The sequence below is a fragment of the Pseudomonas sp. GW456-12-1-14-TSB6 genome (assembly GCF_059424205.1).
Genome location: NZ_JBWKZE010000024.1, coordinates 1 through 57671, shown reverse-complemented (window position 1 = coordinate 57671; position 57671 = coordinate 1). Strand labels below are relative to the sequence as shown.

At 61.5% G+C, this 57671-nt stretch carries 39 protein-coding genes (1 of these 39 running past the window's edge); 10 read left to right on the top strand and 29 right to left on the bottom strand.

Going from position 1 to position 57671, the window contains the following annotated elements; all coding sequences use genetic code 11:
• The 3 genes from urtC to urtA form a co-directional block, all read right to left on the bottom strand.
• Positions 1–773, bottom strand: partial view of an urea ABC transporter permease subunit UrtC gene (gene urtC, locus AC07Y2_RS20900; protein WP_074689667.1) — the 5' portion only. It extends 307 nt beyond the left edge of the window; 773 of the gene's 1080 nt are visible here — the first part of the coding sequence; its start codon is at positions 771–773; its stop codon lies off the left edge, out of view.
• Positions 773–2275: an urea ABC transporter permease subunit UrtB gene (gene urtB / locus AC07Y2_RS20895; protein WP_103386773.1), complete on the bottom strand. Its 1503-nt coding sequence runs from the start codon at positions 2273–2275 to the stop codon at positions 773–775. Before urtB ends, urtC begins: the two co-directional genes overlap by 1 nt.
• A gap of 159 nt (positions 2276–2434) precedes the next feature.
• Positions 2435–3700, bottom strand: coding sequence for an urea ABC transporter substrate-binding protein (urtA, locus tag AC07Y2_RS20890; RefSeq protein ID WP_011332239.1), 1266 nt, complete (start codon positions 3698–3700; stop codon positions 2435–2437).
• 317 nt (positions 3701–4017) lie between these two features.
• On the opposite strand from urtA, the gene AC07Y2_RS20885 reads away from it, so the two are divergent.
• Positions 4018–8829 carry a DUF4329 domain-containing protein gene (locus AC07Y2_RS20885; RefSeq protein ID WP_103386774.1) on the top strand — a complete coding sequence of 1604 codons (4812 nt, stop codon included), beginning with the start codon at positions 4018–4020 and terminating at the stop codon, positions 8827–8829.
• 49 nt (positions 8830–8878) lie between these two features.
• Here AC07Y2_RS20885 and AC07Y2_RS20880 read toward each other — a convergent pair whose 3' ends face one another.
• From AC07Y2_RS20880 to cbiE, 12 genes are all read right to left on the bottom strand, one after another.
• Entirely contained in the window at positions 8879–9889 is a 1011-nt protein-coding gene (locus tag AC07Y2_RS20880; RefSeq protein WP_103386775.1) for a FecCD family ABC transporter permease, read from the bottom strand.
• Complete coding sequence (locus AC07Y2_RS20875; RefSeq protein WP_085667744.1) at positions 9886–10833, bottom strand: ABC transporter substrate-binding protein; 948 nt, start codon at positions 10831–10833, stop codon at positions 9886–9888. Before AC07Y2_RS20875 ends, AC07Y2_RS20880 begins: the two co-directional genes overlap by 4 nt.
• A complete protein-coding gene (locus AC07Y2_RS20870) occupies positions 10830–11618 on the bottom strand; it encodes an ABC transporter ATP-binding protein (RefSeq protein WP_103386776.1) in 789 nt (262 codons plus the stop codon). Before AC07Y2_RS20870 ends, AC07Y2_RS20875 begins: the two co-directional genes overlap by 4 nt.
• A gap of 12 nt (positions 11619–11630) precedes the next feature.
• Entirely contained in the window at positions 11631–13757 is a 2127-nt protein-coding gene (locus tag AC07Y2_RS20865) for a TonB-dependent receptor (protein ID WP_103386777.1), read from the bottom strand.
• 162 nt (positions 13758–13919) lie between these two features.
• The gene (locus AC07Y2_RS20860) at positions 13920–15299 is read right to left on the bottom strand and encodes a PepSY-associated TM helix domain-containing protein (protein ID WP_103386778.1); all 1380 of its coding nucleotides are present in this window, start codon (positions 15297–15299) and stop codon (positions 13920–13922) included.
• A gap of 79 nt (positions 15300–15378) precedes the next feature.
• Positions 15379–17499 carry a TonB-dependent copper receptor gene (locus tag AC07Y2_RS20855; protein WP_103386779.1) on the bottom strand — a complete coding sequence of 707 codons (2121 nt, stop codon included), beginning with the start codon at positions 17497–17499 and terminating at the stop codon, positions 15379–15381.
• 84 nt (positions 17500–17583) lie between these two features.
• On the bottom strand, positions 17584–18030 hold the full coding sequence (locus AC07Y2_RS20850; RefSeq protein WP_103386780.1) for a DUF2946 domain-containing protein: 447 nt from the start codon (positions 18028–18030) through the stop codon (positions 17584–17586).
• Positions 18031–18051: 21 nt separating this feature from the next.
• Positions 18052–18531, bottom strand: a complete 480-nt coding sequence (locus AC07Y2_RS20845) for a copper chaperone PCu(A)C (RefSeq protein WP_103386781.1) — start codon at positions 18529–18531, stop codon at positions 18052–18054.
• A 48-nt stretch (positions 18532–18579) separates the two neighbouring features.
• Positions 18580–18981 carry a DUF2946 domain-containing protein gene (locus AC07Y2_RS20840; RefSeq protein WP_039772017.1) on the bottom strand — a complete coding sequence of 134 codons (402 nt, stop codon included), beginning with the start codon at positions 18979–18981 and terminating at the stop codon, positions 18580–18582.
• 186 nt (positions 18982–19167) lie between these two features.
• Entirely contained in the window at positions 19168–19887 is a 720-nt protein-coding gene (locus AC07Y2_RS20835) for a cobalt-precorrin-6A reductase (RefSeq protein ID WP_103386782.1), read from the bottom strand.
• Positions 19884–20981: a cobalt-precorrin-5B (C(1))-methyltransferase gene (locus AC07Y2_RS20830; RefSeq protein WP_103386783.1), complete on the bottom strand. Its 1098-nt coding sequence runs from the start codon at positions 20979–20981 to the stop codon at positions 19884–19886. The genes AC07Y2_RS20835 and AC07Y2_RS20830 overlap by 4 nt, the downstream gene beginning before the upstream one ends.
• Positions 20974–22185, bottom strand: a complete 1212-nt coding sequence (cbiE, locus tag AC07Y2_RS20825; RefSeq protein WP_074689679.1) for a precorrin-6y C5,15-methyltransferase (decarboxylating) subunit CbiE — start codon at positions 22183–22185, stop codon at positions 20974–20976. Before cbiE ends, AC07Y2_RS20830 begins: the two co-directional genes overlap by 8 nt.
• A gap of 143 nt (positions 22186–22328) precedes the next feature.
• Here cbiE and cobG point away from each other — a divergent pair, with 143 nt between their 5' ends.
• The 5 genes from cobG to AC07Y2_RS20800 all read left to right on the top strand — a co-directional run bounded on the left by cobG (position 22329) and on the right by AC07Y2_RS20800 (position 34158).
• Entirely contained in the window at positions 22329–23627 is a 1299-nt protein-coding gene (gene cobG / locus AC07Y2_RS20820) for a precorrin-3B synthase (RefSeq protein WP_103386784.1), read from the top strand.
• On the top strand, positions 23620–24246 hold the full coding sequence (locus AC07Y2_RS20815) for a precorrin-8X methylmutase (protein ID WP_011332253.1): 627 nt from the start codon (positions 23620–23622) through the stop codon (positions 24244–24246). Before cobG ends, AC07Y2_RS20815 begins: the two co-directional genes overlap by 8 nt.
• Positions 24243–24977, top strand: a complete 735-nt coding sequence (locus AC07Y2_RS20810; protein WP_103386785.1) for a precorrin-2 C(20)-methyltransferase — start codon at positions 24243–24245, stop codon at positions 24975–24977. Before AC07Y2_RS20815 ends, AC07Y2_RS20810 begins: the two co-directional genes overlap by 4 nt.
• The gene (cobJ, locus tag AC07Y2_RS20805; protein WP_039772029.1) at positions 24977–26680 is read left to right on the top strand and encodes a precorrin-3B C(17)-methyltransferase; all 1704 of its coding nucleotides are present in this window, start codon (positions 24977–24979) and stop codon (positions 26678–26680) included. Before AC07Y2_RS20810 ends, cobJ begins: the two co-directional genes overlap by 1 nt.
• A 332-nt stretch (positions 26681–27012) precedes the next feature.
• Positions 27013–34158: a TcdA/TcdB pore-forming domain-containing protein gene (locus tag AC07Y2_RS20800; protein WP_103386786.1), complete on the top strand. Its 7146-nt coding sequence runs from the start codon at positions 27013–27015 to the stop codon at positions 34156–34158.
• A gap of 66 nt (positions 34159–34224) precedes the next feature.
• Here AC07Y2_RS20800 and AC07Y2_RS20795 read toward each other — a convergent pair whose 3' ends face one another.
• The 14 genes from AC07Y2_RS20795 to gcbA all read right to left on the bottom strand — a co-directional run bounded on the left by AC07Y2_RS20795 (position 34225) and on the right by gcbA (position 52697).
• A complete protein-coding gene (locus tag AC07Y2_RS20795; protein ID WP_007951032.1) occupies positions 34225–34821 on the bottom strand; it encodes a MarC family protein in 597 nt (198 codons plus the stop codon).
• A 62-nt stretch (positions 34822–34883) separates the two neighbouring features.
• The gene (locus AC07Y2_RS20790; protein WP_039772033.1) at positions 34884–37661 is read right to left on the bottom strand and encodes a hybrid sensor histidine kinase/response regulator; all 2778 of its coding nucleotides are present in this window, start codon (positions 37659–37661) and stop codon (positions 34884–34886) included.
• 102 nt (positions 37662–37763) lie between these two features.
• Positions 37764–39056, bottom strand: a complete 1293-nt coding sequence (gene purD / locus AC07Y2_RS20785) for a phosphoribosylamine--glycine ligase (protein ID WP_085667753.1) — start codon at positions 39054–39056, stop codon at positions 37764–37766.
• Between the two features lie 172 nt (positions 39057–39228).
• On the bottom strand, positions 39229–40836 hold the full coding sequence (purH, locus tag AC07Y2_RS20780; protein ID WP_074689684.1) for a bifunctional phosphoribosylaminoimidazolecarboxamide formyltransferase/IMP cyclohydrolase: 1608 nt from the start codon (positions 40834–40836) through the stop codon (positions 39229–39231).
• Between the two features lie 82 nt (positions 40837–40918).
• Positions 40919–41239 (bottom strand): DNA-binding transcriptional regulator Fis, encoded by a 321-nt coding sequence (gene fis / locus AC07Y2_RS20775; protein WP_002555375.1) that lies wholly within the window; start codon positions 41237–41239, stop codon positions 40919–40921.
• The gene (gene dusB / locus AC07Y2_RS20770) at positions 41236–42246 is read right to left on the bottom strand and encodes a tRNA dihydrouridine synthase DusB (RefSeq protein WP_007951027.1); all 1011 of its coding nucleotides are present in this window, start codon (positions 42244–42246) and stop codon (positions 41236–41238) included. Before dusB ends, fis begins: the two co-directional genes overlap by 4 nt.
• A gap of 185 nt (positions 42247–42431) precedes the next feature.
• Positions 42432–43682: a DUF3426 domain-containing protein gene (locus tag AC07Y2_RS20765; protein WP_074689686.1), complete on the bottom strand. Its 1251-nt coding sequence runs from the start codon at positions 43680–43682 to the stop codon at positions 42432–42434.
• 30 nt (positions 43683–43712) lie between these two features.
• Complete coding sequence (gene prmA / locus AC07Y2_RS20760) at positions 43713–44591, bottom strand: 50S ribosomal protein L11 methyltransferase (protein WP_007951025.1); 879 nt, start codon at positions 44589–44591, stop codon at positions 43713–43715.
• A gap of 166 nt (positions 44592–44757) precedes the next feature.
• Positions 44758–46116 (bottom strand): acetyl-CoA carboxylase biotin carboxylase subunit, encoded by a 1359-nt coding sequence (gene accC / locus AC07Y2_RS20755; protein WP_103386788.1) that lies wholly within the window; start codon positions 46114–46116, stop codon positions 44758–44760.
• Positions 46117–46133: 17 nt separating this feature from the next.
• Positions 46134–46601: an acetyl-CoA carboxylase biotin carboxyl carrier protein gene (accB, locus tag AC07Y2_RS20750; protein ID WP_007951023.1), complete on the bottom strand. Its 468-nt coding sequence runs from the start codon at positions 46599–46601 to the stop codon at positions 46134–46136.
• Positions 46602–46625: 24 nt separating this feature from the next.
• Complete coding sequence (gene aroQ, locus AC07Y2_RS20745; RefSeq protein WP_064593231.1) at positions 46626–47081, bottom strand: type II 3-dehydroquinate dehydratase; 456 nt, start codon at positions 47079–47081, stop codon at positions 46626–46628.
• Positions 47082–47213: 132 nt separating this feature from the next.
• Positions 47214–48971 (bottom strand): protein-disulfide reductase DsbD, encoded by a 1758-nt coding sequence (locus tag AC07Y2_RS20740; protein WP_103386789.1) that lies wholly within the window; start codon positions 48969–48971, stop codon positions 47214–47216.
• A gap of 58 nt (positions 48972–49029) precedes the next feature.
• Positions 49030–50976 (bottom strand): methyl-accepting chemotaxis protein, encoded by a 1947-nt coding sequence (locus tag AC07Y2_RS20735; protein WP_103386790.1) that lies wholly within the window; start codon positions 50974–50976, stop codon positions 49030–49032.
• A gap of 50 nt (positions 50977–51026) precedes the next feature.
• Complete coding sequence (gene gcbA / locus AC07Y2_RS20730) at positions 51027–52697, bottom strand: diguanylate cyclase GcbA (RefSeq protein WP_103386791.1); 1671 nt, start codon at positions 52695–52697, stop codon at positions 51027–51029.
• A 428-nt stretch (positions 52698–53125) separates the two neighbouring features.
• Between gcbA and AC07Y2_RS20725 the strand changes: the two genes are divergently transcribed.
• The 4 genes from AC07Y2_RS20725 (at position 53126) to speA (ending at position 57445) form a co-directional block, all read left to right on the top strand.
• Positions 53126–54193 (top strand): DUF2333 family protein, encoded by a 1068-nt coding sequence (locus AC07Y2_RS20725; RefSeq protein WP_039772049.1) that lies wholly within the window; start codon positions 53126–53128, stop codon positions 54191–54193.
• Between the two features lie 3 nt (positions 54194–54196).
• Complete coding sequence (locus AC07Y2_RS20720) at positions 54197–54754, top strand: NUDIX hydrolase (RefSeq protein WP_103386792.1); 558 nt, start codon at positions 54197–54199, stop codon at positions 54752–54754.
• 187 nt (positions 54755–54941) lie between these two features.
• A complete protein-coding gene (locus tag AC07Y2_RS20715; RefSeq protein ID WP_007951016.1) occupies positions 54942–55313 on the top strand; it encodes a translation initiation factor Sui1 in 372 nt (123 codons plus the stop codon).
• 218 nt (positions 55314–55531) lie between these two features.
• Complete coding sequence (speA, locus tag AC07Y2_RS20710) at positions 55532–57445, top strand: arginine decarboxylase (protein WP_103386793.1); 1914 nt, start codon at positions 55532–55534, stop codon at positions 57443–57445.
• The last annotated feature ends 226 nt before the right edge of the window (positions 57446–57671 follow it).

Sequence of the window (57671 nt, the reverse complement as noted above, 5' to 3'; positions counted from 1 at the left end):
ACGAACAGCTTGAAACCGCGCGGATCGTAGCCGCAGAACATCAGGCGATTTTCCGCATCGCGCAACGCGGTCAGCACCCGGCCGAACTTGCTGCGGGCCAGCCGCCAGCCGATGAACAGGCTCGCCACCAGCAACAGAACAGTGGCTAGAAACAGCACCGCGCGAGTGCCGGGTTCGGTGATGCCGAAACCGAGAATCGTGCGGAAATTGGTGAAGCCGTTGTTGCCGCCGAAGCCGGTCTCGTTGCGGAAAAACAGCAGCATCCCGGCGAAGGTCAGGGCCTGGGTCATGATCGAGAAATACACGCCCTTGATCCGCGAGCGGAAGGCGAAGAAACCGAACACCAGCGCCAGCAGACCCGGCGCCAACACCACCAGGCACATCGCCCAAAGGAAGTTGCCGGTGCCGCTCCAGTACCACGGCAACTCGGTCCACGACAGGAAGGTCATGAACGCCGGCAGACCATCACCGGCGGCCTGACGCATCAGGTACATGCCCATCGCATAACCGCCGAGTGCAAAGAACAGACCGTGGCCCAGAGACAGGAGACCGGCGTAACCCCAGACCAGATCCAGTGCCAGGGCGACGATGGCGTAGCAGAGAATCTTGCCGACCAGCGTCAGGGTGTAAGCAGAAACGTGCAGTGCACTGTGCGCCGGCAACAGCGACAGCAGCGGCAGAGCGATCAGCAAGGCGAGCACCACCGCCCCGATGGCGAGGGTGACTTTCGGGCCGGCCTTTTGTGTGGCCGTGACTAGTAGAGGCTGGTTCATCAGTCGATCACCCGTCCTTTCAGTGCGAAGAGGCCTTGCGGACGTTTCTGGATGAACAGAATGATCAGCGCGAGGATCAGGATCTTGCCGAGTACCGCACCGATCTGCGGTTCGAGAATCTTGTTGGCGATGCCCAGGCCGAATGCGGCGAACACGCTGCCGGCCAGTTGGCCGACGCCGCCGAGCACCACCACCAGGAACGAGTCGATGATGTAGCTCTGGCCGAGGTCCGGGCCGACGTTGCCGATCTGGCTCAGGGCCACGCCACCGAGCCCGGCGATGCCCGAGCCGAGGCCGAAGGCGAGCATGTCGACGCGCCCGGTGGGTACGCCGCAGCAGGCGGCCATGTTGCGGTTCTGGGTGACGGCACGCACGTTCAGACCGAGGCGGGTCTTGTTCAGCAGCAGCCAGGTCAGCAGCACCACGAACAATGCAAAGGCAATGATCACGATGCGGTTGTACGGCAGCACCAGATTCGGCAACACCTGAACCCCGCCGGACAGCCATGCCGGGTTCGCCACTTCAACGTTCTGCGCACCGAACACCAGACGCACCAGTTGAATCAGCATCAGGCTGATGCCCCAGGTGGCGAGCAGGGTTTCCAGTGGTCGACCGTAGAGGTGACGGATCACCGTGCGCTCCAGGGCCATGCCGATGGCGGCGGTGACGAAGAACGCCACCGGCAGCGCGATCAGCGGATAGAACTCGATGGCATTCGGCGCGTAGCGCTGGAACATCAACTGCACGACGTAGGTCGAGTAGGCGCCGAGCATCAGCATCTCGCCGTGGGCCATGTTGATTACACCGAGCAGACCGAAGGTGATCGCCAGGCCGAGCGCGGCAAGCAGCAGAATCGAACCGAGGGACATGCCACTGAACGCCTGGCCGAGCAGTTCGCCAACCAGCAGTTTGCGCTTGACCTGGGCGAGGCTGGTTTCGGCGGCGGTGCGCACGTTGGCATCGGTTTCGACGCCGGGTTCGAGCAAGCCTTCGAGGCGGGTACGGGCCAGCGGGTCGCCGGTTTCACCGAGCAGACGCACGGCCGCGAGGCGCACCGCCGGGTCGGTGTCGACCAGTTGCAGGTTGGCCAGCGCCAGGCTCAGGGCGGCGTGGACGCTTTCATCGGTTTCGCCAGCCAGTTGCCGGTCGAGGAATTTCAGCTGCGCCGGTTTGGCGCTTTTCTGCAATTGCTGCGCGGCGCTCAGACGGGTTTTGGCGTCGGCGGCGAGCAATTGGTGGCTGGCCAGTGCGGTGTCGATCAGACCCCGCAGGCGGTTGTTCAGGCGCAGGGTCTTGGGTTGGCCGTCGACGGTCAACTCGCCTTGTTGCAGGGCGTTGATCAGTTCGACACGCGCCGGATCGGGCTGCGCGGCCCAGGCTTCCAGCAGTTTGGCCTGTTGCGTGGGATTGGCGGCGACGAAGTCTTCGGCGTCGCCTGCATGGGTGGCCATCGGCAGCAAAAGTGCGACGGCCAGGATCAAGCGGTAAAGGGCAGTGAGCATATGAAATGGCCTTGCGTAGTGATCGTTCCCACGCTCCGCGTGGGAATGCAGTCCGGGACGCTCCGCGTCCCAAAAGCGGACGCAGAGCGTCCATTGAGGCATTCCCACGCAGACGGTTCGACGCCTCGACGTGGGAACGATCAGGTTGAGCGGGTTAACTCAGTTGCTCTTCACCGCATACTCCGGCTTCTTGTCATTACCCGGAATGAACGGGCTCCACGGCTGCGCACGGATCGGCCCTTCGGTCTGCCACACCACGTTGAACTGACCATCGCTCTGGATCTCGCCGATCATCACCGGTTTGTGCAGGTGGTGATTGGTCTTGTCCATGGTCAGGGTGTAGCCGGACGGCGCGGCGAAGGTCTGGCCGCCGAGGGCTTCGCGGACCTTGTCGACGTCGGTGGATTTGGCTTTCTCCGCCGCCTGCGCCCACATGTGGATGCCGACGTACGTGGCTTCCATCGGGTCGTTGGTCACGGCCTTGTCGGCGCCCGGCAGGTTGTGTTTCTTCGCGTAGGCTTTCCAGTCATCGACGAACTTCTTGTTCACCGGGTTCTCCACCGACTCGAAGTAGTTCCACGCCGCGAGGTTGCCCACCAGCGGCTTGGTGTCGATGCCGCGCAGTTCTTCTTCGCCTACCGAGAACGCCACCACCGGTACGTCGGTGGCCTTCAGGCCCTGGTTGGCCAACTCTTTGTAGAACGGCACGTTGGAGTCGCCGTTGACGGTCGAGATCACAGCGGTCTTGCCGCCGGCCGAGAATTTTTTGATGTTGGCGACGATGGTTTGATAGTCGCTGTGGCCGAACGGGGTGTAGACCTCTTCGATGTCTTTGTCCGCGACGCCTTTGGAATGCAGGAACGAACGCAGGATCTTGTTGGTGGTGCGCGGGTAGACGTAGTCGGTGCCGAGCAGGAAGTAGCGCTTGGCGCTGCCGCCTTCTTCACTCATCAGGTATTCAACCGCCGGGATCGCTTGCTGGTTCGGCGCGGCGCCGGTGTAGAACACGTTCGGCGACATCTCTTCGCCTTCGTATTGCACCGGGTAGAACAGCAGGCCGTTGAGCTCTTCGAACACCGGCAGCACCGATTTGCGCGACACCGAGGTCCAGCAACCGAACACCACCGCAACCTTGTCCTGGGTCAGCAACTGCCGGCCCTTTTCCGCGAACAGCGGCCAGTTCGACGCCGGGTCGACCACCACCGGTTCCAGCATCTTGCCGTTCACCCCGCCCTTGGCGTTGATCTCGTCGATGGTCATCAACGCCATGTCCTTGAGCGATGTTTCGGAGATCGCCATGGTGCCGGACAACGAATGCAGAATCCCGACCTTGATGGTCTCGGCGGCCTGTACGGTCCAGGTCATGCCCATCGCGGCAATGGATGCCGTGAGTGTGAAAGCCTTGATCAAACTGCGACGCTTCATTGTGCGATCTCCATGAACGTTAAAGTTTTTTATGGTTGGCAGATGCGAACGACTGAAGGCTGTTTTGCAAGGGCTGTGCCCAAGCGGGGAATGACGGTGTCCCGAGGGGGATGCCCCAGGCGGGAGGCGCAAGCTGCACCAAAAACAGGCAGGTGAGCATCGTGAGTGCGAAGTGTCTGCGCACAAATGGTGCTGCTCTCTTGTGCGAGTGCGGTACAGATGGATACATAAACGATAAACATGTACTGCGGATCGAAGCGCGGCTGCGCCAACACTCATTCATTCGATATGTCGATTCTTAACCGCAGGATTTGATCATGAATGAAGTACCTGGCCGGACCGGCCGCGCAGCAAGTGCCTTTGGGAAGCCCCGCCTGCCGCGGTTGAGCCCGGCTTTTGTGACGGAAGAAGATGCCGCTTACTGGGCTCACACGCAGATTCCAGTCAAGCCGGACAGGGAATATGGCAGCGTAATCATGCTCAGGCCGGATGGCCTGTTTGTCGCTACAGAACCGGTATCTGGCAGTGTCGACCGTTTTGATTTCGGCACCATTATCGAAGTCGACGCGAGGGGAAGTTACGTACAGCCGCAAGGTTATCGATGTGTTGCAAATCTGCATAACCATGCCCCCCTTTATAAGGAGGTACGCAACGCCAATCCCGGGGTGGATGAATTCCACCTGAGGCTGTTCATCAATTTTTTTTCCTATCTGGACTTTGTGGCTGATGTTGCAGCGCGAGGTTTTTTTCCCAGCGCTTACCTGTCCGGGCCCGATGGCGTTCTGCTTAAATATTCGCCCAGCGGTTCGAAAGAAGAGTGGAGTTACTCCCTTTGGCGCCAGGCCGGTTCGCCGCCCGGCAATCCGGTGGGGACATATGACATCGTCAGTACCATCAACAAGTTTGCTGCCGTAGGTGATCTGAGGGTCATTGTTTCGAATGCAGACTGGGGCTACTCCGTCGGTCGCGTGCCGTCTGACTGGAAAGCCGGGAAGGCTTTTTCCGGAGGAGAGGTGACGGAGCTGCCGCTCATGACCCGCGTTTGCGCCAATGCAGAACGCGCTGTTCTTGCCGCGCTCAAGTCCAGGGATGCCAAGACCAGCGGGCTCGTACTTCGAAGCCATTCGGGCAAACACTATGTAGCGACTCATGCAAGGCCCGCCGGATTGGCGGCATGGGATCCGCACAGGTTGTTTCCTGCCGGGAGCGACGGTCAACCGAGGTTACCCCGCGGCTATGTGCTGGAGGGCTTTTACTATGGCTCTCGCCCGGACCCTGGAATGTTTCCTCCCACTCAACACTGGCTCTACGAGAATTTTTTCACGCCGCAGGAAATGGCCCTTGCCATTGCTTGCAACACCCGGTGGCAACAGTTGTCTGCGCCGGGCCAGTCACTGTCGCTGTACATGCTGGCATTGGATGCCTCGATGCTGAAATACACCTTCAGTGGCAGTCGGATCGAAGCAGGAATGAGTGTCGAGAGCTCTGACGGGACGATTCACGACGCAGGCCTGCAGGCCAGACTTCGTAACGGGGCGCTACTTCCCCGTGAATACGTTTCGGTAGTCATGCTGGCCGGGCGTCTGCAGGTGTTGCGCGGAAGCGCACTATGGGCGCGACTCGGTTTGGTGGATGACGACTGGAAACCATTCGCAAACTTTCCCTGGCCGTTACTGAGCCAGGAGTTTTTAACCGCCGATGATGCCGTTCGATATGCCCACGAGCAGATTGACCCGCGGCGTGACCGGCAATATGCGGGTTATGTCCTGCAACGCGACAATCGTCGTTTTGTGGTGACCGAACCGCTTGAAGGTGACATCGCCACGCTCAGCCGAGGCGACTTGTATCCCAAGGATAACAAGGGGCGTCCGGTTCTTCCCGATAGCCATCTGCTGCATGCCCGTTACGTGTCCCATGTGGCGCTTTCAGAACTCGACTCCGTCGATGTCGCCTCAGTTCCAGGAACGTCGCAGGACACTCCCGGCAACCCTATCGATAGCGATGCCCGCCCCGTTGTACCGAGCCATTTGCCCTTTGAGGGTGAGCCGATGGACCAGCCGACAGATGCCCAGCCAGCAAAGTGGACACGAAACAGTTTCGCCATGAGCCTGCAAATGGTCAGTGTCGACGAAAGCAGGCAGGTTTTCATGGAGGATATCCCTCTCTATGTTTCTGCGGGGCAGGATGGTCTTGTCAGGTTCGAACCCTCTACCACGCAGGATGCCAGGGATTTTCAACAACGTCTGGGCACCACCGGGAATCCGGGTCCCCTGGCGAAAGCGCTGGAAACCAGAGCCATCCTGCCGGAAGCGTTCATTCGATTGCAGGCATCAGCCGGTCGGTTGACTGTCTTGCTCGACAGTGACCTGTGGGGGCCGAGAGGCGACATAACGCCTGCCTGGCGTTCGCCCGATGTACCCCAGGCATGGAAACGCCCCGGGACCGTCGCCTTCGGCGCAGTGTGTGCGTCCGCAGATGACGCCAGCGTGTATCGATATGCCCGTGAAGCACGTTTGTATGACACTGAGCGGGCGTGGTTCGGCTTTATCCTCAAACACGTGGATCGTGAGGAGTACGTCGCCACGGAGTTGTTTCCCGTCGATGAGCACAAAGACAACGTCTTCCAGCTGGCAAGCATGTTCGCCTGGCGAAGTGGAGCGCCGTGGTTCCAGTTCCCGGAGGGCTTCGGTCGCCACGCATTGTTTTATTCGCGTCAGCGGGTGAAACATCCGTCGAGCCGCTCTCTTTCCTGGCTGGCGCAGTACTTCATCCCGCCGCAAGACCTTTCCCTTGCGACTTACGATCCCAATCGCCGTCCAGTGGTGGATCCGATCCAGGGGGCTTTGTATATGTCGACGCAGGACGGCGCCTTGCTGAGGTATGAGCGCAGCGACGCCAGTCGACTGTTCAAAAGTAGTGATCCCGAACTCAGTCTGGCTGCAATCAACCAGAAGCTGGCGCGACGCAGGATGCTCCCCGAAGAGTTTGTCCGGCTCGTTGCCAACAGCGGCGAACTCTATGTCCTGCGCACGAGTGCGTGTTGGGACAGGGCAGGGAGGGTCAATACAACCTGGAAACCCAGGATGAATCTTGAGCGCCGCTGGCTCAGTCCGGTATTTCAAAGCCCTGACGATGCGGTGGTCTATATGCGATCCCTCATAACCGGTTCGGCGATCAAGCCCTTTGGTGGCCTGATTCTGAAAAGGTCCGATGGCCTGTATATGGCTACTGCGCCGCTTGAGGTCTCGCGGGAGGACTTCGATATCGCGGAGATTTACCCGGACCAAAGCGAGAAGACCGGATTGTTTCCCTCTGGCTGCCGGGTCATGGCGCGCTACCGATCACGTGTTGCCAGGGGCATGCCGCTTTTGTTGTCGTCGGTCGAAAAACAGGTTTACTTGAACATGTTGTCGGTCGACACGCTGTATACGGCGTTCACCAGAGCCTCGCCGACCGCACTCGATGAGTACCTGTTGAGCCCTGACGGTTCGGTGATCTGCTACCGGTCCGGGCTCCTCGACCGCATTCGCGCCGGTGTGGCCAATGTGCTGACAGACTACAAGGGATTGCCTGCCGATCTGGATGGAAAAAAAATCAGACAGTTCATCCACACGGGTGAATTGAAGCCCGGTGTCTGGATCGATTCCCTGGCCAAGGCAGGCAATTTGCGGGTCATTGTCGGCGGTGACCTGTGGGGGCTTCCTCGTCTGGTGATGCGTTGGGTTCCGTTTTCCACCGATCTGCTCCCCCCGTCGGACTATCACAAGGCCGCGAGTGACCCGGTGTGCAGTCCTTTGTTTATCCAGGCGGACGACGCTGCCCGATACACCCATGAATCAGAGGCAAGCAGACGTGACCAGACCTTTGGATTCATTCTGCGCTCAGGGGATGGCTCGTTCATTGCCACTCTGCCAATCGAGGTACAACGCTCGTCGCTGGCACTGGATCGGGTATTTGTACAAGGACGGTTGCTCGCAGGATTTTCTCTGGAGGCCGTTTATATTCGTGCAGCCTATCCACCCATAGGCGCGCGGGATGATGACATCAGGCATTTCTTTATTTCACCGAACGATATGTACCACGCACGCGTGCAGGCCTTTACCCACCAGGGTTACAAAAGCATTTACATATCCTGTACCGACGGCGCGCTATTGAAACTGACGCTTGATGCTTTTGAGCCTGGGGTGTTTTACGACAGACACGGACAGATCGAACTACGGCCCAACATGTTTGCATCGGCGGATCAGGCTGCGCAGGATGAGCGTGACATCGCCAAGGGGACTTTCATTTTTTCCGATTACGTTCGACGCATGTCCCGAGCCGGTAAGCTGGAAGTCATTGAAACCAGTGCGCACTGGTCGCGTCATGGTTCGGTGGGCGATGACTGGCGGCCACGGATGGTCGATGTGTCTGTCGATGAGAGATGGCGAGCCAACCCTGCGCCGGCACTGGGGCCTGTTTTTCAGCATGCCGACGATGCTGCCCTCCATGCGTGCGAACGTATGGACGACGAACCTGACACCGAAAACGGATACGAAGGCGCAATCCTTGCGAAGGCCGGGGCCGATCGGCATGTCCCGCTGGAGCCTGTTGCTTATTCCGCCTATGAACAAAGTCCGCTGGTGCGAATATTTCGTACCGCCAGGGACGCCGACACCAGTTGGACTCATCCGGTACCGAGTTTTCCTGATGGCTACAAGCTTGTGGCGGCTCATCAGTTTCATTTGTCGGCCAACACGACGCTTGTGCCTGACCCTGATGCGGTACACGCGAATTTCGCCTCGCCGGATCAGGTTCATGCGCATACCCATGAACTGAAAAACAAGGGTTTTGCGATACGGGATTACTACTATTCGACCCCCGACGGAGCACTGCTCAAATACACGCCGGTCTATTCGGATGCCGAGCGGCATCTGCTGTTGACGAAGCCGGTGGTGTTTGAAAAGGGTCGATGGGTCAGCAAGCTGAGTCCCGGCCAGTTCATTTCAAAGCTGGTGGAACTGGGCGAGTTCAGGGTGCTGGTGCCCGGACATTACTGGAAGCAGACGGGAGGTATGGGAACCGGTTGGAAAACCTTACGCCAACAGCCAATGAACCCGGGAGTTGTCCGGCCCAGAGACGAACTCTGATGCTCTGCACCCGTTGACGCGGTGAATGCGTCGCCGCGCGCTTGCATAGTCAGCGGCGGCGCATCAGAGCGATGAAGAACAGTCCGCCGAGGGCCGCGGTGGCAACACCGATGGGCAGGTCTTCGGGGGCGATCAGTGTGCGGGCGGCGACATCCACCCAGACGAGGAAAACGCTGCCGAGCAACAGGCACACCGGCAGCAGACGCCGATGCTCGGCACCGATCATGCGCCGGGCAATGTGCGGCACCATCAGCCCGACAAAACCGATGGAGCCACTGATCGACACCAGCACTCCGGTCATCAGCGAAGCGATCACGAACACCCGCAGGCGCACCGCCCGGGCATTCAGGCCGAGGGTGACGGCGGTCTGCTCGCCGGCCATCAAGGCGTTCAGCGGGCGGGCCATGCCGATCAGCAGAATCAGTCCGAGCAACACACTGAGCGCCGGCACCGCCAACAACTCCCAGCGCGCCAGACCGAGGCCGCCGAGCATCCAGAACATCACCGCTGAACTGGCGCGGTGATCGCCCATGAACAACAGCAGGTTGGCGATCGCCATCATCACGAACGAAACGGCCACGCCGCACAGCAGCAGGCGATCACTGTCCAGCCGACCCTGCCGGTTGGCGATGCCCAGCACCAGAAACATGCTCGACAACGCGCCGATGAACGCCGCAATCGGCAAGGTCAGCAGGCCGACGATTTCGCCGACGTGCAGCACCACGATCACCGCGCCGAGGGTGGCGCCGGAGGTGACGCCGAGCAGGTGCGGATCGGCCAGCGGATTGCGCGTCACCGCTTGCAGTACCGCGCCGATCAGCGCCAGCCCGGCACCGACCAATGCACCGAGCAACATGCGCGGCACACGAATCAGCCAGACGATGTGTTCCTGGCCGGCGCTCCAGTCCGGTACGCCGAGGCCGAACAGTTTGTGCAGCAGAATCCGCCACACCACGTCCACCGGCACCCGCGCCGGGCCGAAACCCAGCGACACCACGCACGACACCAGCAGCACGGCACCGAGGGCGATCAGCAGCAGCGCATAGCGACGATCGATCATTCGCCGTGGAAACCTTTGGCCAGGGTTTCCACCGCCAGCACGTTGTCGATCCCCGGCGTGGCCTGCACGTAGGGGATGACGATGAAGCGCTGGTTCTTGATCGCGTCCACCGATTGCAGCGCCTTGTTCTTCAGCAGGAATTCAATCTTCTGCTCGGCGGTGATTTCGCTGTAGTCGACGATCACGATCACCTGTGGATTACGCTCGACCACGGTTTCCCAGTTGACCCGGGTCCAGCTCGCTTCGACGTCATCGAGAACGTTGCGCCCGCCGGCGGCGTCGATCAGCGCTTGCGGCATGCCGAGGCGGCCGGAGGTCATGGCGCGGTCTTCGCCGCTGTCGTACAGGAACACCCGTGGTTTCTCGGCGGGCAGGTCTTTGCGAACGGCGGCGACCTGACTTTGCATGTCGGCGATCAGCGCGTTGGCGCGATCCTGCACGTCGAAAATCTTTCCGAGGTTGCGCAGGTCGTTGTAAGTGTCGTCCAGCGTGGCGGCCGGGCGCTTCATCACGAAGGCGCAGGACTCGGTCAGTTCATACACATTGATGCCCAGCGGTTGCAGGGTCTGCGGCGTGAGATCGCCGCCGACGCGCATGCCGTAATCCCAGCCGGCGAAGAAGAAATCGACGTTGGCGTTGAGCAACGTTTCCACCGACGGGTACTTGGCCGCCAGCTCCGGCAAACCGTCGAGCAGGCTCTGCATTTCAGGCGTCACCGACTTCCAGCCACTGACGCCGCTGTAGCCGGCCATCTTCGACTTGAGGCCGAGGGCTAGCATCATCTGGGTCATGTTGATGTCGTGGCTGACCGCGTGTTTCGGTGCCTCCTTGAAGGTCACTTCGCGGTTGCAGCTCTGGATGGTCAGCGGGTACTGGGTGGCTTCGGCGAAGGCGTGGGTGGTGCCCAGCAGCAGAGCGAGGCAAAGCAGGGAGCGCACAGTCATGGTCGGGTTATCCAGGTGATTCGCGGGTAGCCGTGGAGGGGGTGTGGATCGATCAATGCTTCGACGCCGAACACGTCGCGCAGCAATTCAACAGTGAGGACTTCTTGCGGCGTGCCGCTGGCTACGATGCGACCGTGGTTGATCACATACAAACGGTCGCAGAACGCGGCGGCGAGGTTCAGGTCATGGATGCTCGCCAGCGTGCCGATCTGCAAACGTTTGACCAGTTGCAGCAGCTCCAGCTGATAGCGCGGATCGAGGTGGTTGGTCGGCTCGTCGAGGATCAGCAGTTGCGGTTGCTGGGTCAGGGCCCGGGCGAGAATCACCCGCTGTTTTTCACCGCCGGACAGCGTGGCGAATGCGTGGTCTTCGAAGCCATCGAGGCCCACGGATTTGAGGGCCTGAGTGGCGAGCTGGCGGTCTTCCAGCGTGTCGCCATCGAACAGGCCTTTGTGCGGCGTGCGGCCCATGGCGACCACCTCTTCGACGGTCAGGCCGAAGGCGTCGGGGAACTCCTGCAAGACCACGGCGATGCGTTGCGCGCACCAGCGTGAGGATTGTTTCCACACGTTGTGGTGGTCGAGTCTGACCTCACCGTGCTCCGGCTGACTGAAACGGTAGGCGCAGCGCAACAGGCTGGTCTTGCCGCTGCCGTTGGGCCCGATCAGCCCGACGAACTCACCGGCGGCCACTTGCAGCGAGGCGTCACGCAGCTGGAACTGGTGATGACAGTGGCCGTGGCCCAAAGGTGTCCAGGCGAGATCGGTGAGGGACAGTGAGGTCATTTCGTTCCTGTTCTAGAAGGTGTAGTCAGCCGTGACAAAGAACGAACGAGGCTCACCCAGAATCCACTGCTGGCCCTCATTGTATTGGCTTTGCGCGTACGTCCGGTCAAACAGATTGTTCACCTGCAATCCCAGCGTGGTGTTGCGCAGGGCTTTCCACGACAGCGTTGCATCGACCACGGTGTAGCTCGGCAGCTCGTTGCGGTTGGCCATGTCGGCGTAGCGTGCATCGACGTAGCGCACACCGGCACCGGCTTTCAGGTCATCGGTCAGCGCCTTGCTCAGCCACAGATTGGCAGTGCGGCGTGGCACGTCCACCGGGCGATTGCCGTTGCGCGACACGGGCACGCCGTCGACCACTTCTTCAAAATCGTCGTACTTGGCTTTGACGATGGCGGCGTTGGCTTGCAGTTGCCAGGCGTGCGGCAGTTGCAGATCGAGGCTGGCTTCCAGGCCGTTCGACGATTGCTGGCCGACCTGCTGCTTGAGCGTCGGGTTGCCCGGATCGTCGGTCAGCAGTTTCTTCTTCACGATGCGATACGCCGCCAGCGTGAACTCGCCACGCTGATCCCAGAACAGCTGCTTCAGGCCGATCTCGGTTTGCCGCGCGGTGGAGAGATCATATTGCTGCTGGCTCGGGCTCAGGGAAATCAAACCGCCGATGCCATCGGTGCTGGTGGCAACCTGGCCGTAGAACGAGGTGTCTTGCGTCAACGCGAACACCAGGCCGGCCTTCCAGTTGTTGCCGGTCAGGGTCTTGTCGCTCTGGCTGCCATCGACCAGGTTGTTGCGATCCACATGTACGTAGTCGCGGCGTACACCGGTCACCAGCGACCAGCGCTCGCTCAATTGCGTGCGGTTTTCGGCGAACAGCGACATCTGTCTGGTGGTGCTGTCGAACTGATCGCGATACGGATCGGCGCTCTCGAAATAACCGGTTTGCGGGTGATACCGATCCAGCGGCTGGCCGTTCGGCAATACGTCGTTGAACGGCGAGTTGCTGTCGAGCTGGAAGCGAATACGGTTGTAGTCGACGCCGGTCACGGTCTGGCTGTCGAGGCCGAACAGCGAGTGCTTGAAGGTGAAGGTCTGGCGGTCGCCGAGCTGTTCCTGTTTATGGCCGATACCGAAGTAACCGCTGCGGCTGAGTTGCTGACGGTCAGCGTCGAAGTTGTAGTTCTCTGCGTTCTGCCAGCGGCGTTGGGCCTTGAGGTAATACAGCTCGTTGCTGGCGCTGACCGCCTCGTTGATCTGCCAATCCGAGGTCAGGCGCGTCCATTGATCGTTGTAGTGCTGCTTGTCGTCGCGCACGTTGTAGTTCTTGTTGCGCAGGCTGTCTTTCAACTGGCCGTTGATCAGTGGCGTGCCGAAGTAGTTTTGCGGGCGCTGATCGCCGTAATCGTGGGCGAGGGTGAAGGTCAGGTCGTCGGTCGCCTGCCAGCGCAGGGCGGCGCTGATGAAGTCGCTGGACGAGTCGCCGCGATCGACCCAGCCGTTGCCGCGCAGGCGGTTGAGGTTGAGGCGATAGCTCAGGGTGTCGGTCAGCGAGCCGCCGCTGTCGAACGCCTGTTGCTGGCGGTCGAGCGAGCCGTAGCCGACCCGCACATGGTTTTCGATTTCGCCTTCGAACGGCTTCTTCGGAATCACGTTGACCACCGCGCCCGTTGCACCTTCGCCGTACAGCACCGAGGCCGGGCCGCGCAGCACATCGACGCGCTCCACCGACCAGGTGTCGACCGGGAACGTCACCGTGCCCATGCCGGTGTACATGCGGTTGCCGTCATACAACTGCATCACCGAACTCTGCCCGGTAAAACCCCGGGCCTGCAACGAAGTGCCGCCATCGCCTGGCGTGCCGGTGCGGCTGATGCCGGTGCTGCGCGACACCGCGTCCTGCACGCTGCGATCGCCACGGGCGCGGACCTGTTCACCGCTCAGGCTTTCGACACTGGCCGGGGTTTCCATCGCACTGAGGTTCAGGCGCGAGCCGGCGCTGGTCGGCGTGGTCAGGCTGACGGTCTGGTCGTCATTGGCCGGGGCGGTGATGGTGCCGGTGGGCAGCGTCAGCGGGGCGTTGTCGGCGTGGGCGCTGTTGTTCAGGGCGAACAGACAGAGGCTGGACAAGAGGTACTTGTTCATCGGGGCGGTGAATCACTTCTTCAAAAGAAAAGCCCGCCGGCTCATGACAATGCATGGCCGCGGGCAGAGCAGCAAATTTGCGTTATACAGTAACACTAAAAAATGCCGGAGTTTAAGCCCCGGCAGTTTAAAGATCTGTCTAAACCGCGCATCTCGCCTGTTTCATGATGAAGTTGAGGCAGATTCAGTTTGCCGGCCCAGACGCGACAACAGCAGCCGATCCAGCAACCACACCACTACCAGCGAAGCCCCTACCAGCGGAAACACCACCGCCAGCACCAGCATGATCGCCACCCCGGTTTTCCATTTCGGCAGATCGTGGCGCAGCGGCGGCACGCCGAATTTGCCCTGGGGCCGACGCTTCCACCAGATCACCACACCGCTGACGGCGCTGAGCAGAATCATCAGGCAGATCAGCAACACGATGATCTGGTTGAAGGTGCCGAACATCTTGCCTTCGTGGAGCATCACGCCGATCTCGGTAGCCCGGGCAACAGCGCCATATTGCTCGAAGCGCACATCGGCGAGGACTTTGCCGCTGTACTGATCGATGTGCAGGGTCGCGTCGTTGCGTGGGTCGTCGGCGAACACGGCGATGGTGAACACGCCGGTGGCGGTGGTCGGCATTGTGATGCTGTAGCCCGGCTCGACCTTGCGCTCGATCGCGATGTTCTGCACGTCCTGCAGGCGGATGGTCGGCGCGGCGGGGCCGTGTTGCATGCCGCCGTGGGCCATGTGTTCGGCGTGGTCGCCGGACATCGGCATCGGCGTATTTTCCATTGCCCACGGTACGGTCTGGCGCGCGGCGTTGTTGAGGCTGCCGGCCTCGACGTCGGAGGTCGGCACGTTGTCCCACATTGCGGCCGGGAACACGTTCCACACCTGGGCGTATTGCTTGCCCCAGAAGCCGGTCCAGGTCATGCCGCTGAGCAGCATCACCAACAGCAAGGCCGCGCCCCAGAATCCGGTCACGGCATGCAGGTCACGCCACAGCACGCGGCCGCGCCTGCTCAAACGTGGCCACAGAATCCCGGCTGCCTGACCTCGCGGCCACCACAGGAAAACCCCGGACACCACCAGCACCACGCCCCAGCCGGCGGCCATTTCGATCAGTCGGTCACCGACGGTGCCGATCATCAGTTCGCCATGGATCGCCCGGGCGATGGCTTGCAGGTTCTGCCTGGCATCCTGCTCGCCGAGGATGTCGCCGTGGTACGGATCGACGAATACGTTCAGCTCATGGCCTGCATTGGCCACGACAAACTGCGCGCTGCGCTCGGCATTCGCCGGTGGCAGGTACTGAGTGACCTGGCCCTGTGGATAAGCGCTTTTGACCTTTTGCAGCAAGTCGTCGGCCGGTACCGTGTGATGCCCGGCGGGGACGTTCAGCAGGCTGCTGTACATCAGCGAATCGAGCTGCGGCTTGAACAGGTAAATGATGCCGGTCAGGGCCAGCATCACCATGAATGGCGCGACGAACAATCCGGCATAAAAATGCCAACGCCAGGCCAGGTTGTAGAAATTCGGTTTGGGCTGTTTCATCACGTGTGCTCCGCTTGGCTTGGATCTTCTCGTTGTCTGTTGCCGCCCGCTCCCTGAAGGGAGCGAGCGCCCTTGAGGGTTAGAAACTCATGTCCACCTTGGTCCAGAGCGTGCGCCCCGGTTCATTGATCGCTTGCGGGTCGTTGGCCGGGTAGCCGAACCCGGCGTTGCCCGCCAGGTTCAGGTGTTCGGCGTAAGCCTTGCCGAACAGGTTGTCGACGCCGGTACTGACCTTCCAGTGTTTGTTGATCCGGTAGGCACCGTTGAGCGAGAACACGCCGAAGCCTGAACTCTTGTCGTAATCCTTGCCGACCACGTTGCCCTTGTTCTGGTCGATACGGTTTTGCGCGGCGACCACCCTCCACAGTGCGCCGGCGCTCCAGTTGTCTTCGCTGTAGGTCAGGCCGAAGCGCGCATCCAGCGGCGGCATCTGCGGCAGGGCCTTGCCGTCGCTGCTGTTCTTGCCCCAGGCGTAGGCCAGGGTCGCATCGGCTTTCCAGTTGTCGGTGAGTTTGTAAGCGGCACCGAGTTCACCGCCCATGATCCGCGCGTCGATGTTCTCGGCGCGGGAAGTGCTCATGCCCATCATCGTCGGGGTGTAGTCGAACAGGATGTAATCGCGCACCACGCCGATGTAGCCCGAGGCCCAGGCTTCGAGGTCGGCGTCCTTGTAGTTCACGCCGAAGTCGAGCTGAGTGGTCTTTTCCGGCTTGATCGAATCGAACGCATTGACCGAGCCGGCCGGGCCGGACTTGGGCGAAAACAGCTCCCAGTAATCCGGGAACCGCTGCGCGTGGCCGAGGCCAGCGTAGAGCGTGGTCGGGCTGTCGGCCAGGTCGTGCTCGAAACGGATGAAACCGCTCGGCAGGGTGTCGGCGCGGGTATCGCCAGCGGTCGGGTTCGGCCGGGACATCATTCCCGAGCCGGTGGTCTGGCGATAATCCCTGGCCGAGGCACGGTCGACCCGGGCGCCGGTAATCAGTCGGTCGCGATCGTCGGCGTACCAGGTCATTTCGCTGAACACGCCGTAGTTATGGAAGTCGGCGTCCTTGGTGAACGGCTGATCCTTGTAGGTATCGATGCCCATGCCGCTGCGCTGCCGGTGTTCATTGGTTTGCGCGTCGAGGCCGGTGATCAGCTGGATATCGGCCCAGCGCCAGGTCGCCTTGATCCGCGCGCCGAGGGTACGGCGGTCGACGTTGGACGCCATCGGTCCCGCCATCATCCCGGTGCCGGACGGCGTGCGCAGGGTGTAGTTGTCCATCACGTGGTCGGCGTAGTTGTAGTAGACCTGCGCTTCGAGCTTCTCCAGCACGTCGCTGATGTTGGATTTCTCAAAACGCAGACCGAGGCTTTCGCGCAGGAATTGCGAGCCGTCCATGCCGCGCCCGGCGTAGCGTGCTTCGCCGTCGCCCTTGCCGGCGGTGAGTTCGATCAGGGTGTCGGCGTCCGGGGTCCAGCCCACCGCCACGTCGCCGTTCCACTTGTCATAGCGCGAGGCAACGCTGTCGTTGTTGCCGTCGCGGTAGTCGTCGGAATGCGCGGTGTTGCCGATCACCCGCACATAGCCGAGCGAGCCGCCGGCCGCTGCATCGACGACTTTGTCGAAGCGTCCGTGGGAGCCGGCCAGCACGCTGGCGTTCACGCGGGTGCCGAGCTCGCCGAAGCTTTCCGGTTCACGGTCGAACAGGATCGTGCCGGCCGACGCGCCCGGTCCGTAGAGCACGGTTTGCGGGCCTTTGATCACGGTGAGTTTGTCGTAGGTCTCGGGCGAGATGTACGAGGTCGGCGCGTCCATCCGGCCGGGGCAGGCGCCGAGCATCATGCTGCCGTTGGTGAGGATGTTCAGGCGCGAACCGAACATGCCGCGCAGCACCGGATCACCGTTGGTGCCGCCGTTGCGCACCAGGGCGAAGCCGGGAATGGTCTTCAGGTAGTCGCCGCCGTCGCTGGCCGGCACCGGTTGGCGCGGGTCTTTCGGGTTGGTGACGATGGTCAGCGGCGAGCTCGGGGCGATGGCGGTGATCACCGTCGGACTCAGTTCGTCAGCATGGCCGGCGTGTTCGTCGGCGTGGACCAGCGGGGACAGCAGGACGCCGCAAAGGACGGCGGTAGCGTGCCTGAAACGAACGCGGGATTCGTTCAGGGCAAAGGACGCCGGGGCAGAACCCGGGCGTGGCACAGCAGAAAACCTGGACATGACAATTTCCATCAAACAGTCGTAAACGACACGGCCGGCAGCCTGAAGCTGTCTTCTCAACCGTGTGCAATCAGCGGTGGGGGTTTACGCTGCGACGGGCGGGGCGCGGGTGCGGGCGCCGGGGAAGAAGGTCTGCCGGGCATGGCCCAGACGCGGGGAGGGTGGGGTGAAGGTGTTGACCAGTGGAATACTGAAGGTGGCGAAGCTGCCGCCGCCGGTCAGCGCCGGGCAGTTGAACAGCAGGCTGCAATAACCGCATTTTTCCCATAGCACATGGTGCGAGGATTGCGGCGGACAGTGTTCGGCGGTGGGTTGCGCGGTGTGCCCGGAGTGATCCATCCCCGCCATGTCCATCGACATGTCCATGTTCATCGGCATGGAGGTCGAGGCGTGCTGATCCATCGGCATCGACTGGGAAATCAGCGGGCCGATGAAAATCATCAACATGGCGAACAGGGCGATCCAGCTGCCGCGGGTCAGGTGTTCAGTCTGACGGCGTTGCAGGGAGGTCCTGGCGCTCAGGGGGCGCATGGACGGAGTCTGCCGGAACGGTTACTGGGCGTGCGCGTGGGCTTGCGTGGCTTCCGGTGGCTTCTTCTGCACGGCGACTTCGACGGTCACGTCACCGGCCTTTTCAAAGTGCATTGTCAGGGGAAAGCGTTTGCCGTCGGTCAGCAGACTGCGGTCGGTCGGATTCATCAGCATCACGTGATAGGCCATCGGCGCGAAGGTCACGTTTCCACCGGCCGGAATGGCCACGTTCGACACCTGTTGCATCTTCATCAGATCACCCTGCATCACGTGCTCGTGCAGTTCGGCCGTCGGGGCGATTGGGGAGTCGACGCTGAGCAGGCGGTCAGCTGTCTTGCCGGCGTTGTGAATGATGAAATACGCGGCAACGGTCGGCGCGTTCGGCGGCAGTTCCTGCGACCACGGGTGGGCGATTTCCAGCTCGCCGGCCTTGTATTCGTGGGCATGGGCGAAGCACGCCGGCAGCAACAGCGCAGCGATGACGATGAGTTTGTTCAACATGGCAGTTCTCCAGAACGATTTGAAACGCAGGTCAAATGCGGGAACAAATCAGACCAGAGGAGAGGCGCGGGGATTGAGGCTCGGCCATTGTTGGCGCGGTGTCGGAGTTTGCAGCAAGGCGGGGGCCACGCTGCGATTGCTTTCGTATTGAGCGAAATACAGCTGCGGCGAATGCCCCGGCAACGCCACCACCGGCGCCGATCCGGAACAGCACCAGCAATGCTGCATGGTCGAATGATTGTCACCACTCTGCGGCGCTTTCTGATCGAGGCTGCCGATGTCGATCGCCACCATCTTCGTCCCGCTGCCGGTGCAGAAACTGCTCCACAGCAACTGCTCGGCCGGCGTTTGCGCCGCCTGCGCCATCGCTCCCGTCAACGGCATGGCGAGCATGTTGAACAGCACTGCAAAGCAGGCGATCCAGGCAAATGCGAGCCGGTGTCGGTTCATGGGACAGATCCGTAGGGTGGGCGATCAGGCGCAGCTATTTAGCCTGATCAGGGCCGATAAGTAAAAAAGCGTCGTGCGGTTTGGTGTCGCAGCGATCTTTCAAGAGAGTGTAGCGGCTCGAATTTGCATTGCATGGGACTTGCATCAACAACTGAAGCTATCGCGAGAGGAAAAGCTCCGTCCCGATCAAGGTTTTTCAAGAGCCGAGATGACGTCATCAACCGTCGCAAACTCCCGATTAACCTCCACCAACACCGGCCGCTTCAACACCATTACCGGCACCCCAAGCTCCCGCGCCACGTCCAGTTTCGGCTCGGTGGCGGTGCTGCCGCTGTTCTTGCTGATCAGCACGTCGATCTGCCGCCGCTCGAACAACGCCCGTTCATCCTCCAGCAGAAACGGTCCACGGGCGCCGATGACTTCGCAGCGTTCGTTGCCGGGGTAGACGTCGAGGGCGCGCAGGGTCCAGAACTGGTGCACAGGGATTTCGTCGAGGTGTTGCAGCGGTTCGCGGCCAAGGGTGAACAGGGGGCGGCGGAAGGGTTCGAGGGCGGTGATCAGTTCGGCCCAGTCGGCTACTTCGCGCCAGTCATCGCCCGGTTGCGGTTGCCACGCGGGGCGGCGCAGGGCCCAGCAGGGGATGCCGGTAAGTTGCGCGGCGGTGGTTGCGTTCCGGCTGATTTGCGCGGCGTAGGGATGGGTCGCGTCGAGTAAAAGTGTGATGCCTTCGTCGCGAATGAACTGCGCCAGACCTTCGGCGCCACCGTAGCCGCCGACGCGCACCTGACACGTCAGATCGGTCGGCACCCGGCCGACGCCGGCCAGGCTGTAAATGTGTTCCGGTCCCAACGTGCGCGCGATGGCCAGCGCTTCAGTCACGCCGCCGAGCAACAAGATTCGCTTCATTCAAAGGCTCCCGCATGGCCAACGATGCCGCCCTGACGATCAATCGCAAACACCTCGACCTGCACCCGCGCCGGCACCACGCTACGGGCGAATTCCAAAGCATGGCGGCAGACTTCATCGCCCAGCGCAACGCCCGCCGCACTGGCCATCGCCAATGCCTGCTGACTGGTGTTCGCCCCGCGAATGGCTTGCTGCAAATCGTCGTCGGCACCAATCGCCGCCGCCCATTCGGCCAGTTGCGGCAAGTCGATGCTCGAATGGCGCGAGTGCAGGTCCATGTGCCCGGCCGCCAGTTTGCTGATCTTGCCGAAGCCGCCGCACAGGCTGAGTTTATCCACAGGCACTTTGCGCAGGTGCTTGAGCACGGCGCCGACGAAGTCGCCCATTTCGATCAGGGCGATTTCCGGCAGGTTGTAGACCTGGCGCATGGTGTCTTCACTGGCGTTGCCGGTGCAGGCGGCGATGTGCAGGTAACCGTTGGTTTTCGCCACGTCGATGCCTTGATGGATCGAGGCAATGTACGCCGCACAGGAAAACGGCCGGACGATGCCGCTGGTGCCGAGGATCGACAGGCCGCCGAGAATGCCCAGACGCGGGTTCATGGTTTTCAGCGCCAGGGCTTCGCCGCCCTCGACATTGACCGTCACCTCGAAGCCGCCGCGATAGCCGGTTTCTTCGGCCAGCAAAGTCAGGTGATCGCTGATCATCTTGCGCGGCACCGGGTTGATCGCCGGTTCGCCGACGCCCAGCACCAGCCCCGGCCGAGTGACGGTGCCGACGCCTTTGCCGGCAATGAAGCGGATTCCCGGCTCGGCCATCAGCCGCACTCGCGAATAAAGCAGGGCGCCGTGAGTCACGTCCGGATCATCGCCCGCATCCTTGATGGTTCCGGCTTCGGCGCCGTCTTCGGTCAGCCGGCAGAACTCCAGACGCATCTGCACCTGCTTGCCCTTGGGCAACACGATCTGCACGGCATCCGCCACCACGCCGCCGAGCAGCAGGCGGGCAGCGGCGAGGCTGGTGGCCGTGGCACAGCTGCCGGTAGTCAGGCCGCTGCGCAGGGGCGCGGGTTGTTCAGCGGTTTCGTCACGCATCGAGGGGTTTGACCAGATCGAGCAGGGTGATCGGCAAGGCCTGGCGCCAGGTGTCGAACTCGCCCAGCGGTTGCGCCTGGGCGATGTGGATGCGGGTCAGTTCGCCGCCGTGGCGTTCGCGCCAGCTCATCAAGGTCATTTCACTTTGCAGGGTCACGGCGTTGGCCACCAGTCGGCCTCCGGGTTTGAGGTGTTCCCAGCAGGTGTCGAGCACCCCTTCGCGGGTCACGCCGCCGCCGATGAAAATCGCATCCGGTCGTTCCAGCCCGGCGAGCGCCTGCGGGGCGCTGCCGCGAATCAGTTGCAGGCCAGGAACGCCCAACGCATCGCGGTTGTGTTCAATCAATTGCTGGCGACCGTCGTCAGCCTCGATGGCCAGTGCGCGGCAGCTCGGGTGAGCGCGCATCCACTCGATGCCGATCGAACCGCTGCCGGCGCCGACGTCCCACAGCAGTTCGCCCGGGGTCGGGGCGAGACGGGCGAGGGTGATGGCGCGCACGTCGCGCTTGGTCAGTTGGCCGTCGTGCTCGAAGGCCGAGTCCGGCAGGCCGGCGAGACGCGACAGGCGTGGTGTCTGCGGATCGGCCAGGCACTCGATGGCGATCACGTTGAGGTCGGCAATGAGCGGATCGTTCCAGTCGTTGGCGGTGCTGTCGATCCGGCGTTCGGCGCTGCCGCCCAGATGCTCCAGGACGCTCAGGCGACTGGCGCCGAATCCGCGTTCACGCAGCAACGTGGCAACCGCCGCCGGGCTCTGGCCGTCATTGCTCAGCAGCAACAGGCGCACGCCGCTGAACAGTTGCGCATTGAGGGCCGCAAGAGGGCGAGCCACCAGCGATAACACGCTGACGTCCTGCAACGGCCAGCCTAGTCGGGCGGCCGCCAGCGAGCACGAAGACGGCGCCGGCAAAATCAGCATTTCGGCCCCCGGCACCTGCCGCGCCAGACTTGCGCCAACGCCGTAGAACATCGGATCACCGCTGGCCAGCACGCACACGGCTTCACCGCGACGCTCAAGAACCGGGGCCAGGGAGAACGGGCTCGGCCACAACTGGCGCTCGCCACGGATGCACACCGGCAACAGCTCCAGTTGACGCTGACCGCCGATGATCCGCGAAGCGCCCATCAAGGCGCGCCGGGCATTCTTGCCCAGGCCCTTGAAGCCGTCTTCACCGATTCCTACTACTGTCAGCCAGGGTGACATCTGTAGCCCTCAAAAAAGTGTCCGCAAACGCGCCGTTCCGACGGGCAGACTTTTCATGCCGTCGGACAAAGCAGGCATAATACCGCGCCTTCGCCCGCGAAGCGCCTTTCCCACAGAGCTGCCAGCCCTTGAACGAACGTCCGATGTCCAACGCCATACGCCCCTCGGCCTGCCCGGGGTTGCTGCGTATCGTCCAGGCGCTGGATGGCGGTATCTGCCGGATCAAGCTCGATGGCGGTTCGATCACCGCCGATCAGGCCGATGCGGTGGCCAATGCCGCCGAGGGGTTTGCCGGCGGGGCGATCGAGGCGACCAATCGGGGCAATCTGCAGATACGCGGGATTGGCGAGCAGTCCGCCGCGCTGATCGACAGCCTGCTGGCCGCCGGTCTCGGGCCGCGAACCGCAGCGGGCGACGATGTGCGCAACCTGATGCTCAGCCCCGCCGCCGGCATTGACCGACAGATGCGCTTCGATACCCGTCCATTGGCCGGGCAGATCCTCGAGACCCTGCAAAGCCATCCGCGCTTCCATGAGTTGAGCCCCAAGTTCGCCGTGCAACTGGATGGCGGTGAAGCGCTGGCGATGCTCGAACATCCCCATGACCTGTGGTTGTCGGCATTCGAAGATCGCGGCGACACGCTGCTGGCGTTCGGCCTGGCGGGTTGTCCGACGGATCGACCGCTGGCGGCTGTGGCGCTTGCGCACGGACATGCGCTGGTGGTCGCGGTGCTGGAGTTGTTCCTCGAACTGGCCCGTCCGGAGCAGACGCGAATGCGCCATCTACTGGATGAATGCCCGGCGCCGGTGTTCCTGGAAAAGCTCGGTCAGCGGATCAATCTGAAGTCAGCCGCTGATTGGCAGCGCGAAGCCGGACCGGAAGGTTTGCACCTCGGCATCCATCCTCAGCCATCGGCTGGTCAGGTCTATGTCGGTGCCGCACCGGCGCTCGGCCGCCTTGATCCGGACATGCTGCGTGGTGCCGCGCAACTGGCCAGAACCTTCGGTGATGGCACCCTGCGTTTCACCCCTTGGCAGAGTCTGTTGTTGCCCGATGTGCGGGAAGCCGATGCGGTTCAAGTGCTCGACGAATTGAGCAAGCTGAACCTGCTGACCCATGTCGAAGATCCCTTGGCGCAACTGATCGCCTGCACCGGCTCCAAAGGCTGCGGCAAAGGCCTGGCCGACACCAAACACGATGCCCGCCGGCTGGCTACGCTGTTGCCACATGCCGTGGATGTGCACCTGTCCGGCTGCCCTCGCTCTTGCGCCGCCGCGCATCGGGCTGTGGTGACTTTGCTGGCAGTCGGCCCCGGTCATTACGACCTCTATTTTCGCGATGCAGCGCTGCCCGGTTTCGGCGCGCTGCACGCTCACAACCTTACTATCGAAGCGGCCGCGACCCTGCTCGCCGCCCGCTCACGGAGCCCCCTTGATGCTTGATTACATCCGCGACGGTCAGGAGATCTATCGCAACTCCTTCGCGATCATTCGCAGCGAGGCCAACCTGGCTCGCATCCCGGCCGACCTGGAAAAACTCGCCGTGCGGGTGATCCACGCCTGCGGCATGGTCGAGGCCATCGACGGGCTGCAATTCTCCGAAGGCGCCGGCAAGGCCGGGCGCGATGCGCTGGCCGCCGGTGCGCCGATCCTGTGCGATGCGCGGATGGTTTCCGAGGGCGTGACCCGTGCGCGCCTGCCGGCCAACAACCAAGTGATCTGCACCCTGCGCGATGACAGCGTGCCGGAGCTGGCGCGTGAGTTGGGCAACACCCGCTCCGCTGCCGCGCTGGAACTGTGGCGTCCGCATCTGGAAGGCAGCGTGGTGGTGATCGGCAACGCGCCGACAGCGCTGTTCTATCTGCTGGAAATGCTCGACGCCGGCGCCCCGAAACCGGCGCTGATCCTCGGCTTCCCGGTGGGCTTCGTCGGCGCCGCCGAATCCAAGGCCGAACTGGCCGCCAACAGCCGTGGCGTGCCGTTCGTGATCATGCAGGGCCGCCTCGGCGGCAGCGCCATGGCCGCCGCTGCGGTCAATGCTCTCGCCACGGAGATCGAATGATGCAGGCTCAAGGACGTTTGATTGGCCTGGGCGTCGGCCCCGGTGATCCGGAACTGATTACCGTCAAGGCCCTGCGCCTGCTGCGCGAATCGCCGGTAGTGGCGTACTTCGTGGCCAAGGGCAAGAAGGGCAACGCCTTCGGCATCATCGAAGCGCACCTGCAGGACGCGCAGAACCTGCTGCCGCTGGTGTACCCGGTGACCACCGAAGTGCTGCCGGCGCCGCTGTCCTACGAGCAAGTGATCAGCGATTTCTACGATGACGCGGCAGAGGAAGTGGCGGCGCATCTGGATGCCGGCCGCGACGTGGCAGTGATCTGCGAAGGTGACCCGTTCTTCTACGGCTCCTACATGTACCTGCACGATCGCCTCGCCAGCCGTTACGAAGCCGAAGTGGTGCCGGGCGTTTGTTCGATGCTTGGTGGCGCTTCGGTGCTGGGCGCGCCGCTGGTGTATCGCAATCAGAGCCTGTCGGTGCTGTCCGGTGTGCTGCCTCACGATGAACTCAAGCGCCGTCTGGCCGATGCCGACGCTGCGGTGATCATGAAGCTGGGGCGCAACTTTCCAAAAGTGCGCGACGTGTTGGCAGAGCTGGGCCTGGCCGAGCGTGCGCTGTACGTCGAGCGGGCGACCATGGTCAATCAGAAAATCGTGCCACTGGATGAGGTCGAGCCGATGTCGTCGCCGTACTTCTCGCTGATCATTGTGCCCGGCGAACGGTGGCAAGGCTGATGACTCATTCCACACCGGCCATCGTCATTCTCGGCCAGGGCGCGCTGGCCACGGCCCGTCGCCTTCAGCAGGTCTATCCGGGCGCAAAGATTCACGGGCTCAATGGGCGCGTCGAAGGCGCCGACCTGACTTACAGCGAGTTCGGCGCAACCCTGCGCGAGCTGTATCAACAGGACACGCCGATCATTGCCCTGTGCGCGGCAGGCATTGTCATCCGCACGCTGGCGCCGCTGTTGCTGGAGAAAGGCGCCGAACCACCGGTGCTCGCCGTGGCGGAAGACGGCAGCGCCGTGGTGCCGCTGCTCGGTGGCCTGGGCGGGGTGAATGTCATGGCCCGCGAGATTGCGGCTGCACTTGAAGTGGCAGCGGCGATCACCACCAGCGGCGAGTTGCGTTTCGGCACTTGCCTGCTCAATCCTCCCGGCGGTTATGCCCTTGGCGATCTGGAGCAGGGCAAACGCTTCGTGTCCGATCTGCTCGCCGGCCACAGCGTGCGCATCGACGGTGCCGCGCCGTGGCTTGAGCAGGCGCAACTGCCGGAAGATCCACAGGCGCAGCGCTCGATTCATGTGGGCAGCGATGCCCGCGCGGCGAGCGCCAGTGAGTTGCTGATTTATCCACGCAGTGTGGCGGTGGCGGTCGCTGCCGATGTGGCCGGTCTGCCGGATGCGATTCGCGATGCGTTGCAGCAGGCCGGTGTAGCGATTCAATCGCTGGCCTGTCTGGTGGCGGCTGATACTCAGATGGCCAGTCCGGCGTTGCGTGAAGCCGCGCTTGAACTGGCTGTGCCGTTGCGCTTTGTGGCGCCGGTGAGTGACATCGGTGAGCTGGTTCGCGATGCAGTCCCCGACGCTCGAATCATCACAACATCCCGCGACATTGCCATCGCCGTGGCCGAACAGCCGCTGGATGTTTCGCAGGTCGGCCGTCCACGCGGACGTCTGGCCGTCATCGGCCTCGGCCCGGGCGCGGCAGAGCTGATGGTGCCGGCGGTGAAAGCCGAACTGGCCCGCGCCACCGATGTTCTGGGTTATGAAACCTACGTGCGCATGGCCGGCCCGTTCCGCGACGATCAGGTGCAGCATTGCACCGACAACCGCGAAGAAATGCAGCGTGCCCGTCACGCCTTCAGGCTGGCCGCTCAGGGTCGTTCGGTGATTGTGGTTTCGTCCGGCGATCCGGGCGTGTTCGCCATGGCGGCGGCGGTGCTCGAAGCGTTGCACGAGTCGACGGATCCGGCGTGGCACAGCGTCGATCTGGAAATCCTGCCGGGTGTATCCGCTTCACTTGCTACCGCTGCTCAGGCCGGTGCACCCCTGGGCCACGACTTCTGCGTGATGTCGCTGTCGGACAACCTCAAACCGTGGTCGATCATCGAAAAACGTCTGGATCTGGCCGCCGAAGCGGATCTGGCATTGGCGTTCTACAACCCGATCTCCCGTGCCCGTCCGTGGCAGTTGGGGCGCGCGCTGGAAATTGTCGCGCACCACCGTGTGCCGCAAACACCGGTGGTGCTGGGCCGTGATATTGGTCGTCCGGGGCAGACGCTGCGGGTGACGACCCTTGGCGCATTGACACCGGAGCAGGTGGACATGCGTACGATGGTGCTGATTGGTTCGTCCACCACCTGCACCTTCCCTCGCGCCGAGGGCGGAGAGTGGGTGTATACGCCGCGTTGGTATGGTGAGAAGCCGGTCAGTTGATCACGGTGTGGTTGCCAGTTGTTGCAGCCGCTTATAGATATAAATAACAGGGCCTCGAATAAAAGTTCGCGGCCCTGTCTGTTTTTGTCTGGGTTGCAGGTGTTCGTACTTGATGATTGTTAAATTTTCTCTATGGGTGTTGTTGGATATTTCTGTAGAAATTCTTTGAATGGCTTCCTGTTTGTTTGTGAGATTTTTTTGTACTAGTTTTCCGTTCTGAAGTTGTGAGGATTGATTTTTATTTGCCATGAGCTGGATGTTTCTGGCGAGGTTTTTCTGTGTTCGATGGTTTTTTTTGTGCAGGTCATTGAATATTTCAAGGAAGGTTGTTTATGCAAGATTCGAAAGTTAAAGCTGCAAGTGTTGGATATTTGGATTTTGTCAATTTGTTCAAGTTGAGTGATCTTGAACAAGCACTGCTGCCGTACAAAAACACCCGGCAATATGATGTTGCCATTCGTTATTATTTTGCCTGCAGCGCTTTGCTTGAATCATCGCGGCTGCGAAATCCGCTGGCGCTGTTCAAACAGGCTCTGGAGGATCTGGAGGATCTGGAAAAGCACCGCGTGCGCCGCGAAACGGAGCAAGAGGAGGCAAACCATTCCGATTCGGATTCGCCCCTGACACTTTCACAAATAAAAGAAAAGCTTGCAAACTTTCAGTCTAATATTCTTTCCAGTGTCGAGAAAGTTAATGCACCGGCGACGCAAGTGCCGAAGATTTTGCACTTTGTGTGGTTGGGTGGAGGCATTGGCGAGATTCAACGCGATTACATTAATCTCTGGAAGCAAGTACTGGTCGGGCAGGGGTATAAAATCAATCTCTGGTATGACAGTGATGCAATGCTTGTCCATCAGACTACTCGCCTTATTGTCGAAGCCGCCAAAGTGCATGCAATGCAGCATGGTGGAGTTGACAGCACCACGGAAGAGAGGCTCGGAGAGGCATATGTAACTCGAGCCATTGTTCTGAAACAGCAAATGTTTGCTCATGTCAATGAGGCCGTTGAAAGCGGTATGTCTGCCGACACTGCCAGGGTGCAATTGTTGAGCAAAGCGTATGGTCAGCAGGAAAAGGATCTGCAATCTCTTAAAGAGCGCAATTTGCAGAGCCTGCAGGCGGTGGCAGGTGGCGATTTGCAGTTGCGCGATTTGGCCGGCGCCTCGCAACCTATGCAATTGCAAGACATTTACGATCGGGAAATGCGCTTGCGCGGCAATCTGGCCGCCGGTTCCGATGTTGTGCGGCTAGAGGTACTGGAGCCAGAAGGCGGAATATATTCGGACGTCGACAATCTTCCGCCGTTGTTGAAGGTGTTGGGGGGGGTGGATATCAGCAAGCTCGGCACGAATGCCGAGCTTGGCATCACTCAACTGCTGTTGGATCACAACCCACACTGGATGCCCGGACGTCAGGCATTGCGCAGTCGTTACAAGAATTATGGCCACTACATCCCCGAGGAACATCGTGCAGCGCTGGAGTCTTTTGCCAAAAGCGCGCCGGATTTGAGTCAAGTCTTCCAGGCACCGAGCGACCTGTTGGCACGCCCCTACATGCTGCGTGCCGTGGCTGAAATGGGTTCAGTGACCAACGCTTATCTGATGGCTCATCCGGGTGCGCCGATGCTGCAGTCAGTGAAGGAGTGCCTGGGCTTTAACTATGCAGTGATCGACTCGGTAGACATGGCCGCAGCGGCCAAAGGTTCAGCACCAGGAGACACCGATGCCAACTACGAGCTGGCGATTGTCGAGATCGAGCGCCGACTCGGGCCTTTAAGCGCATTGCCTAACATGCAAGAGTCGGCAATGTATCGGTTGGCGGTCTCTATCGCCGAGTATCACAGCGACGGTATCCGTCCGAAAAAAGAGGTAACGATTTTCCTGACCGGTCCAGGGGCTATGCGCCGGGGTATGCAGGACTATGAGCGGGCTCATTTCACGCCCAGTGAGGCCGCCGCTTTACATAATGAGGTGGGCATCGAACCGGGAGGTGTGGTCACTCGTTCGAGCGAGGAGGAACAGGATCACTCCTGGAAAGACAACGAAAGCGATCTCGATCAGTGGGTAAAAAATGAAAAACAACGTTGGCATGACGGCCAATACAAAACCCGCTATGCAGGCGACATCGACGAGTTGCTGAAACACACGACCCTCGAATTCGAGCTGGGCTGGCCAGTTATCGAGGGGCGTCATGTGCTCAATACCGACTTGTTGCAACGCATGGCCGAGCGCCTTGGACAGTCTTTTTCCAAGGCGATGATGAGCTGCCAGGACGGCAAGGTTGTGTTCGCCGACAGGCTGCCGCTCAACTTCGAGCATCGTCAGGCCATCCGCAATCAGGACATTCGCCTCCGGCCCCCCGCATCCTTGAGCACTCAGTCTACTCAGGGGCTCGCGCTGGATGAACTGTTGATCGGTCTTGGCAAGGGGACCTGGCAGCTTGCGCACCTCAGTCCGTTGCAGCGTTTGACGATAGGCGCTTTGCTGGGAGCCGAATCGCTGGATGATCAAAGTTTTTCTGCACTGAACGGTGCAATGGACAATTTGACCAACAGCCTGAGTGAGCGTGGGACGTCCGGGCGCTATGCGGCGATCGAACAGCAACTCTATCGGCGCCTGGCGCCAGCCTTTGTAACGGCCATGGCGAGTGTCGACGATGGCTTTTCGTTGCTTTCGGTCAATGCGCTGAGTCTGAAGAAGGACGCGTTGGCCAAGGCTGTGACGCTGGCCGACTGGGGGCGTCAGGTGGCACAGATCCAACGGCTGGCCATTCAGGAACATCGCGAACAGGTCCAGTTGAAGGTGGAGCAGGTGCTCGATCAGTTCGACGCTGGCACCGTAAAACTGGTGCCTCAGGATTTGTTGATGCACGGGCCGGGTGACAGGGCTGCGGGGCGCTGTTTTCCACTGGCATTGGCGATGAGTGCTGCCCTCACCCAGGGCGAGGGCTCGACCCGACAATTGCGCGAGCGGTTTTACCTGGCGGTGCTGCAGCCGGAGCACTCAGATTCGAGGGCCTTTCTGGGGGCGCTGGAGGAATTGCGTGGGGTGAAAGTCGCAGAGGTGGGCACGGCGCTCGGGCGGGTCGATATGGACAGGGTGGTCGCTACCCTCGAGGAGTCCGCCGGTACCCGAACCCTGATGCTCAACTCGGACAACCACTCGATGCTGGTGGCGCGGAGTTTCAACGGTGTGGCACACATTTACCACTTCTACGATCCGAACTTCGGCCTGTTCGAATTTGACAACCAGGTGACCTTCAAAACGGCCCTGAATCGGTTTTTCAGGCTTGCAGGCATAGCCCGTCATTACGCGCTGTACGGGAAACCAGACCGACCGTTGTTCGATCTGTTCGATGTGCAGGGTGAGAAAGTTGCCGATGTGGACCTGTCGAATGGCACCAAGGTGAATCAGTTGTTCAAGGAGGAGCCGTTACCGGACACGCCATTCAGATCCATCCGCCAGCGGCTGAACAGTGCTCACGGCCAATCTCTGGTGGAAAATCCGCGCCTGGGCAAAGCTTTGCTGTCTGCGGACAATGACTGGTGGGCCGAGCAGATTGCCGACGTCACTTCACGCTTGCAGGAGGGCCATGACTCGGTGTCGCCTCTGGTGCCGTTGTTCGACTCGCTGGAAGTGACGTCAGAGGGCAGCTATCGGGTGAGTATGATTGATCCGAAAAGTGGCGAGGTGGTCGCCACGGTCCTCAGCCAGGATGATCGCCTGCTGCGGATCAGGAACTATCTGACGGAACTGTTCTCGGCGCTCGGTGGCAAACGTAGGGTGAACATCGGGGCAGACGCCACCGAGGCTGCGGCAGTGCATACGCTGAATGCCGGTTTTGCGGTGCAGGCGTTGATGAGTGCATTGCGCGGGCGCGAAGGCGCAGACCGCACAATGACCACTGCTGTGCAGTGGCACGCCTACGTCAATTACGCGCAACTGGTGCATGGCAACGCAGTTGATGTGGCAGGTCTGATCAGCCTGGTGCAAGCCGCGTTGCGCGATGAAAAACTGATCGCCCGCACCAGTGCAAAGGTGGTCGGCGAAGCTCTCGAGCCATTGAGCGGCAGCACCTTCGGTACCGTGGCCGGACATGTGGCCAACGAGGGTATCGGTGCCGTGCTGGGCCTGGCCAATGTCGGATTCGATATTTATCAGGTGGCGACGGCCCGCAACGATGTCGAAACGGTTACCTATTCTACTCAGTTGGCCTTTGACGCCAGCAGCCTGGCCCTGACCGGTGCGGGACTGGGTGCCGCACTTGCCGGAGCAGGAACGGCGGCAGCGGTGCTGGGGGGCGCGGGGGTGATCCTGGGTGGCCTGGCGGTGGGCGTGGCGGCGCTGGCGCAGAACTTCGCAACGATCGCCGAAGAAGCGAAAGCGGTCGGACTGTTTTTTGCGGAGCTTGAGGACGCTCATCACGGGGCTGGATATCGCTACAGCGGCGAGCAAGGTGCCTGGTTGCCACGACCGTCTCTGATTTTCAATGCAGTGGATCTGGGCACCGGAAAGCTCTCGCTCGACAGCACCCGCCTGTATCCATTGCGCGATCATTTCGGCGTGCCGGAATTCGAGGTCGACTACTCACGAGCCATTCATCTGAGCAATGAACTGGGCTACCCGACCGAAATGAAGTTCGCACCACCGGCCGGGCAAGCCATTGTCCTGCCGTGTACGCCAATGACCTGCTACCGATACGAGTATCAGATCCTGCCATTTGCATCGCAGCGCCACGACAAGGGCTTTGATATTGCCCGGCGTCTGGAAAAGAAAAAAGCGGACGGTCAGTGGCTCTTTCTTTTTTCGTTCTATTCGTTTCCCAGCCACTACATCGTCCATCGGATGTATCCCGATTACCGGCCGACCCAGATCAGCGTCACACTCGACGCCCAGGCGCGAAAGTTGATCGTGCCGGTGATTCCGAAAACCTGGCATGAGCAGATCAGCTACCGGATTCAGGGTGGAGGAAACACATGCACACTGGTGCTCAACCCTGGTGTCAACGTCGAGCTGACGTCATTGGGTAATCAGAAGGACCGCTGGATCATTGCCGCACCGTGGGCCGTCGAGAAGGATATTGTGTTCGGCAGCGACGGGCAGTTCAGTATCAAGGGTTGCCAGTTCAAGGTCACGGCGGTCAACACGCCGGAAATATCCCTGATGATCGAAAATGGCCGAATCTTCAGAATCGCAGGCACCAAACAGCTTGAGTTGCAATTGCTCGAGGAGCAGGCGCCCAAAGGGCTGGACGACCAGATCCTGCAGGATCATCTGCATGCGCTGGCGCGGGCTCATCGACTGGCGTTGCGCTATACACCGATCCACGACTACCTGATTCCATTCGAGAACATCGAAGCACCCCGTTATACCAATGCCTGGTACGACGCCGCGGAGGATCGGATTCTGTATATCCGCAACGATGAGTTCTTCAGCGAAGACAAACAGTTGTCGCTGGTGACTGGCGACACGGTGTTCTTCCATGATCCGAATGAATACGACATTTGCCAGGTCGATGCCGACACAGGGCTGCTCAGCCACCGCTATCGCTTGATGTTCCGGTTCGAGGGTCTCAGCACGATTCGCAGTGTGGAGGCCGATGAACAGGGGGTTGTCCATGTGGTGCAGGAGTATGCCCGTCAGGACGGCACAATCGAGCGCCTGAACTATCTGATCCACAAGGGTGAACTGTGGCTGAGCTCGATCACCCGTGAACTCGAGCCGACTTTCGAGGCCTTGCTCGATGACCGTAAGGTTTTGACTGACTGGGCGCCGTTGCTCGGTGATTGGGTGGAACACAAACCGGTTCTGACTGACAGAGGGTATGCCACGGTTGACTGGCAGCTCGCGTCTTACGTTTCGATTTGCTGGAAGATTGAAGAGAACGCCCGGGACATGGCTTGGGTTCGCACCCGCGACAATCTGATCATACGCCCGGTACCGCGCCGTCACCGTGACCGCGGATGGCCGGACTCGATCCAGAATCTGAAGGAATTGATGTTGCTGCCGCTGGCCGATGACAGCGATGTATTTGTCATCTACGACCGCCGATTCCAGAAGTTGTGTCGGGTTCAGTTGACCATGACGCAGGGACAGGGCCAATGGTCGCACGATTGGGTGCAGCCCGAGCGCCTGAAGCAGGTGACGGCTGAGCACAACGGTTATCAGGCACGGACCGAGGACGGATTGTCGTTCGAAATCGGCACTGACGGTAACGTGCGTTTTGCGGGTCTGGCCGAGCCATGGCTCAAGGGGCGCAGGCATTGGTGGCTGGCGCTCGAAGCCGTAGCCCGGCAGCACGCTGTCGAGCAATTCTCGATTGTCGGGGTTGCCAACGCTACCGGCGATGCGCGGTTGCATGCCTGGTACGTGGATAACCGGGTGTTGTTGTGTGACGCGCCACAGACGCAGATTCGGTTGCTCGGTATGACGCCGGACAATCAGTCGGCATGGTTGTTCGAACCCGAGGGGGGCGAGATCTGGCGCCAGACCTTTATCGATACGCAGCAACTTGAGCAGGCGTTCGCAGAGGGGACGCAATTGTTGCACGCCCGGATGCTGCCCAGGCCGGAGCGCCAATGGACGGCGTGGCGATTTACCGACGTGCGGATTGTCGGTGCTGGCCTTTTGGGCACAACGCAGGAAGGGGTGGTGCTGCAACTGCAGTACCTGGAGCCACCATTGATCAGCGGAGTACAGCACGATTGGCTGGCAGCCCATGGCGAGCATTTGATCAGCGACCTGCAGGCCTTGCTGGAAACCGAAGACCACCGCCCGTTCATTTCGCTCGCGACCCAGGATGCCAGTTTGCAGTGGTATATCGCTGACAGTGCGCGGGTGATCCGGATCCCTGCCGTGGATCTCCCGGTGGATTTCGAGCTGCTGGGCGCCCGACGGCATACCGATCTGGTGTTGCATGAGCCGCTGGAGCGAGTCGTTCAGGGCTATCCGAGCATGCGCCAGATCAAACCACTGGATTATGTCGAGCGCACGGGCGACGTGCTGGTACTCGAAGGGCAGGTGGATGCGTACGATCCTCTGCCGCTGATTCCGGACGACGTGCGTACGCTCGTCCTGCGGGTGGGGCGTGGCTCGATGAAATGGGTACTGGCCGAGGCGCTCATGCGCAAACTCGACTCATTGGTGGTTGACTGTCGTTATCCGCTGGGTGTCCGCCCGCAGGTCATGAGCCGCTTGATCCTGACGCTGGACGATCCACAGAGGCTGGAGGTGGCGATAGTCGAGGATCATCTGATTGTGATCGACCCGGACAGTGGACATTGCGTGTTGGTACGCCATGCGGATGCGCAGGATCTGGCTTTGCGTGGTGATGCCGTGCTGGAGGTCACAGGCCTGCGTCCGTGCCAGGTGTCGACACTGGTGCGCTGGCTCAAGGCGCGCAAGGATGGAGGCGATAGTGTGACGCTGAAAGGCTTGATCGATCAGGCAAGCAAGAAAACCGTCGAGCCTGTCGGTTGATGGATTGGGAGCACTGACGAAAAAAGACCGCCGACGTTACCGTCGGCGGTCTTTTCGTTTCAGGGTTCAAGGCACCAGATAGCCTTTGACCCCGGTAAAAATGATCTGCGCTGCCAGTGCGCACACGAACAGCCCCATCAGGCGGCTGACGATCTGCAAACCCTGATCGCCGAGAATGCGTTCGATGCGGTTTGACAGGTACAACACCACGCCAACCGTGAAGCTGGCGAGGGCGATGCTCATGATCGCGAACAGCTTGTCGTCCCAGTGTGGCTGGCTGACGCCCATCACCAATAGCGCACCGATGGTGCCGGGGCCGACGGTCAGCGGAATGGTCAGCGGAACGATCGTCACGTCCTGCTGCACGTTGTCGGTCTGCACGGCCGACTTGCCCTGCGCCATGCCCAGCGCCGAAATGAACAGCACACTGCCGGCACCGATTCGGAAGGCATCCACCGTGATGCCGAACACATCGAAAATCACCCGCCCGAACAGATACAGCAACACGCTCGAGACCAGCGTGGCAACCGCCACTTTCCAGGCCAGGCGGCGTTGTTCCTTGCGCGAATAACCGCGGGTCAGGCTGATGAAGCAGGACAACACGAAGAACGGGCTGTAGAGCACCAGCATCTTCAGGTAAACACTGAATAACACGTGGAGCATGGCGCGGGCTCGCTGGCGGGGAAAGTCGGGGGAGTCTAACAGGCGCTATCGTGTCTGTCGGCTCACGACGGTTGCGTCGTCGCTCGGTTCTGCTGATCACGCTGGGCCACCCAGTGCTCGATCAGCTCACGCAGTTGCGACAGCTCCACCGGTTTGGCCATGTGCCCGTCCATCCCGGCCTGGCGCGCGCGCTCCTTGTGTTCGGCGAGGATGTGCGCGGTCAGCGCCACGATCGGCGTGCGGATGCGCTGATTGCCGACTTCCCAGGCCCGCAGTTGCTGGGTGGCGGAGAAGCCGTCGAGGATCGGCATTTCGCAGTCCATCAACACGAGGTCGTAGCGCTGGGCTTTCATCGCCTGCAAGGCTTCTTCGCCATTGCTGGCGGTATCCGGTTGCAGATTGAGTTTGCCGAGCATGCCGCGGATGACCTTGGTGGAAATCGTGTTGTCTTCGGCCACCAGAATGCGGAAGTCGCTCGGCACCTTGACCGGCGCTGCGGGGCTGGCCGGCTGCGGCTGGAACACCACCTGGCCACGGTTGCGCTGGTTGAGCTCGTCGGCGAGCGTGGTCTTGAGCGTGTAGCCGGCCACCGGTTTGGCGAGGATGCGCTTGATCCCCGAATTGCGCGCAATGATCTTGCTTGGCGCATTGCTGATGCCGGTGAGCATGATCAGCAGGATGTCGTGGTTCAGGCTCGGGTCTTCCTTGATCTTGGCGGCCAGTTGCATGCCGGTCATGCCGGGCATGTTCTGGTCCAGCAGAACCACGTCGAAATAGTCGCGCAGGTGCGCCTTGGTGCGCAGCAGGGCCAGCGCTTCCTTGCCCGACGGCACGGCGCTGACGTTCAGGCCCCAGGCGCTGCATTGCTGCACCAGCACCTTGCGGCAGGTGTCGTTGTCGTCGACCACCAGCACGCGTGCGCCTTGCAGCGGGCTGTCGAGGTCCGAGGTCGGGTGCTCCAGGCGATCCGGGTCCAGCGGCAGGGTCAGCCACAACGTACTGCCCTGGCTGGCGCCGCTCTTGATGCCGAACTCGCCCTGCATCAGACGGATCAATTGGCGGGCGATCACCAGCCCGAGGTTGCCGCCCAGACGGTTGGCCGACAGGAAATGCTTGCTGTGCAACTCGGCGTGCATCAGCGCGTCGCGCTCTTCCTGATCCATCGGCTGGCCGCTGTCCTGCACGGCAATGCGCAGGCGTGGGCCGGCGCTGCGTTCGTCGAGGGCGACCACCACCAGCACTTCGCCTTCCTCGGTTTTCTTCAGGGCGTTTTCCAGCAGGCTCAGCAGTGTCTGGCGCAGGCGCGTCGGATCACCACTGATGACCCGTGGCACTTGCGGCTGGATGAAACTGATCAGCTCGACGTTCTGCTGTTCGGCCTTGGCGCGGTAGATGCTCAGGCAATCGTCGATCAGCGCGTTGAGGTCGAACTGCACATCGTCCAGTTCGATCTGCCCGGACTCGAGCCGCGAGATGTCGAGGATCTCGTTGATCAGGGTCAGCAGTTCGTTGCCGGCGCTGTGGATGGTCTGCACGTAGTCGCGTTGCTTGACCGACAGCGGCGTGCCGAGCAGCAGTTCGGTCATGCCCAGTACGCCGTTCATCGGCGTGCGGATTTCGTGGCTGATCTTGGCCAGGAATTCGGCCTTGGCATTGATCTCGGCGTTGCTCGCGGCGAGGTCACGGCTGATGCTGAAACGGCTTTCGGTGATGCTGCGCTGACGTTCGCCGAGGGCGATGCTCATCAGCAGGCCACTGATGCAGATGAAACCCATCAGGGTCATGATCAGGCCTTGCGGCGCCACCAGGGTCAGCCCCAGCAAGGCCGGGAGGATGATCAGCGTGCCGATGTTGAACACCACCATCGCCGCGACGAACAGCCGGGCAGGGCGGTAGCCTTTCTGCCAGTGATAGGAACCCACCAGCAACATGCTCAGGCCGGCCAGGGCGACGAGTGCATAGGTAATGATGTTCAGCGGCAGGGTGTTGACGAACAACAGCAACAGGCTGCAGATCACGATGAACAGAATGTCGCCGATCAGCAGCTTGTTCAGCGGATGCGGGCCGAGCGGGGCGAAAAAGCGGTAGGCGAACATCAGGCCGGCCGGTGCGGTCAGCAGCAGGGCCAGGTAGGCGCCGGGGGTCTGGATCGCGTGCCAGTTCGGCAGCCACGGACCGGCGAGGTTGAGCAGCAGCAACAGGCTCAGGCCCAGCAGCACTTCACAGATGGCCAGCCACAGGCTGCTGCGCGAGCGGGTGTAGGCGTAGCGGATCAGGTTGTGCAGGATCAGCATTGCAAGGCAGCCGAACAGCAGGCCGTAGATCAGCGTCTGGTTGTGATTGGCCGCGGCCATCACTGCCGATTGCAGGGTGATGTACGGGCGCAACTGGTGATCGGAGACCAGTCGCAGGTAGACGTCGAGGGGTTTGTCGCTTTGCGGCAGCGGCAGCATGAAATCGCTGCTGGGCAGCGGTCGTTCCACCTGGGGCTGGGTGGTGCCGGTGTCGCGCTGCTCGATCAGGCGATCGCCGTCGAGGACATACAGATTGAGGTGCGACAGGTCGGGGGCGAAGATCCGCAGCACTTGTTCGTGCTTGCCGGGCGCCAGCCTGAAGCGCAGCCACAAGGCGCCATCGGGTTCGGCCGCGGTGAGGCGGTCAAGCTCGATAGGGCTGAATTGATTGGTGTAGCGGGCGGAGCGGATGTCGCTCAGCTGGAGGTTGCCCTGATCGTCAAGCAATACCGACCAGCCACTGCCTTGCGCGGCCTGGGCCGGGAGCATGCAGAGCAAGGTCAACAGCGTGACGGTGAAACCTATGGCAATCCTGAGCCAGCGCACGGCGAAATCCCTTCGTAGGTTGATGCCAGAATATAACGATGCGCAGCGTCGGAACAGTCCGGCAAGGGCGATGAGCCCCTGCCGGAAACACAGCGTAGCTTATTACTGAGACTCACCGCGTTCACGGGCAATGGCGCGGTAGCCAATGTCGGTGCGGTAGAAGCAGCCTTCCCAGTCGATGGCCTTGGCCAGTTTGTAGGCCTGCTCCTGGGCGGCGCCGACGCTGGCGCCCATGGCGGTGGCGCACAGCACCCGACCGCCGGCCGTCACGACGTTGCCGTCCTTGAGCGCAGTACCGGCGTGGAAGACCTTGCCTTCCAGTGCGGCGGCGGCGTCCAGACCGTTGATCGGCGCGCCCTTGGCGTAGTCGCCCGGGTAACCGCCGGCGGCCAGCACGATGCCGACGCTCGGACGTGGATCCCACTGCGCTTCAACCTTGTCCAGCGCCTGAGCCAGGGCGGCTTCGACCAACAATACCAGGCTCGATTGCAGACGCAGCATCACCGGTTGGGTTTCCGGGTCGCCGAAGCGGCAGTTGAACTCGATGACCTTCGGATTGCCGGCCTTGTCGATCATCAGACCGGCGTACAGGAAACCGGTGTAGACGTTGCCTTCGTCGGCCATGCCGCGCACGGTCGGCCAGATCACCTGGTCCATCACGCGCTGGTGCACGTCGGCGGTGACCACCGGTGCAGGGGAGTAAGCACCCATGCCGCCGGTGTTCGGACCGCTGTCGCCGTCGCCGACGCGTTTGTGGTCCTGGCTGGTGGCCATCGGCAGAACGTTCTTGCCGTCGACCATGACGATGAAGCTGGCTTCTTCGCCGTCGAGGAATTCTTCGATGACAACGCGTGAACCGGCGTCGCCAAAGGAATTGCCGGCGAGCATGTCGCGCACGGCGTCTTCGGCTTCGGCCAGGGTCATGGCAACAATCACGCCTTTACCGGCGGCCAGGCCGTCGGCCTTGATCACGATCGGTGCGCCTTTTTCACGCAGATAAGCCAGGGCCGGCTCGATCTCGGTGAAGTTCTGGTAGTCGGCGGTCGGGATCTTGTGGCGTGCCAGGAAATCCTTGGTGAAGGCTTTCGAGCCTTCCAGCTGCGCGGCGCCGGCGGTCGGACCGAAGCAGTTCAGGCCACGGGAGCGGAACAGGTCGACGACGCCGGCCACCAATGGCACTTCCGGACCGACGATAGTCAGGGAAACGTTTTTCTCGGCGAAGTCAGCGAGCTGCTCGAGGGCCAGCACATCGATGGCGACGTTCTCGCACTTGGCTTCAATCGCGGTGCCGGCGTTGCCCGGTGCGACGAAAACCTTCTGCACTCGCGGATCCTGAGCCACTTTCCAGGCCAGGGCGTGTTCGCGGCCACCGCTGCCAATGATCAAAACGTTCAAAGAGAGACTCCTTCGGAGAAAGCTGCAAGCTACAAGCTGCAAGCAAGAGCGAGTGTGTGACTCTCGATTACAGCTTATGGCTCTGAATTAATGAGGCTGCAACTGCAAGAAGGAGCGATACCTGACTGCTCTTTCTTGCAGCTTGCAGCTTGAGGCTTGTAGCTGCCGTGTATCAGTGACGGAAATGACGCATTCCCGTGAACACCATCGCGATGCCGGCCTCATCAGCAGCAGCAATCACTTCAGCATCACGCATCGAGCCACCCGGCTGGATCACTGCCGTGATACCGACCTTGGCCGCGTTGTCCAGACCGTCGCGGAACGGGAAGAATGCATCGGATGCCATTACCGAACCGGCCACTTGCAGACCAGCGTGCTCAGCCTTGATTGCGGCGATACGCGCCGAGTTCACGCGGCTCATCTGGCCGGCGCCGACACCGATGGTCTGACGGTTCTTGGCGTAGACGATGGCATTGGATTTGACGAATTTGGCCACTTTCCAGGCGAAGATCAGGTCGTGGACTTCCTGTTCGGTCGGGGCGCGTTTGGTCACCACTTTCAGGTCGTCGGCGCCGATCATGCCGATGTCGCGGCTCTGTACCAGCAGGCCGCCGTTGACGCGCTTGTAGTCCCAGGCCGGAACGCGATCGGCCGACCACTCGCCGCAGGCCAGCAGGCGTACGTTGGCTTTGGCAGCAACGATGGCGCGGGCTTCTTCGCTGACGCTTGGTGCGATGATCACTTCAACGAACTGACGCTCGACGATCGCCTTGGCGGTCTCGGCATCCAGTTCACGGTTGAAGGCGATGATGCCGCCGAACGCCGATTCGGTGTCAGTGGCGTAGGCCAGTTCGTAGGCCTGACGGATGCCGCCTTCGGCGTCCGGGCTCACGGCCACGCCGCACGGGTTGGCGTGCTTGACGATCACGCAGGCCGGTTTGACGAAGCTCTTCACGCATTCCAGCGCGGCGTCGGTGTCGGCCACGTTGTTGTACGACAGTTCCTTGCCTTGCAACTGGGTGGCGGTGGCGATGCCGACTTCGGCAGGCTTGGCTTCAACGTAGAACGCCGCGCTCTGGTGCGGGTTCTCGCCGTAACGCATTTCCTGAGCCTTGATGAACTGGCTGTTGAAGGTGCGCGGGAATTCGCTGCGACCTTCAGTGCTCAGGGTTTCGGCAGCCTGGTTCACGGTGCCCATGTAGTTGGCGATCATGCCGTCGTAGGCGGCGGTGTGTTCGAACGCCTTGAGCATCAGGTCGAAACGCTGAGCGTAGGTCAGGCCACCGGCCTTGAGGTTTTCCAGGACGGTGGCGTAGTCGCTGGCATTCACCACGATGGCCACGTCTTTGTGGTTTTTCGCCGCCGAACGGACCATGGTCGGGCCGCCGATGTCGATGTTCTCGATGGCGGTCGGCAGGTCGCAGCCCGGCTTGCTGATGGTGGCTTCGAACGGGTACAGGTTGACCGCCACCAGATCGATCGGCTTGATGCCGTGCTCGTTCATGATCGCGTCGTCGATACCGCGACGACCGAGGATCCCGCCGTGGATTTTCGGGTGCAGGGTTTTCACCCGACCGTCCATCATCTCTGCGAAACCGGTGTAATCCGCGACTTCCACTGCGGCCACGCCGTTGTCCTGCAGCAGTTTGAAGGTCCCGCCGGTGGAAAGGATTTCCACGCCCAGGGCTTCCAGCTCCCTGGCGAATTCGAGGATCCCGGTCTTGTCGGAAACACTGATCAAGGCGCGGCGGATCGGCAGGCGGGTAGTCTGGTCGGTCATCTCAATTTCCATCAAAAGCAAGGGAAGTCAGCAAAAAAGGCGACCGGTTTTACGCGGGCGCCTTTCTGGTTTGATTGAATGCTTACAGCAGATCGTACTGCTTGAGTTTCTTGCGCAGCGTGCCGCGGTTCAGTCCGAGCAGCTCGCTGGCCTTGGTCTGGTTGCCCTTGACGTAGTTCATCACGCTTTCGAGCAGGGGAGCCTCGACTTCGGAGAGCACCAGGTTGTACACGTCCGTGACGGACGCGCCCTCAAGGTGGGCGAAATAATTGTGCAGCGCCTTCTCGACACTCCCGCGAAGGGTCTGGCCTTCTTCGCTCGGGGTATTGAGGTGCTGTTTCAAATTCACGTTGTCGCTCACGGGTGTTGTTCCACTCACTAAAGTCTCGGTCATCATCGTCATGCGGCCACCCCTTCTCCGTCCCCTGTCAGGCTCTTGTAACGTTCGGCGAAGAACTCCCGAACGTTGGCGCATTGTGTTTCCGTACCATCCAAACGATTGAAGTGGGCGCGAAATTCCCTGGCGCCCGGCAAGGTTGCGAGATACCAGCCCACATGCTTGCGGGCAATTCGCACACCCATCACGTCCCCATAGAAGGCGTGAAGGGCGGCCAGATGCTCAAGCAGAATGCGTTCCACCTCGATCAGCTCCGGCGCCGGCAGTTTTTCGCCGGTACGCAGGAAGTGTTCGATCTCGCGAAAAATCCATGGCCGCCCCTGGGCAGCCCGGCCGATCAACAGGCCATCGGCACCGGTCGCGTCGAGCACGTAGCGGGCCTTTTCCGGCGATACGATGTCGCCGTTGGCAAAGACCGGAATCGACACCGCCTGCTTGATCGCGGCAATGGTGTCGTACTCGGCTTCGCCGGTGTACAGGTCGGCGCGGGTGCGGCCATGCACCGCCAGCGCCGTGATCCCGGCCTGTTCGGCGATCTTCGCCACGGTCAGGCCGTTCTTGTTGTCGCGATCCCATCCGGTGCGGATCTTCAGGGTCACCGGCACATCAACCGCCGCCACGACGGCATGCAGGATCTCGGTAACCAGTGCCTCATCCTTCAACAGCGCGGAGCCGGCGGCCTTGTTGCAGACCTTCTTCGCCGGGCAACCCATGTTGATATCAATAATCTGTGCGCCCAGCTCGACGTTGGCCCGGGCCGCATCCGCCAGCATCTGCGCATCGCCACCGGCGATTTGCACCGAGCGTGGCTCGGGATCACCTTCGTGGATCATGCGCATGCGCGACTTGCGGGTGTTCCACAGGCTCATGTCACTGGTGACCATTTCCGAGACTACAAGCCCTGCGCCCAGACGCTTGCACAGCTGACGAAAGGGCTGGTCGGTGACACCCGCCATCGGGGCGAGGATCAAGCCGTTCTGCAATGTATATGGGCCGATGCGTACCGCCGACATAGGACTTCCCTGAAGTGGGGCCGGATCATGAGAGTTCGAAAAAGGGTTGGCATGATACCCGCTCTCGATGACTGGATAAAGGCTGAATTGAACAAAATCTGAACAGTTATTCTGTTATTACCGCCGGTTTGGTTGTGCGGTGTGCAGTCAGAAAATTGCCGTCAATCCGGGAGCGGTGAAGCGCTTCACTCGGGTGAGTGGAAACTCAGGCTGTAGTTCACCGCTTTCGGGCCTGGGTCAAGGATGTCCAGAGCGATATGGATCGGGGTCTGCGGCGGCATTTCCGCCATGCCTTCGAGGTCGCCGTTGAGGTATTCGCCGGGTTTGAAGCGACGACTGGCGATCAGGTGACCGTTGAGGTCAGCGAAGCGCAGCTCCAGCAGCGGAAACGGCTGCGAGAACGGCGCGCGGTTATAAATGATCGCGTCCACCACCAGCGCACCGCTGAATTCCGGGTGGCTGCGCACCACCAGGTTGCTGCTCTTGATCTTGGCGATATCGACCTTGGACGGCACCGTGCAGCCGACTTGCGGGCAGAGTTGCTGGAACCACGGCCGGTATTGATCCTGGCGCGCCAGTTCGTCGAAGTGATAGGCGATGTATTGTCCGCCCAGGCCGGCGGCGGCCAGCACGATGAGCAACAGCCAGAGCAGGCGACGGCCCCAGGGCGAGCGGCGTTTTTGCCAGTCCAGTTGCAGCGGATCATCGGTCAGATCCTGCAAGGCTTCGGCGCGAGCACTGGACTCGACACGTTCGCGTTTTTTGCGCGCAGGTTCGATCAGTGGCAGTTCGTCGTCGACGTCATCGCTGGCTGACAGACGTTCGCGGCGGGCATTCGGGTCGATCGGATCGTGCAAGCGCAGTTGCGGGATCGGCGGTTCGTCGTCGAGATCCACCGGCTCCAGCGACAGCGAGGGTTCGGTGCGTTCCGGTCGGACGGGTTCAGGCTCGACGGCGTCGGGTTCATCTTCGACTTCGGGGGAGCGCTCATCTGCCGGTTCGCTGAACAGGCTGTCCGGCCACGACGTATCTTCCGGTTCGTGGCTGTCGCGGCGGGCGCTCAGGGCGTCCTCGCGTGGGCGGCCAAGCTCGGTGGTCGGCTGGATTTCCCGTTGCTCGAGGCGGGCCAGCTCTTCGTCCAGATCCAGGCTGTCCAGATCCAGCTCGGCGGCGCTCCATTGCTTCTGGCTGATGGCGCGCGGTTCGGGCGTTTCGACGATGGCCGGTGCGTCGGCGGGCGCCGGCTCGCTGATCAACGGTGCCACCGGCGTGACTGCTTCCTTGCCTGCGTGTTGCTCCAGCAATTGCTTGGCGGCATTGAACACTTGCAGGCAGGAGCCGCAACGAACCACCCCGCGGGCCACGCTCAACTGAGCGTGGCTGACGCGGAAACTGGTTTGGCAATGCGGGCACTGGGTGACGAAGCTGTCGGTCATGCGGCGGTCCGGATTGAGCAGGCGGTCATTCTAGCGCCGACGGCCGGTGATGCGCACCCAGCCATCGCGATTGGCGATCGGGTCGAGATCGAAGTCCTGCGCGTAGGCGGCAGCGACTTCGTCACCTTGTTCGGCGAGGATCCCGGACAGTGCCAGGCGCCCGCCGGATTTGACCAGACCGGACAGTTGCGGCGCCAGGGAAACCAGCGGACCGGCCAGAATGTTGGCCACCAGTACGTCGGCTTTGACCTGCGGCAGGTCTTCCGGCAGGTACAGCGGGAACAGTTCGTCCGCGATGTTGTTGCGCCCGGCGTTGTCGCGGGAGGCTTCGAGTGCCTGCACGTCAATGTCGGTGCCGACCGCTTCTTTCGCGCCGAGCAGCAGGGCGGCAATCGCCAGAATCCCCGAGCCGCAGCCGAAATCCAGCACGTTGCAGTCTTTCAGGTCCTGGCCGTCCAGCCATTCCAGGCACAGGGCGGTGGTCGGGTGGGTACCGGTACCGAACGCCAGGCCCGGGTCCAGCAGCAGGTTGACCGCGTCCGGCTCCGGTGCGGCGTGCCAGCTCGGCACGATCCACAGGCGCTGGCCGAAGCGCATCGGCTGGAAACCATCCATCCAGCTGCGTTCCCAGTCCTGGTCTTCGATCACTTCGCTGTGATGCTCGGGCAGCGGGCTGCCGGTCAGCAGTTCCAGGTGGGCCAGTACCGGGGCGGCTTCGGTGCCGCCCTCGAACAGGGCCAGCAGGTGGGTGTGCGCCCACAGCGGGGTGGTATTGAGTTCCGGTTCGAAGATCGGCTGATCTTCGGCGTCCATGAAGGTCACCGAAACGGCGCCCACTTCAAGGAAAGCGTCTTCGTAGGTTTCGGCTTGTTCCGGGCTGATGGCGAGTCTTACTTGCAGCCAAGGCATGGCGGGCACCTGTGAAAAAGATTGATTGCAGCCTAGCGGCCTGCGAGAAGCGCGCAAGTTTACGCGAGCGCGACGGTTTTGTGGGAGCGGGGAATGTGTGAGCAGATGAAACCTTCGGAAACAACAAAGCCGCCCGAAGGCGGCCTTGTCTGGTGCGGGCTGAAGCTTAGTGCTTCTCGCCAGCCAGCTTGTGCTCGAGGTAGTGAATGTTCACGCCCCCTTTGCAGAAGCCTTCGTCGCGGGTCAGATCACGGTGCAGCGGGATGTTGGTCTTGATCCCGTCGACCACGATTTCGTCCAGGGCATTGCGCATGCGGGCCATGGCTTCGTCGCGGGTCGCGCCGTAAGTGATCAGCTTGCCGATCAGCGAGTCGTAGTTCGGCGGAACGGCATAACCGCTGTACAGGTGCGAATCGACGCGAACGCCGTTGCCGCCTGGAGCGTGGAAATGCTTGACCGTACCCGGGCTCGGCATGAAGGTTTTCGGGTCTTCGGCGTTGATCCGGCATTCCAGCGAGTGACCGCGGATGACCACATCATCCTGGGTATACGACAGCTTGTTGCCAGCGGCGATGCTGAGCATCTCCTTGACGATGTCGATACCGGTGACCATTTCCGAAACCGGGTGCTCCACCTGAACACGGGTGTTCATTTCGATGAAGTAGAAACGGCCGTTCTCGTACAGGAACTCGAAGGTGCCGGCGCCACGGTAGCCGATGTCGATGCACGCCTTGACGCAGCGAGCGAGGACTTCCTTGCGGGCCTGCTCGTCGATGCCCGGTGCCGGCGCTTCTTCGAGGACCTTCTGGTGACGGCGCTGCAGCGAGCAGTCACGGTCGCCCAGGTGGATGGCGTTGCCCTGGCCGTCGGACAGAACCTGCACTTCGACGTGGCGCGGGTTGGTCAGGAATTTTTCCAGATAGACCATCGGGTTGCCGAACGCCGCGCCAGCTTCGGAGCGGGTCAGTTTCGCCGAGGCGATCAGGTCTTCTTCCTTGTGCACCACGCGCATGCCGCGACCACCACCGCCGCCGGCGGCCTTGATGATCACCGGATAGCCGACTTCACGACCGATGCGCAGCGCCGTTTCCTCGTCTTCCGGCAGCGGGCCGTCGGAACCTGGAACGGTTGGCACGCCCGCTTCGATCATCGCGTGCTTGGCCGATACCTTGTCGCCCATCAGGCGAATGGTTTCGGCTTTCGGACCGATGAAGGCGAAGCCGGAGTTCTCGACCTGCTCGGCAAAGTCGGCGTTTTCCGCGAGGAAACCGTAGCCTGGGTGAATGGCGGTAGCGCCAGTCACTTCAGCGGCCGCAATGATTGCCGGGATGTGCAGGTAGGAGTGCGCGGCAGAAGCCGGGCCGATGCAGACGGATTCGTCTGCCAGACCCAGGTGCATCAGCTCTTTGTCGGCCTTGGAGTAAACGGCGACGGTCTTGATGCCCATCTCTTTGCAGGCACGCAGAATCCGCAGGGCGATCTCACCGCGGTTAGCGATCAGAACTTTTTCCAACTTCGCAGTCATCAAAGGCTCTCCGCAGTTCAAACGATGGTGAACAGCGGTTGGTCGTACTCAACCGGCTGGCCGTCTTCGACGAGGATGGACTCGATCACACCGCTGGTTTCAGCTTCGATGTGGTTCATCATCTTCATGGCTTCGACGATGCACAGGGTGTCGCCTTTCTTCACGGTCTGGCCGACTTCAACGAAGGACGGCGAGGTTGGCGAAGATTTGCGATAGAAGGTGCCGACCATCGGCGAACGGGCAACGGTGCCGTTCAGCGCTGGAGCAGCAGCGGCAGCTGGAGCTGCGGCAGCAGCAACCGGAGCGGCAGCGGCGGCAGGTGCAGCGGCCGGAGCCTGCATCGGAGCCGGTGCGTAATACTGCTGCGCCGGGGTCTTGCTGTGACGGCTGATGCGTACGGACTCTTCGCCTTCCTTGATCTCGAGCTCGTCGATGCCGGACTCTTCCAGCAATTCGATCAGTTTCTTAACTTTACGGATATCCATGAATCATCAACTCCCAAGGGTCGGTCAGGGGCGTATAGCTTGGTGTTCAAGCTGCTCTAGTGCAGCCTCCAGGGCCAGTCGATAACCGCTGGCGCCAAGGCCGCAGATCACTCCTACCGCTACATCGGAGAAGTAAGAGTGATGGCGGAAAGGTTCGCGTTTGTGCACGTTGGACAAATGCACTTCGATGAATGGGATGCTCACTCCCAGCAGCGCGTCACGTAATGCGACACTTGTGTGTGTAAATGCTGCCGGGTTGATCAGAATGAAGTCCACGCCCTCGCCGCGTGCGGCGTGGATGCGATCGATCAATTCGTACTCGGCATTGCTTTGCAGATACAGCAGATGATGGCCGGCTTCACGGGCGCGGCGTTCCAGATCCTGATTGATCTGCGCCAGGGTGGTCGACCCGTAGGTCCCGGGTTCCCGGGTGCCGAGCAGGTTCAGGTTGGGGCCGTGCAGCACCAGTAGCGTTGCCATCTGCGTGTTCCTTGTTATGGGTGAGCCTTCGTCAGAACCCGGCGACTATGCCGCAAAGACTTTGTGACTGTCCAGTTCTCTGCAATAGCCAGCACGATGTCCGATGTTTGCGCAAAATATGTGACTGACTGATTAAATCCGGTCATTCACTTTAGCGACACGTTCGGCGAAGTCGCTGGCGTTGATCTCACCGATCACCCGCACATCGCGACGTTCCACCCCGTCCTGGCCGAAGAACATCAGCGCCGGTGGGCCGAACAGGCTGTAGCGGTCGAGCAGGGTGCGCTGCTCGGCATTGCTCGCGGTGATATCGAAGCGGATCAGCCGATAGCCCTTGAGCCGATCCACGACTGTCGCGTCATTGAGTACTTCGTGTTCGATGACTTTGCAGCTGATGCACCAGTCGGCGTACCAGTCGAGCAGCAGCGGGGTGCCGGCGGTTTTCGCTTCGAGCAGCACCCGATCCAGTTCCGCCGGGGTGCTGACGGTCTGCCACGAGCCGCTGTTTTGCGCGGTCGAGCCGCTGTCGGCAACGCGTGCCGGGGCTATTGGATTCAACGGGTCGGTCTGCCCGCTGAACGCGCCGTACCAACAGGCCAGCGCATAAAACAGCAGGAACAGGCCCAGCAACTGGCCGAGACGTTTGCGTGGTGGTTTGTAGACGAATTCCAGAGCGCCGAGGAACAGACCGACGCCGCCGGCCAGCAAGCCGATCAGCAGCAACGTGATCTGCCCCGGCAATACCCGGCTGAGCAAACCGATCGCCAGCCCGAGCAGCAACACGCCGATGCCGTTCTTCACGTACATCATCCACGGCCCGCTTTTCGGCAGCCACGCTGCGCCGCCGGTGGCCACCAACAGCAGCGGCGCGCCCATGCCCAGGCCGAGCATTAACAGCTTCAGGCCGCCGCCCAGCGCATCGCCGCTGGCGCTTATATAAAGCAGCGCGCCGGCCAGCGGTGCGGAAACGCACGGCGATACCAGCAGACTCGACACCACACCCAACACCGCCGCGCCCCACAACGAGCCGCCTTCAGTGCGCCCGGCAATCCGGTCGAGGCGGCTGCTGATGAAGTGCGGCAGTTTCAGCTCGAATACGCCGAACATCGCCAGCGCGAACACCGCAAAGAACATCGCAAACGGCACCAGCACCCACGCCGATTGCAGCCGTGCCTGCAAATTCAGTTGCGCGCCGAACAACCCCATCAAGGCTCCGAGCAGCGCGAAGCACGCCGCCATCGGCAGCACATAGGCCAGGGACAGATTGAAGCCACGCAAACCGCCGACCTGCCCGCGCAACACCACGCCGGACAGGATCGGCAGCATCGGTAATACACAAGGCGTGAAGGTCAGGCCCAGGCCCGCCAGGAAGAACAGCGCCAGATCACGCCAGTCCCAACCCGTCACGGGAGCCGACGCGTCATTTGCCGCTGCGTTGCCCTCGATGCTCAGGCGTTCGGTTTCCGGTGGATAGCACAAGCCCTTGTCGGCACAGCCCTGATAGGTGACGGCCAGCGTGAACGCTCGGGAATCATTGCGCGGCAGTTCTACATCGAGAATGCCGTGGTAGACCTCGACGTCGCCGAAATACTCGTCGTGTTTCTGTTCGCCTTGCGGCAGTTGTGCGGCGCCGAGTTTCACCTCTGCAGGCTCGGCACGAAACTGGAAGCGATGCCGGTAGAGGTAATAGCCTTCGGAGGCGACGAAGCGCAGTTTGACCGATTGCGGTGTGCTCTCGACCAGGCTCAGTTGAAAGGCTTCGCGCACCGGCAGGAAATCGGCGCTGTTGTTGACCGAGCCCAGCGTGGCGCTGGGTTTGCTGTCGAACAGACCGGCGGCGCCGGCCGGCAGGGCGAAGACGAAAAACAGCAGGCAGAGCAGGCGGCGCATGACAATCTCGCGAATCAAAGGTGCGGGAATGATAGCGGACTTGGCCCTGCGCTGTGTGTCACACGCGGAACGCCTGCACGGCGGTGTGCAGCTGGCCGCCCAGCAACAGCAGGTTCTCGCCTTGCTCGCGGCCCTGACCGATGCGTAGCAGATTGGCCCCGCCCAACTGATGGATCCGCTCGCTGTGATCACGGATCTCGCTGACCGCGCCGCTCTGTTGCGCGGTGATCTCGGCAATGCGGATCGCAGTGTCGGAGATGGTCTGGATCGCGCCGACAATCCTGTCCAGCGCACCATCCGCCGATTGCGCCTGATTGGCGGTGGCCTCGGCATGTTCTACCTGGGCGCGCATGCCCTCGACCGATTGTCTCGCTGCAGTTTGCAGGCCGGCGATCAGGGTCTGGATTTCGGCGGTGGCGCCGGCGGTGCGTTGCGCCAGCGAGCGCACTTCCTCGGCCACCACGGCAAACCCACGGCCCATTTCCCCGGCGCGGGCGGCTTCGATCGCCGCGTTGAGCGCCAGCAGGTTGGTCTGGTCGGCAATCGAGCGGATCACCGTCAGCACGCCGCCGATGGTCGCCGACTCTTCGGCCAGGTGTTCGATCATTTGCGCATTGCCCTGCACTTCGCCAACCAGCGCGTGCAGGCCGGTGAGGCTCTGGCCGATCACCTGTTGACCGTGTTCGACGGCCAGTCCGGCATGGCGGCTGGCATCGGCAGCCTGGCGCGCATCGCCGGCCACCTGCTGGATGGTCGCTTCCAGTTCGCCGAGGGAATCACGGATCAGCGCGGTATCGCCGGCCTGATGTTCGGCACCGCTGTGCAAGTCATTGCTCAGCTCGGCGAGGGTGCGGCTGCTGCCGGCCACTTGCTCGGCATTGCCGCGAATGGTCCCGACCAGATCCACCAGATAGGCGCGCAGGCGATTGAGCGAGGCTTCGATGTCGTGCAATTCGCGGTTGGTCTTGCCCAGATGAATGTCGCGACTAAAGTCGCCTTCGGCCCAGGTCGACAGCGCCGGGGCAAGGTTGGTCAAAGTGCGGGCCAGGCGCCGCTGCAGAGTATCGATCAGCAGTGCGATCAGCAGAATCAGACCGATCATCACGCCTTGCATCAGCCGTACTTCGCCCTGGATCTGCCCGTGCTGGGCGCGTACCACCGGTTCGAGGCCGGCGATGGCTTGTTGCACGGCGGCGATTTTCTGGTGGGTTGCGGTGCTCAGGTCGGTGCGTTTCTGGATCTGCTCGCGGGTGCGTGCGAGCTCCGCCGGGTAACGGCCGAGCAAACTGTTGAGTTCGCGTTTGAGGCCGACGCCGGCGTCTTCGGCAGAGGCTTTTTCGGTGCTTTCGATGCCCATCAGCGCGGCGAAGTCGTCGCTGCCGGACTCACTGCTGGCGACCACGCCGAGCAAGGGCAGGGCATCGATCGTCTGGGCCTGGGCGCGGATGTTGCTGACTTCGCGCTCGACATCGGCGGCCAGTTCACTGCGTCCGCTGCTGACCAGTTTGTCCCGGGCCAGCGACAGTTTGCCCAGATGTTGAGAGGCAATCAGCAGGGGTGTCAGGTAGGTCGCGTTGCCGCCGGCGTAGGTGCTGAGTTGGTCGAGACTGGCGCTCAATTCGCGTTCGGCCTGCAACAGCAGGGCCTGCGGATCGCCGGCCAGTTTGCCGGCGGCCAGCAGGTCGGTCTTGCTGAATTCATCGAGGCCGGTGAGGCTCGGGCGCAAGGTGTCGGCCAGCGCGGGCGGCAGCTCGCTGAGTTCTTTCTGCAACTGATCGATGGCCTGGCTGGCGCTGCTCAGGCGCAGGGCGTCGCCGCTGGCGAGGTAATCCCCGACGTTGCGTGCCACGTCATTCTGAAATTGCTGCGACAGTCCCAGGTAACGCTCCATCAACAGATACGGGCGCTCCAGGGCTTTTTGCGACCACCACAGCGTGGCGCCGAGGGCCACGCAGACGGCGACCAGCAACAGAGTATTGAGATTGGTGAGCAACTTCAGGCGCATGACGGCTACCAACGGCAGAATGGTAAGCGCCTGAATTTATTGCGGTTCTGTTACACGGTTATGACCGTTTGGGTCGAATCCGATGAAAAAGTGGCACTTTGCTTTGAGTCGCGAGCAGTCTGCACCCGATTGCGTCCTTCGCCCTTGGCGCGGTACAGCGCCTCGTCGGCCTGGCTGGCCATCATCAAGCTGTCGGAGTCGTCGTGCATCTCCACCACGCCGGCGCTGAAGGTGCACCACAGATCCTGCGGCTGGGCCGGATAGTGAATCTCGGCAAAGCGCTGGCGGATTTCGTCGAGCACTCTGTGCGCGGCTTCGATATCGGTGTCGGGCATGACGATGGCGAATTCTTCGCCGCCGTAACGGCCGATGAAGTCGGTCTTGCGCAGACGCTGCTTGAGGAACAGCGCCAGGCTCTTGATCACCCGGTCGCCCATCGGATGGCCGTGGCTGTCGTTGACCCGTTTGAAGTGGTCGATGTCGAGCATGGCAAAGCTCAACGGCTTGTTCTCGCGGCGGGCGCGGAACGAGCAGTCTTCGAGCAATTGCAGAATGTGCGTGTGGTTGTACAGGCCGGTGAGGCTGTCGCGGACCATCCGTGCCTTCAGGTTGCGCGCGCGGGCGGCGCGGTTGCGCACGGTGGTGATCAGATGGCGCGGCTTGATCGGCTTGGTCAGGAAGTCGTCGCCACCTTCGCTCATGGCGTCGAGCTGTTTGTCCAGATCGTCCTCGGCCGACAGATAAATGATCGGCACGCTCACATAACGGTCGTTGTGGCGGATGACCTTGGCCAGCTCGGTGCCGGTACAGGCCGGCATGTACATGTCGAGGATGATCAGGTCCGGCTGGAAGTCCGCCAGCTCGGCCATCGCCTGGATCGGTTCGATCAGAGTGCGGGTGACGATCCCTGCGCTGTTGAGCAGGCGCTCGGTGTGCAGGGCCTGGGCGCGGGAGTCGTCGATGATCAGCACTTTATAGGGCTCGTACTGGGCGACGCAGGTCAGGACTTCGATCTTCTCCAGCAAGCTCGAGGCTTCGAGGGTGCCGGTGAGAAATTCCTGGCCACCGGCGCGCACTGCGGCGAGGCGGGTCGGGGTGTCGGTTTCGTGCAGGCTGAAGAACAGCAGCGGCAGCGGTTCTTCCAGACCTTGCTGGGCTTCGGCGGCAAGCTTCAGACCGACGCCGGCACCGCTGAAATCCACGTCCATGACAATCGCGGCCGGCAGGCGCTCGACCATCGAGGAGCGAAACGCCGACACACTGTCCAGCGCCTGAGCGCTCAGACCGAAAAACTCCAGCTGCTTGGCCAGCCGCTCGGCGCGGTCGTGATCCTGCAGCATCACGTAGATCGGTTTGCGCAGGGGCGGCAGGAAGGTCTGATCGAGCTGATCGCCATGGCGCAGCCCGGTGCGCGACAAGCGCTGCATCAGACGGTTGAGATCGGTGATCAGGCCGCTGCTCAGGCGTCCGCGATTGGCGTCCACCGCTTCCAGCGACTGGCTGATGTGGCGGGCCAGCTGCGTGTGTTCGGGCTGTTCGAAACGCTCGGCAAAACGCAGCAGGCGCAGATTGGCCTCGCTCAGTTCGGCGAGATCGGCAGTGGACCACTCACTGCGTTGCAGGCGCTGCCATATCTCAAGAATCTGACGTGCCTGATGAATTACCCGCTGGGCAAAGTGGTGCTTGAGGCGCTCACGGCTGGGGTCTTCTGGCTCGGTCATATCCTGACTACTAGTTAGGGTGCATGCTGAGATCGACTGGTGGCTCTATGCTAGCACCTCTTTTCCCTTACATGAGTGTCGTACGTCAATAATCTGCGGTACGGCATCATTCAGTTTCTGACTGCCGGGTTTCAATTTGAACCTGATCGTCCGGGAAGTCCCCATCTACCGGGCATTTGCCAATCTGCGCAACCATGAATTTACTGGAGCGCGGGGAAGGGATGGCAGGGTCTTTGTGCTGTCCCGTTGCGGGTATCGGCAGCGCAATGGCGATGAATTCGCTATCGGGGAATCCCTTAGGGCGGTCTGTCCCGGCCTTGTGTCGGGTGGCGAGGCAGCGCCTGTCAATATTGACGGGTGCCCGGTCGAGGCACGTTGTTGTATGGTTGTGGTCGAACCGTTGAACCCAAGATTGAAAGGATATCGCCATGCTGGACTGGAAGAACCGCGCGGGCAGCGCGCCTGAACGTGCCGCCGAGCCCAAGTCGGCCGCCCGCAGCTATGTCGGCGGGCTGTTGTTCAGCCGGGCGCTGGCCACGCTGGTTGCCATTTACCTGTTGGTGACCATTGGCCTGGGTTGGTACTGGAGCCAGGAGCCGGCATTGTTTCCCGTGGCGCAGAACGCTCAGGTTGCCGCCGAGAAAGAGGGCAAGCAGATGGTGGTCGGCTACACCACCGTCGAAACCCTGAAAACCGTTGCCGGCACTTTGCTCGACAAGCCGGGCGGCTACATTTCCAACGACCGTTTCCCGCCTGGCCTGTGGATGGACAATATGCCGAGCTGGGAATACGGCGTGCTGGTGCAGGTTCGCGATTTGACCCGTGCCCTGCGCAAGGACTTCGCCCGCTCGCAGTCGCAATCGGCTGAAGACGCCGACCTGGCCAAGGCCGAGCCGCGCTTCAACTTCGACAACAAGAGCTGGATCCTGCCGTCGAGCGAGTCGGAATATCAGGAAGGCATCAACTCCCTGAGCCGTTATCAGGCGCGCCTGTCCGACCCGACCCAGAAAAACGCGCTGTTCTACGCCCGCGCCGACAACCTGAACAACTGGCTGGGTGATGTCGGCACCCGTCTCGGGTCGCTGTCGCAACGTTTGTCGGCCAGCGTTGGCCGGGTCAAGCTCAACACCGCGCTGAAAACCGAAGTGCCGGCGGTGGGTGAAGTGCCGCAGGTCGATGAGGAAGTCGTCGAGACCCCATGGATGCAGATCGACAACGTGTTCTACGAAGCCCGTGGCCAGGCCTGGGCGCTGTCGCACTTGCTGCGCGCGATCGAAGTCGATTTCGCCGACGTGCTGGCGAAGAAGAACGCGACCGTCAGCGTGCGTCAGATCATTCGCGAACTGGAAGCCTCCCAGGAGCCGATCTGGAGCCCGATGATCCTCAATGGCAGCGGTTTCGGTGTGCTGGCCAACCACTCGCTGGTCATGGCCAACTACATTTCCCGGGCCAACGCCGCCGTGATCGATTTGCGTCAACTGCTCAATCAGGGCTGAGTCATGGACGAGAGCGCCAGAGAGGCGGCCCACCGCGCCGCCTCGGATGCCGAACAGATCGCCTGGGTGGACGAGCAGGACAACCTGCTCGGCGCCCTGGTGCGTTCTGACCTGCGAGAACGCGGACTGATCGGCCGTGGTACCTACATCATGCTGTTCAACTCCGCCGGTGAACTCTGCGTGCATCGGCGCACGTTGAGCAAAGCCATTTATCCCGGTTACTGGGACGTGGCGGCGGGCGGCATGGTGCAGGCAGACGAGACCTACGCCGAGTCGGCGGCCCGTGAGCTGGAAGAAGAGCTGGGCGTGAGTGGCGTAGAGCTGACGGCCCACGACCATTTCTACTTCGAAGACACCGGCAATCGCCTGTGGTGTTCGGCGTTTTCGGCAGTGTGGGATGGCCCGTTGATCCTGCAGCCGGAGGAGGTGCTCGAAGCGCGCTTCATTCCGGTCGAACAGGTCATGCGGGAAATCGAGCAAAAGCCTTATTGCCCGGACTCTCTGGCAGCCTTGAAACGTTATCTGAAGGCTCAGCAAAGCAACGTCGCAAAGAACACATAAATTGGCGCCGATTGGCACTTAGCAATCGGCGTTTTTGCCGTTACACTGCGCGACCTTTTCAAGCTGCACCGGCCTGCTTTTATTGAAGAACCGGTGCAGTAGCGCTGCCCCTGCCTGAGTGGGGCTTCGCGGTCGATAGCCTTGCCCAAGGCTGCGATCAGTCTTTGTCCTCCCGAGAGGATTGCCGGTGGCCAAAAAAGCCGCATCCTTCGCCGCCCTGGGCGGCCTGGTATTTTCCACCGACGCAGGTCGTCATTGCCCGGAATGCAGCAAGCCGGTGGACGCCTGTATCTGCAAGCAAACCGTGATCCCCGCCGGCGACGGCATTGCCCGTGTGCGCCGCGAGAGCAAGGGGCGTGGCGGCAAAACGGTGACCACTATCACCGGCGTGCCTCTGGCCGAAGACGCACTCAAGGAGCTGGCGACAACGTTGAAGAAGCGTTGCGGCACCGGCGGTGCGTTGAAAGACGGGATCATCGAGATCCAGGGCGACCATGTCGAGCTGCTCCTGGCCGAGTTGGTCAAGCACGGCTTCAAAGCGAAGAAGTCCGGCGGCTAGCAGCCTCTGTGAAACCCACCGGCGGCTTGATTCAGCTCCAGAGTCCCTGGGCCTGACGTCGTTTCCATGGTTTTCACAGAGCCTGTTCATGACCGGTTTCTAAACTCAACGCTGTCAGCGCGGTCTACCGCCGCGCTGACGAACCGTCATTTTCATTCTTTAGACTGCGCCGGCCTGCGATCAGGCGACGCACTATGACTTCTTTATAGGGGACTTCGATGTCCGTACGACGCACACGCAAAGACGATGGCAGCCAATGGACAGTTGCGGACAGCCGCAGTGTTTACGGGATTCGCCATTGGGGGGCCGGGTATTTCGCGATCAATGACGCCGGTCGCGTCGAAGTTCGTCCGAACGGCCCGAGCAGCTCGCCTATCGATCTGTTCGAACAAGTCGACCAGCTGCGCAAGAGTGGCTTGTCCCTGCCGCTGCTGGTGCGTTTTCCCGACATCCTGCAAGACCGCGTCCGTCAGCTGACCGGCGCTTTCGATGCGAACATCGAGCGTCTGGAATACCAGAGCAAATACACCGCGCTGTACCCGATCAAGGTCAACCAGCAGGAAGCGGTGATCGAGAACATCATCGCCACCCAGAACGTTTCCATCGGTCTGGAAGCCGGCTCCAAGCCCGAGCTGCTGGCGGTGCTGGCGCTGGCGCCGAAGGGCGGCACCATCGTCTGCAACGGTTACAAGGACCGCGAGTTCATCCGTCTGGCGCTGATGGGCCAGAAGCTCGGCCACAACGTGTTCATCGTGATCGAGAAGGAGTCCGAAGTCGGTCTGGTGATCGATGAGGCGGCGTCGCTCAAGGTCAAGCCACAGGTCGGCCTGCGCGTGCGTCTGTCGTCGCTGGCGTCGTCGAAGTGGGCGGACACCGGTGGCGAGAAGTCCAAGTTCGGTCTGTCGGCGGCGCAACTGCTATCGGTGGTCGAGCGTTTCCGCGCGGCGGGCCTGGATCAGGGCATCCGTCTGCTGCACTTCCACATGGGTTCGCAGATCGCCAACCTGGCCGACTACCAGCACGGTTTCAAGGAAGCGATCCGTTACTACGGCGAGCTGCGCAACCTCGGTCTGCCGGTCGATCACATCGACGTCGGCGGCGGTCTGGGTGTGGACTACGACGGTACCCACTCGCGCAACGCCAGTTCGATCAACTACGACATGGACGACTACGCCGGTGTCGTGGTCGGCATGCTCAAGGAGTTCTGCGATGCGCAGGCCCTGCCGCATCCGCACATCTTCTCCGAAAGCGGTCGTTCGCTGACCGCGCACCACGCGATGCTGGTGGTGCAGGTGACCGACGTCGAGAAACACAACGACGAAATTCCGCTGATCGAGAACAAGGAAGCCCTGCCGGAAACCGTGCAGTGGCTGGTTGACCTGCTAGGCCCGACCGACATCGAAATGGTCACCGAAACCTACTGGCGCGCCACCCACTATATGAGCGACGTGGCCGCCCAGTACGCCGACGGCAAACTGACCCTGGCCGAGAAAGCCCTGGCCGAGCAGTGCTACTTCGCCGTATGCCGTCGCCTGCACAACTCGCTGAAAGCACGTCAGCGTTCGCACCGTCAGGTGCTGGACGAACTCAACGACAAGCTGGCCGACAAGTACATCTGCAACTTCTCGGTGTTCCAGAGCCTTCCGGACACCTGGGCGATCGATCAGGTGCTGCCGATCATCCCGCTGCACCGTCTCGATGAGGAGCCGCTGCGTCGTGCCGTTCTGCAAGACCTGACCTGCGACTCCGACGGCAAGATCAACCAGTATGTCGACGAGCAGAGCATCGAGACCAGCCTGCCGGTGCATGCGCTGAACGAAGGTGAAGATTACCTGCTGGGGGTGTTCCTGGTCGGCGCCTATCAGGAAATTCTCGGCGACATGCACAACCTGTTCGGTGACACCGACTCGGTGAACATCTACCAGAACGCCGATGGCAGCGTGTATCACGCCGGCATTGAAACCCACGACACCATCGAAGACATGCTGCGTTACGTGCACCTGTCGCCGGAAGAGCTGATGACCCACTACCGCGACAAGTGCGCCAGTGCCCGCATCAGCGCCAGCGAGCGCACTCAGTTCCTCGATGCGTTGCGCCTGGGTCTGACCCGCTCTTCCTACCTGTCTTCCTGAGGCCAGGTTCCGCTTTCATCTGGTTGTCTGAAATTGTTCCGCCCACCGTGGACGTTTCAGATAACCGGGTGAGACGCTTCTTTTTCTCTTCGCGAAACGGCCTGCTTCCAGGCCAGCAAAGTGACGTCGTCTGCTTTTCGCGTAGGTCATTTCCGAATTTGTAGTTCGGCTCTCTACTCGGCCATGGGTCTCGGCGAGAATCCCCGCCCGCCCCCCTGTAGAGAAT

What these genes read in the sequence shown, in the direction of transcription:
- urtB (WP_103386773.1), bottom strand. Translation starts at nt 2,275, where the DNA reads ATGCTCACTGCCCTTTACCGCTTGATCCTGGCCGTCGCACTTTTGCTG.
- urtA (WP_011332239.1), bottom strand. Translation starts at nt 3,700, where the DNA reads ATGAAGCGTCGCAGTTTGATCAAGGCTTTCACACTCACGGCATCCATT.
- AC07Y2_RS20885 (WP_103386774.1), top strand. Translation starts at nt 4,018, where the DNA reads ATGAATGAAGTACCTGGCCGGACCGGCCGCGCAGCAAGTGCCTTTGGG.
- AC07Y2_RS20880 (WP_103386775.1), bottom strand. Translation starts at nt 9,889, where the DNA reads ATGATCGATCGTCGCTATGCGCTGCTGCTGATCGCCCTCGGTGCCGTG.
- AC07Y2_RS20875 (WP_085667744.1), bottom strand. Translation starts at nt 10,833, where the DNA reads ATGACTGTGCGCTCCCTGCTTTGCCTCGCTCTGCTGCTGGGCACCACC.
- AC07Y2_RS20870 (WP_103386776.1), bottom strand. Translation starts at nt 11,618, where the DNA reads ATGACCTCACTGTCCCTCACCGATCTCGCCTGGACACCTTTGGGCCAC.
- AC07Y2_RS20865 (WP_103386777.1), bottom strand. Translation starts at nt 13,757, where the DNA reads ATGAACAAGTACCTCTTGTCCAGCCTCTGTCTGTTCGCCCTGAACAAC.
- AC07Y2_RS20860 (WP_103386778.1), bottom strand. Translation starts at nt 15,299, where the DNA reads ATGAAACAGCCCAAACCGAATTTCTACAACCTGGCCTGGCGTTGGCAT.
- AC07Y2_RS20855 (WP_103386779.1), bottom strand. Translation starts at nt 17,499, where the DNA reads ATGTCCAGGTTTTCTGCTGTGCCACGCCCGGGTTCTGCCCCGGCGTCC.
- AC07Y2_RS20850 (WP_103386780.1), bottom strand. Translation starts at nt 18,030, where the DNA reads ATGCGCCCCCTGAGCGCCAGGACCTCCCTGCAACGCCGTCAGACTGAA.
- AC07Y2_RS20845 (WP_103386781.1), bottom strand. Translation starts at nt 18,531, where the DNA reads ATGTTGAACAAACTCATCGTCATCGCTGCGCTGTTGCTGCCGGCGTGC.
- AC07Y2_RS20840 (WP_039772017.1), bottom strand. Translation starts at nt 18,981, where the DNA reads ATGAACCGACACCGGCTCGCATTTGCCTGGATCGCCTGCTTTGCAGTG.
- AC07Y2_RS20835 (WP_103386782.1), bottom strand. Translation starts at nt 19,887, where the DNA reads ATGAAGCGAATCTTGTTGCTCGGCGGCGTGACTGAAGCGCTGGCCATC.
- AC07Y2_RS20830 (WP_103386783.1), bottom strand. Translation starts at nt 20,981, where the DNA reads ATGCGTGACGAAACCGCTGAACAACCCGCGCCCCTGCGCAGCGGCCTG.
- cbiE (WP_074689679.1), bottom strand. Translation starts at nt 22,185, where the DNA reads ATGTCACCCTGGCTGACAGTAGTAGGAATCGGTGAAGACGGCTTCAAG.
- cobG (WP_103386784.1), top strand. Translation starts at nt 22,329, where the DNA reads ATGTCCAACGCCATACGCCCCTCGGCCTGCCCGGGGTTGCTGCGTATC.
- AC07Y2_RS20815 (WP_011332253.1), top strand. Translation starts at nt 23,620, where the DNA reads ATGCTTGATTACATCCGCGACGGTCAGGAGATCTATCGCAACTCCTTC.
- AC07Y2_RS20810 (WP_103386785.1), top strand. Translation starts at nt 24,243, where the DNA reads ATGATGCAGGCTCAAGGACGTTTGATTGGCCTGGGCGTCGGCCCCGGT.
- cobJ (WP_039772029.1), top strand. Translation starts at nt 24,977, where the DNA reads ATGACTCATTCCACACCGGCCATCGTCATTCTCGGCCAGGGCGCGCTG.
- AC07Y2_RS20800 (WP_103386786.1), top strand. Translation starts at nt 27,013, where the DNA reads ATGCAAGATTCGAAAGTTAAAGCTGCAAGTGTTGGATATTTGGATTTT.
- AC07Y2_RS20795 (WP_007951032.1), bottom strand. Translation starts at nt 34,821, where the DNA reads ATGCTCCACGTGTTATTCAGTGTTTACCTGAAGATGCTGGTGCTCTAC.
- purH (WP_074689684.1), bottom strand. Translation starts at nt 40,836, where the DNA reads ATGACCGACCAGACTACCCGCCTGCCGATCCGCCGCGCCTTGATCAGT.
- fis (WP_002555375.1), bottom strand. Translation starts at nt 41,239, where the DNA reads ATGACGATGATGACCGAGACTTTAGTGAGTGGAACAACACCCGTGAGC.
- dusB (WP_007951027.1), bottom strand. Translation starts at nt 42,246, where the DNA reads ATGTCGGCGGTACGCATCGGCCCATATACATTGCAGAACGGCTTGATC.
- AC07Y2_RS20765 (WP_074689686.1), bottom strand. Translation starts at nt 43,682, where the DNA reads ATGACCGACAGCTTCGTCACCCAGTGCCCGCATTGCCAAACCAGTTTC.
- prmA (WP_007951025.1), bottom strand. Translation starts at nt 44,591, where the DNA reads ATGCCTTGGCTGCAAGTAAGACTCGCCATCAGCCCGGAACAAGCCGAA.
- accC (WP_103386788.1), bottom strand. Translation starts at nt 46,116, where the DNA reads ATGACTGCGAAGTTGGAAAAAGTTCTGATCGCTAACCGCGGTGAGATC.
- accB (WP_007951023.1), bottom strand. Translation starts at nt 46,601, where the DNA reads ATGGATATCCGTAAAGTTAAGAAACTGATCGAATTGCTGGAAGAGTCC.
- aroQ (WP_064593231.1), bottom strand. Translation starts at nt 47,081, where the DNA reads ATGGCAACGCTACTGGTGCTGCACGGCCCCAACCTGAACCTGCTCGGC.
- AC07Y2_RS20740 (WP_103386789.1), bottom strand. Translation starts at nt 48,971, where the DNA reads ATGCGCCGCCTGCTCTGCCTGCTGTTTTTCGTCTTCGCCCTGCCGGCC.
- AC07Y2_RS20735 (WP_103386790.1), bottom strand. Translation starts at nt 50,976, where the DNA reads ATGCGCCTGAAGTTGCTCACCAATCTCAATACTCTGTTGCTGGTCGCC.
- gcbA (WP_103386791.1), bottom strand. Translation starts at nt 52,697, where the DNA reads ATGACCGAGCCAGAAGACCCCAGCCGTGAGCGCCTCAAGCACCACTTT.
- AC07Y2_RS20725 (WP_039772049.1), top strand. Translation starts at nt 53,126, where the DNA reads ATGCTGGACTGGAAGAACCGCGCGGGCAGCGCGCCTGAACGTGCCGCC.
- AC07Y2_RS20720 (WP_103386792.1), top strand. Translation starts at nt 54,197, where the DNA reads ATGGACGAGAGCGCCAGAGAGGCGGCCCACCGCGCCGCCTCGGATGCC.
- speA (WP_103386793.1), top strand. Translation starts at nt 55,532, where the DNA reads ATGTCCGTACGACGCACACGCAAAGACGATGGCAGCCAATGGACAGTT.